The following is a 52095-nucleotide window of genomic DNA, read 5'->3' as shown; positions in this document are numbered from 1 at the left end:
TCGGCGAAGCCTTCTACGTCGCCTCCAAGCGCTTCCGCGATCCCGAGGAGATCATCCCGATCAAGGGCTCGCTGTGGATGACCAAGGAGGACTGGAAGCGCTCCTGGGCGCCCTGGCTGCGCGGCACCGCCTTCGGCTTCCCGATCGGCGCCCTGCCGGCCGGCGGCGCCGAGGTTCCGACCTTCCTGAGCTACTCGACCGAGCGCAAGCTCTGCAAATACCCGGACGAGTTCGGCAAGGGCGCGATCGAGGGCGTCGCAGGGCCCGAGGCCGCCAACAACGCCTCCGCAGCCGGCACGCTGGTGCCGCTGCTGACCCTCGGCCTGCCGACTTCGGCGACGGCCGCGATCATGCTCGCCGGCTTCCAGCAATACGGGCTCAACCCCGGCCCGCTGCTCTTCGCCGAAAAGCCGGATCTGGTCTGGGGCCTGATCGCCTCGCTGTTCATCGCCAACGTCATGCTGGTGATCCTGAACCTGCCGCTGATCGGGCTCTGGGTCCGGCTTCTGGCGATCCCGCAGCCCTGGCTCTATGCCGGCATCCTCGTCTTCGCGACGATGGGCACGCTTGCCGTCAACGGCTCGCCGGCCGAGCTCGCCATGCTCTTCGCCTTCGGCTTCCTCGGCTATCTGATGCGCCGCTACGACTATCCGGTGGCGCCGATGGTGGTCGGCCTGATCCTCGGGCCGATGGCGGAGCAGCAATTGCGCCGCGCGCTGCAGATCAGCCTGGGCGATCCGATGATCCTGCTGGAGAACCCGATCTCGGCGACGCTGCTCGGCATCGCCTTCATCGCGCTGGTGGCGCCCTTCGTGATGAAGGGGCTGAACCAGTTCAAGGCTGCCGAGGACTGACCAGACCGAGCCGGATGAGGCTCTCGCCCGTGGCGACGAGAGCCTCCTTCGCCGGGCGCGGCTGCCAGCCGAGCATGGCCTGCGCCTTGGCGCTCGTCGCGGTCTTGCTGCGGCCGAGCTCCGGCGTCGCCGCCTGACGGGCCGCGGCGCTGAAGCGGGCGGCGAAGCGCACCAGCCAATCCGGCAGGACGCGCGTCGAGACCCGCTCCGCATCCGCGCCGAGACCGTCCTTCAACGCCTGGGCGATCGCCTGCATCGTCATGAAATCGCCGGCCGTCGCCAGGAAACGCTCGCCGGCCGCCGCCGCATCCGTCATGGCGCGCAGGTGCAGGTCGGCGACATCGCGCACATCGACGACGCCGAACATCAGCCGCGGCACCGCCCAGAGCCGCCCATCCAGCATGGTCTTGACCAGCAGGATCGAGGCCGAGAGATCCGGCCCCAGCAAGGGGCCGAAGATGCCGACGGGGTTCACGACCGAAAGCTCCAGCCCCTGCCCTTCGCCATCGACGAAATCCCAAGCGGCGCGCTCGGCCAGCGTCTTGGATTTCGGATAGGCGGCAAGCCCAGGCGCTGCCGCGTTCGTCCAGTCGCGCTCGTCATAGGGGCGCTTCACGATGCGGCCATAGCCGATCGCGGCGAAGGAAGAGGTCAGCACGACGCGCCTCACCCCGGCCCTATGCGCGGCGCGCAGGACGCGCAGCGTGCCCTCCCGCGCCGGGCGGATCAGTTCGGCCTCGTCCTTCGGCTCGGCCGCGGCGAGCGGGGACGCGACGTGAAGGACATAGGTACAGCCGGTCGCCGCCTCGTCCCAGCCCTCGTCCCCCATCAGATCGGCGACGACGACCTGCAGCCGGTCACCGGCCTCGATTCCGGCTCCGCGCAGGGCGTCCCTGAGAGCGCCCTCGCGGGCCCGATCGCGCAGCGTCGTGCGGACGTCGTAGCCCGCCGCGAGCAACGTGAGGATGCAATGCCCCGCGAGGAAGCCGGAGCCTCCGGTCACGAGAACGAGATCACGGGTCATGTCGCCGGCTCCGCCGTTTCATTTCAGCCGCCCGGCCATAGCGTCGGTTTGGGCATGACGCCAGAGCAAGGCAGGCCGACGGGCGGGGCAGGCCAATCGGTGAACAATTGCGGCGGAACTGTGTTGACCCAGGGCCGGCATCGCCAGCGATGCCGCGGCAGAGGGAGACTATCGATGAGCGATACCACGCTTGGCGCGCAGGTCGGCACCGGTCAGCCAGCCGCCGCAGAACCGAGCCTGCACCGTGTCATGGGGCCATGGCTGCTGCTGCTCTTCATCGTCGGGGACATCCTGGGCACGGGCATCTATGCCCTCACCGGCCAGGTCGCGAACCAGGTTGGCGGCGTCGTCTGGCTGCCCTTCCTCGTCGCCTTCGCCGTCGCGATGGTGACGGCCTTCAGCTATCTCGAACTCGTCACGAAATACCCGCAGGCCGCCGGCGCCGCGCTCTACACGCACAAGGCGTTCGGCGTGCATTTCATCACCTTCATCGTCGCCTTCGCGGTGATGTGCTCGGGCATCACCTCGGCCTCGACCGCCTCGCGCGCCTTCGCCGCCAACATGTCCAGCGCCTTCGGGCTCGGCCTCTCCGGCGGCTGGGGCATCACGCTGATCGGGCTCGGCTTCATGGCGCTCGTCGCGATCGTGAACCTGCGCGGCGTCGGCGAGAGCGTGAAGGCCAATGTCGTTCTGACCTGCGTCGAGCTTACCGGCCTCCTGATCATCATCACCATCGGCATGATGGCGATCGCGGCCGGACAGGGCGACGTCTCCCGCGTCATGCAGTTCAAGACGACGGCCGATGGCGGGATGTTCTGGCCGGTGATCGCCGCGACGACGCTGGCCTTCTTCGCGATGGTCGGCTTCGAGGACTCGGTCAACATGGCCGAGGAGACCAAGGACCCGAGCCGCATCTTCCCGAAGATCCTGCTCATCGGCCTCGCCATCACCGGCGTGATCTACGTGCTGGTCTCGATCTCGGCGATCACGCTCGTCCCGCCGGAACAGCTCGGCGAGGGCGAGACGCCGCTGCTCAAGGTGGTGCAGGCAGGCGCGCCGAACTTCCCGATCTGGATCTTTGGCTTCATCACCATGTTCGCAGTCGCCAACAGCGCGCTGATCAACATGCTGATGGCGAGCCGGCTGGTCTACGGCATGAGCCGCGAGCATGTGCTGCCGCCGGTGCTCGGCAAGGTCCACGCCACAAGGCGCACGCCCTATGTGGCGATCGGCTTCACCACCCTGCTCGCCTTCGCGCTGATCACCTTCGTCGGCGAGGTGCCGGCGCTGGGCGGCACGACCGCGCTGCTGCTGCTCTGCGTGTTCACCGTCGTCAACATCGCCGTGCTGGTGCTGCGCAAGGATACGGTCGACCATGACCATTTCCGTACGCCGACCTTCCTGCCGGTCATCGGCGCCCTCTCCTGCGCCTTCCTGGCCGGTCCCTGGACGGGGCGCGCCTCGGTCCAGTACACGATCGCCGGCGTGCTGATCGGCGTTGGCGTGCTGCTCTGGGTCGTCACGGTCATCGTCAACCGCAAGACCGGCACCGCCGTGAGCGATCCGCTGATGGAGGATATCGGCGGCCGCGGCCCGGTCAACTGAGCGCCCTGCCGCAACGAAAAAGGCCGGCGATCGCTCACCGGCCTTTGCTTATCCTGAAGCGCGGTTATCCACGCGGCATCACAGCGAGTGGCCGCGCTTGCGCATCTCCTGCGAGAAGCGGTCGAACAGATACTGGCTGGTCTGCAAGGTCCAAGGCTGCAGGACGCTGAAAAGATCGTCCATCGCCTCGCGTCGCATCGCATTGTAGCGCTGACCAACCGGAGACTTGAAAAAGCCGGCGACCTCCTTGAGATCCGCCTCGTTCATCTTCCGGGCGAAGACCTCGGCGGCCGTCTTGGTCATCTCGTCGATGCGCTTGTCGGCTTCCGGCTTCAGCGCGGCGATGACGGCATCGGAGTCCTTCTTCATCTCCGGCCGGGTCGCGAGGAGCTCCTGCACGTTCTTCTCGAACTCGGTGAAGATGCCCGTGAAGGTCAGCGTGATGCCGGTCAGCTCCGCGACCTCGCGCGCCACCTGGAGGTGGCTCGGCGTCAACGCAGGCGCGGGCGCCGGCGCCTGGGCGAAGGCGGGAGCTGCGCAGGCAAGCGCCAGACCTAGGGCAGCCTGGGCGAGAAAACGACGGATCATGCGTGGAAACCCCTTTATCAGCGAACCGCCATCGGAGCGCGCGATTGCACCACCGACAGCGATGGACCGGTCATTGTGGCGCGTTCCTTAGCGTGGATTGCGCCGGAATGGAATCATTCGATCCTGCCGAGGAGCTTGAGGCCGTCGGCCCCGGCCAGGATGGCGCCGGTGGCCAGCCCGATGAACAGGCCGTGCTCGACGACGCCGGGCACGATGTTCAGGGCCTGCGCCAGCAATTCCGGGCGCGCGATCGTGCCGAGATGCGAGTCGAGGATGTAATGCCCGCCATCGGTGACGAGCGTCGTGCCGTCCGCCCGCTGGCGCAGCGTGAGCTCCCCTTCGGCGCCGGAAGCGGCGATCGCGGCGGCCACCGCCCGGCGCGTCGCCTCGAGACCGAAGGGCACGACCTCGATCGGCAGCGGGAAGCGCCCGAGAGTCTGCACCAGCTTGCCGTCATCGGCGATCACGATCATGCGGGTGGAGGCCGCCGCCACGATCTTCTCGCGCAGCAGGGCCGCGCCACCGCCCTTGATCAGGCGCAGCTGCGGATCGACCTCATCGGCACCATCGACGGTGAGATCGAGCTCCGGGGTCTCGTCGAGCGTCGACATCGGGATGCCCAGCGAAACGGCCTGGGCTTGCGTAGCCTCGGAGGTCGAAACGCAGAGCACCTCGAATCCCTCCGCGACCTTGGCGCCGAGCAGGTCGACGAAATGCTTCGCGGTGGAGCCAGTGCCGAGTCCGAGCCGCATGCCCGGCCGCACGAGCTCAAGCGCGCGAGCGGCAGCCTGCTTCTTCAGGTCGTCGGCATTCATGAGGGTCCGTCCGGCTCAGGATGTGGAAAACGCCCGCCGTCCAGGCCGGACGACGGCGCTCTCCTGCCCCGCAAGGCCGTGCGAGTCCAGCGCGCCGAAGCGTTCGGACGTCATTTCGTCTGGGGCGTGCACACTGTCTTGTCGTCGAAGACGTAGCAGATGCTCATCTCGCCGGTGCGGATATTGACCCGGAAGATGCCGCCCTCCTTCTCGTGGCGCGACGGCATCAGGCCGTAATCGCTGGGCGCCTGCGGCCCCGCTCCCTCGCCCGAGGGGAAGCAGACGGTCAGGCCGACGCCGCCCTCCTTCAACTGGAACTGGCAGGCGCCGACCTCGCCCGTCGCCTTGTCGATCCGGTAGACGCGGTTGAGATCGTTCTGCGGCGCAGGCGCGAATTCGAAGGGCCCGGCCCAGGCCGGCGCCGCGCCCGCCATCGCGAGCCCCGCTCCGAGCATCAGCCCTGCGATTCCAGCCCGTCTTCCCGTGAATGTCGACATGATGATCTTCCCTGCCGCCGGCCGCGCGACGAATCGCGCGCACGATACCATCTCGCGCGGCAATTTTGGGGAGGCGCGCGCGGGGGACTTGCCAGCCCGACCGCAACGACCTCTAACCGAATCGCGCCCGCCCGAATCACTCCAAAGGTTCCGACCATGAGTCTGCCCCCGATCGTCGTCTTCGATCTCGACGGAACGCTCGCCGAGACCGCGCCGGACATCATGCGGGTCCTCAACCTGATCCTCGTGCGCGAGGGGTTGGCGACGCTGCCCCTGGAACGGGCGCGCGAGCTTGTCGGCGCGGGCGTGCGCGTCCTGATCGAGCGCGGCTTCAAGGTCTCGGGCCGGCCGCTCGATCCGGACACGCTGGAGCGTCTCTTCCTGGAGTTCATGGATATCTATGCGCAGGACACCGCAGGCAGCAGCCATCTCTTCGACGGCGTGCTCGGCGCGCTCGATGCACTGGCGGGCGAAGGCTATGCGCTCGCGGTCTGCACCAACAAGCCGGTCCTGCACACGAACCTGATGCTGGCTCATTTCGGCATCGCCGATCGCTTCGCGGCGGTCGCCGGGCGCGACAGCTTCCCCTATTTCAAGCCGGACCCGCGTCACCTCACCCTGACGATCGCGGCGGCGAAGGCCGATCCGGCGCGGGCGGTGATGATCGGCGATTCCCGCACGGATATCGCGACGGCGCGCGCCGCCGGCATCCCGACGATCTGCGTACCCTTCGGCTATACCGACGTACCGATCGAGACGCTGGAGCCGGATCTGGTGATCCAGCATTTCGACGAGCTGCACGGCGCCGTCGGCCGCGTGTTCAAATCTCCTCCCCGGACGTCCTTGACGGCATGAGGCGCGCCGACTAGGAGAGGCCGGGTCCGGGCGATTAGCTCAGCGGTAGAGCACTCCCTTCACACGGGAGGGGTCACAGGTTCGATCCCTGTATCGCCCACCATTTTTCCGGACTTTCCCAAATCTCCTGGCGCACCAGCGTGCGAACATGCGCGCTCATGTGGGGGAAATCTGGGGGACGTTTGTTCCCGCCGCGGTCTGCCCTTCGCCCCTCTCCCCGAGGAGCGCGCGCCATGGGTGAGCGGGGACGGGAAGGGCGGCAAGCTCAGGTCGACCGCCGTGTGATCGATCTTCGTTCGCAGGCCGCCGCCAAGTTCGCGGAAGCCGCTCGCGTTCGCGGCACGGTCAATGACAGTCCCGCGTTCTGGCCGGCGATACCCAGCGGAAGCGCGAAGAGGTCATTGCCGCATGTGACGTGAAGCCGGGCGATCTGGTCGACACCACACTTTACGGTGTCCGGCGCGTGCTCAGGGTCAACCGGAAGACCGTGGCGGTTGAAGGCGGCCTCAGCCCACTGACCGTCTGCAAGAGCTTCATCACTCCCGCGCCGGAAGCCTCCGCATGATCGCCTGGCCCGGCCCCCTCCTTTACCCTCCAGTCGGCATGATTGCCGTCACGCACGGCGGCAGCCGCATCGAGGTATGGCCCAACGAAAGCGAGTCGGGAGACTGCTTCACGGGTCCTTGCTGGCCGATGGCCGCACCTATGCGCAGCGCGCCGTCTTCGACCTGAGCTGCATGTGGGACCGCTTTGCCATTGACCACGTCGAAGAGCCGAACGAAAGCGATCTGCCGCTGCTCGGCTTCGCCCCCACCCCCACCGGGGAGGCCTCCGATGTCTGAGGGGCTCAACACAGAGCTGGTGTCGCGGCTTCGGAAGCTGAAAGTCGGGGACGATCACCCTTCGAATCAATCTCTCGGCGAAGACGCAGCCGACGCCCTAGAGTCGACCTCCCGCGCCCTGAGCGAGAAGGAGGGGGAGTACGAAGACCTGAAGATCAAGCTCGCTCTGGCCGGGCCGCTCTACAGCGCACGACAGCTTCAGCCGAAACTCGACGAAGCCCTAGCCGCCCTCAAAGCCTCCGAAGAAAGGGAAGCCAAGCTTATTCGGAAGTTGGCATCCGCGCGATTCCGGCCAGAGTCTAGCAGCGTGCGTGCCCTTAAATGGTCCGTGAAGCGCTTTCAATGGAAGGATGGTCGCACTGCTGAGACGGTCTTCTCCGTCGTCCAGATCGCCAAGATACTCGGCTCGGAACAGATGGTTGGGCTGGAATACATGATCCTAGTCCCTGACCGCCATGGCCTCTGCGAGGTCGTGCTTGGCTCGAAGATCATCGCCTCGCGCGGCAGCGAGGATGAAGCCAGGTCAGCAGCGCAGCAAGACTACGAGCAGCGCATTCACTGCTGCTTGGCTCTGGAGAACGGCCCTGCCGCGCTCGCGGATGCCACAAAAAAAGATTCAGGGACGGAACAGAGGGAGGCGAGCGTATGAGCACCCCTCTCTACCCCCCGCCGCGCAGGGGACGGTGGCTCGGGCGTGGATGCGTCGGTGGGCTTTCGACAATATCGATGTGATGACGTTGAAGAAGGCCGACCGGCCACAGGGCTGGGCTACTTCGCCGTAACCGTAGATAAGTTGCTGCCCGATGACGTTCCGCTGTCTGCCCCACCCCCTGAAGCCTTGCCGGCGAGCGGGGTGGAGGCACTGCTTCGGCGCATCCATTTCATTCTCAGCGTTCGCAAGGTTGACGCGACCGCTCTCGGCTCGGACGTATGGGAGGACAGCGCCGGCTGGCCTGAATCGCGCCCGTTCACCGACGTACTTTGTGATGAGATCATCGCCGCCCTCACCTCTGCCCCAGCCCCGGAGGATCGGACGTGAGCACCTTCGAGAAGGCTGTCGAAGACGGCATGTGCTCCGGCCTAGAAAAGGTCTGGACCGACCAGTGCGACGGTCGTGGCGATCCTGAAGAGCGCGGCCCCATGCGAAGCCGCCCGCCATGATCCATTCGAACAGGCGGTTCGAACTGTACGGGCCGGCCGACGGCCGCGCCGGCGCGATCATGCGCCCGCCTTCCATCCGCAAGCGCCCGCACCGCGTGCGTTATGGGCATCGACCTGACGCTGCGTTTCCGGCGTATCCTCAGACGGCGCGCCCCGGATCGGGCTGAAGATCCGGCAGCCGTCAATCACGGTCGAACTGCATGACGCGAGAGCGATCCCCGCGCAGCACGCGCCCAGTTTCTTCCCGAGCGCCATCGGCTGCCTCCTGTTGCTTCCGTTCGATCTCGATGAGCGCGCCCGCAGCACCCTCGCGGCGTTGCTGGCATCCATAGAGGCCCACGGCGATGAGAACGAGAAGGACCCACCCACGCCTGCCAGGGGATGCCCTTAACGAGCCTGGCCAGCCCCGCGCCGAGTTCAGCGAGCGCGATCAAGCCGTCACGCCCTGAGGAAGATCGAGCGCGTCAGCGCGTTCACGGGCCCGACGCGCCGCATACCAGCGGCAGCCAACGCCACCAGCGGTCATCACCACGCCGGTGATCACCAGAGTCGTGACGACATAACCGATCATGGTGGAGGCGCCGGCCAGCGGCTCAAGCTGCTGGCGCGCGGTCTCCAGCACGCCGGCCAGGGAACCGGAAGAGATACCGGCGCCGGTCGCGGCGTCGGCTCCGCCCTTCGCGGGCAAAGCCTTGGCCTGAGTCAGGCTCGCCTTGGCTTCGCCACCGATGAAGAACGTCGGCTTCGGGCCAACCGATCCTGTGGCCCATGCCTGCCCGATCTCCTGGACCTGCGCGACACGCCTGGACCATCCACCCTTGAACGTCTTCCAGATCTTGAGCGCCCTCATGAAGGCGAGGCGCCGTTCGAGGATCTGGGCGATGAGGAGGTCGTGATCGTAGTGGTTCTCGACTGCGGCGAGCGTCGCCTCTCCGATAACGCCGTCGATGAGGTTCATGCCGAGTGCCCGCTGAAGCCATTTCACCAACTGCGACGGGCCCGAATTGATCGCGCCGTCGAAGACGACGTAGTCGCCCCCCCTTTTGGCAGCTTGTCGCCTTTAATGACGTTCCAATACTGCTTGCGGTAGATCTCCTGGATCTCTGCCTCGCTGATCAGTCGAACAGATTGCTGCGGCAGGCCCCGACGCTCTCGATATGCGTCGTATACCCGTTGAGTGACCCCCTTCATGGTGGCGCCGCCCGGGTCGTCCTTGTGGTTCGAGAACCCGCCCTCGTGGGTCAGGGCGCGCGTCAGCGCCGGCGCAAAATTCTGCGCAGTCATAGTTCACTCCTGGGATTGCTTGCCGGACCGGCAGCCGCTTTACTCGCCGCGTCGGCCGCTAAGCGCCGTGGCTGGGAAGGAATTCAAGATGCTGAAGCTTGCTGTCGTCGCTGGCGCCGCAGCCATCGCTCTTGCGGGCTGCAACGAGAGTCGCCCTGGCGCCGCGCAGACCTCCGCGTTGCCGCACATGTCCGTCGCCTTCAATTGGTGCTCAGGCGCTTCGCCGTCGTTTAAGATCGGGCAGATCCCCACAGGGACGAAGTCGCTCCGCTTGAAATTGGTGGATCGCGACGTTCCAACCTGGAACCATGGCGGCGGAGACGTCCAAGTTGGCGGGCCAACGGCCAATGTTCCGTGCGGAGCGATCAGCGGCGCCTACAATGGCCCCAACCCGCCCGCCGGGCAGGTTCATACCTACGAATGGACTTTGACCGCCCTGGACGGCTCTGGCGCCGCCTTGGCGATCGGGACCGCCTCAAAGAAATATCCGCAGTAGCCTGACGCAGTCTTAGTCTGACGAGACCGTGAGAACGGCCCGTGCGAAGTCGCGGGCCTCCTCCGGCGTGAACTCCGCCACGATATGATCGAGCACCTTAACCTCGACATATTCGGGACCGCAGACCGCGGTCAACGACACGCGCCAGTCATACTGAGGGGTGCCGCCAGACATATCGAAGCGCATGCTTCCCGCTGATGACGAAACGAGGTGCTCTCGGTCGCTCGTTCTAAACGGGAACGTGGTCGGCACCTGACCACTAGTTCGATAACCCGCGACCAGCATACTTAAAGGAACGCGATAAGACCCCCCAAAGTGCACCGACGACAATCTCGGCGCGCAGCCAATCCATCGCCCGAAGCGGTCGAGAAAGGGCGTTAGAGGCGACGGTAGCGAAGGCAGCGAAGCCCGGAGCTGCTATGGCCATCACGCCGGGCAGAACGAAGAGCAGCCACACGTTGGCGAGGCTCAGCATGGACTTGGCTGCCCCATAGATGAGTGGTGGGTTCAGGCTTTGGCTTTTTTCCGCCTGCGCTTTAAACAGCGCCGATGTGGCACAGCTTCAAGCAGATCATCAAAAGCACGAGCGGCCTGAACGACGTGGTTCTCCACGTAATCCTTGGAGCTGCGATCTTCATCGCTCTCCTGTTCGTCCTTAGGCGACCAGTCCTTGCCTTCGTCCTGACGGCGACCATTCAGGTCGCGAATGAGATCGTCGATCTCTTTGAGGATGCCACAGGGTCCGGCCTTGCTGGGTCGATCGCAGATGCCTTCTGGACGCTAATCGTGCCTGCCGGCCTGCTGTTGGCGTCAAGGCTGCGGGCGCTCCCCCGAGCATAATGCTTGGGTGATTTCGGCACGATGCCGGTCATTCGATCGGATGACGCAACGAAAGCCCGGCCGTGCAGTTCATTGCATTGAGGTCTGGCTCCGCCTCAACCGCCCGCTTGGAGGGGCTGGCCCGGCTCATCCGAAAGGGTGGCCGGGTTTCTCTTCATCACGCAAGCGCTCCGTAACCGTATGTCGGGTTCATTCCGCCGCTGGCCATGAGCATTGTTCAGGCCAGCCGCTCGTAAGCGCCGGCAGCCGAGGCAGTTGCGCTTCGGGCATTGCCGGCGAGGTCGAAGGGCAGCGGTGACGAAACCACCATGCCGATGCACGGCGAACCGGCTTGCAGCCGATAGTCGCCACCACCCGCGCCAGCCACAGGGCCGGCGGTGACCGCCTTCGGATCGACGAACAGCGGATCATTCCGAACCGTCGTGCTCGTGCCGATATTGGACTTCAGGCCGGCATACTCCTGGCCCTCGTTGGCGGAATTCGCCGCGAACTGGCTGAACACGCCACGGCAGCCGGTACCGAAGGTGATCTGCCAGGCGCCTATGCGATTGACGCTATCCGCGTTGAGGTTGGCTGATTGGCTGCGACGGTGGGCGCGTTGTTCTCAATCTCCACCGCCGGCTCGAAGATCGCCATTCCATAAGAGAGGACCTCGGCAGTGACCGCGCCCGCGCTGATGTCGACGATGGTCGATTCCCCGAGGATCAGAAAGGGCTGGACGATCTCGGAGCCAGGAACGAACGGGATGACGCCAGCCCCCCCGGCCCGGCCCCGCATCCGCCATAGCGTGTCATGGCCAGTCGGCCGTGATCGTCAACGCATCGATCGCGAACACGAGTTGGTCACCATCACCGATGGGCACGACGCCGTCATGTCAGCGTGCCAGAGCATGTTGCCCGAGGTCAGCGCGTCGAACAGAGCCCAATGCGTGATCGTGCCTCAGGCGCCGCCGACGGCGGTAAAGGTCTTCGCCGTTGAGTTCCTGGCGGTCATGACGCCGTCTACTGCTGCGGCGGCGGCGAAAGCGGTCGACTGGCGGGCATAACCGTTGCCGCTGACCTCGGTGCCGGGGCCAGCCTCGCCGGGATCGGCCGTGAAGAGCGCGAGATAGACGGTGCCCGGCATCGTATAGGCGGCGACGCCCAGCGAATGGTCGAGGAGCTTCTTTTCGAGATAGTCGGAGGCGGAGCCGGCCATGGGTAGATCCTTTCAGGCACGAAAAAGCCGCCCGAAGGCGGCGCGGAACTTGGATGGTCAGGATTCGTTCAGGTGTGGCGATTGATGATCGCGGCAGGAGGAAGGCCCCATGCGATATTCAGTTTTCGCCGCGGCACTGCTGTTCGGAACGGTGGCACCAGGCGCCTGGGCAATGCCGTTGCCTGAGATCCCGGCGTCGACCGATATCCATCGCGTTCAAATGGTTTGCACGCCGCAGAGCTGCATCGACCAGAGAACCGGTGTCTACACGCAGTCGAGCTGCAACTACCGAGGCTGCTGGCAATCAAGCGGTCCAGTCGGGCGACTGCCTGGATATGGCGGTGGCCCGGGCTACGGTCGCGGCCCTGGATATGGGCCGCCTCCAGGCTACGGCCCCCGACCCTATCGGCGCGGCTACGACCGCTGGTGAGTCGCTAGTTCCCCGGTCGCAGCAGAAGACTACGCTCTGACAGCATCGGGCGGCAGATAAAACGGTTGTCTGTTTACCCCCCGAGACGTACGCCGGCTGCCTTAAACGCCCCCGCCATCAGGCAAATCCCCCTCAACAAAGCCGGCTTTCCAAGCATCCCCCAAATGGGGGTGGAAAAAAATTGGAAATATTCTAGTTCGTAGGGTTATGCCCAATGTTGAGGCAGATGCGGGGGGCGCAAAAATTTCGAAGAGACATTTCGCGCTGGCCGTCGCTGCGCTGATCAGCATTGGCCTATGTGGGCTTGCACTCGAAAAATTCATGCTGCGGCCGCAGCGCCAAGCCGCAAAGATCGCTCGCCATCTCGATAAGGCAGAGGCCAACCGAAAACATGAGATGGCCAGAGAAGCCGAAGCGCTCTCGACGATTGATAACTATGCCTCGGAAGTCAGCGAAATCGACCCAGCGTCCAAGATCACCATCACGGACACCGCGTCTGCCAACGCCAGGCGTGCAGGCTTGATCCAGCAGATATTCGGCTCGACCACGATCGCCTCACCCAGCCCTGCCATCCGGCAGAATGACGTAGATCGTGCGAACACGGGCTGGGCGACCGCTGCGAACTTGGACACGATCGAAGAATGGCACGTCACGACGTCGCGCGGCTTCATTTCACGGCTCTATCGTTTCATGCCGACGAAATACCGCCAGTCCAGGCGCGGCAAGGGCGCGATGATCGTGGCGGCCGGGCATGGTCACGTTGGCAGCGAGCCACCGTATCAAGCGAGCATCCGCCATCTTGTCGCAAGGGGCTATGAGGTCTGGACGGTCGATATGCCGCTCTCCGGCCGCAACGCTGGTCCGGTGGTTGTCAGTGACCCGATCGTCGGCACCGTCCAAATCCGGAACCACGACGAACTTCAGGTTCTGAGCACCCCCGAATTCAATCCGCTGCGCATCTTCCTCGATCCCATCGCGGCCATCGTCGATGAGCTGGCCTCCCGCGGCATCACGAACGTCGGCATGCTCGGCCTTTCGGGCGGCGGATGGACGGTGACGCTCTACTCGGCCTTGGATACGCGCATCGTTGCTGCCTATTCGGTGGCGGGAACCATGCCGCATTATGCGCGGCCGTGGTCTCCTCCGAACAATGCCATTGGCGACTGGGAGCAGCGCGAGATTCCTAGCCTGGGGGTCGACTACCTGGACCTCTATGTTCTGGCCTCGCAAGGCGCGCGCTTTGTCAACATTCACAATGTACGGGACGATTGCTGCTTTGGTGGCTATGTCGCCGACCACTACTCGGAAGCCGTCGCCAATGTCGTCGAACACATCGGCGGACGCTATGATGCGGTGTTCGACGAGACGGCCGACGAGCACACGATCACCCTCTGGGCACACCGATGGGTGTGGTCGGATGTTTCGGCGATCTTTTAGCCAGGCGAACTTGGCGCGAAGGCGGCGTCGATCTCGGCCGTGGTCGTGATCGAACCCGCCTCGATCGCCGCCAACACGCCGGCCTCGATCACGAAGAGGTTGCGGACATGTTCGCGGGCTGCAATCGCCAGCGCGGGGAAATCGGCGTTCGAAACCGGCCGAAACTGACCATCCGCGAATTTCCAGCCGTCACCGTCGACGCGGACAGCCTGCGCGATCGCCTGGAGCTCGGATAGGATCTTCCCCTGGCTGCGATCATCGGTATGGAGCGGCCAGCCATTCCAGACAGTTCCGGCCTGTTCCCGCTGCCAGCGGAGATCAGCGGCATAGGCGACGAGCTTTAGAGTGGCCTCGGCCGCGATATCTGCCGTCGCCGCGGCCAAGCACCGCGACATTCGGTAGCTCATGGAACTGAGCGACTGGAAGCAGATCAGCATGGTCCAGCGCTACACCCATGTGAATGTCTCGAACCACGCTCCTTCCATCGCCGCACTGCCCGCGCTGGGGGATATCTGGGGGAGCACTTCTGACGACATCAAAATTCTTGAGAAGCAGCAGGAGGTTATCTGAATGTGCCCGCAACCTTCACACGGGAGGGGTCACAGGTTCGATCCCTGTATCGCCCACCATTTTTCCGGACTTTCCCAAATCCCGTGATGTGGCCGCGCGAAGCCGTGCTGCGCCCGGCCTCACTCGGCCTTGTCCGACGCTGCTCGCTCCAGGCTCGCCACGACCTCGTCGACACTCTCCTTCACGCCGAGCAGGAAATCCTTCCCGAAGGCGATGATCGTGTCAGCCGGCGCGCCCTTGAACTGGTAGACCACCGCCACCTGCTGAGGATTGACGTAAACGGGCTTCCCGTCGGCTGGCGAGGTGAATTTGCAGAGCTTCGGCATGATCGGCTTCGGTCCTGTGTTGCGGGAGTTCTGTCGAGAGGAACGCGGCATTGCGGCCAGCGCGTCCCCATGATGCTCCATTACTAAGCGACTTGCCCCAACGCAAAAGGTCCACGAGCGTATGTGCCTGTCGCAGAAGGCGACGTAGGCACTTCTGGACGCGGCCGGCCACTCCTTCAGCGCGAAACAATCGCCGCCCCATCGGGCGATGGCGCATCGCCCTTGCCGATGCGCGCGAGTTCCTCGCCGAAGCGGGCCGCGATCGGCAGGCGGAAATGCAGCGGATCCCAGTAATTGCCATCCTGCGTCGTGATCGGCGAGGCATGGGCATAGTCGACGACCGTCGCGCCATGGCGGCGGGCCAGTGCGGTGATATCGGCCTTGCACCGGGCATAACGCTGCGAGCCGGCCGAGCCCTCGCGCGGATAGGCGGCGAGATGGGCAGGCGGCAGCACCAGCATCACCTGCGTCGTCTTCGGGAAGGCGGCAATGCTCTCCTCCAGCCATGACAGGGCCGGGAAACGCCAGCCCGCGCTTTCGGCCGCCGCGATGGCGGCCGGCGGCGACAGAGGTGTCAGGTCGGCAACCACGCCGCCATGGCCCGCATAGATGTGGCCGCGCGCCCGGGCGAGGTCGTAGCTCGCTTCCGGCGGCGTGAAGACCTCGTAGCCGTCGCCGCGGATGCGCTCGCGCGACCAGCCGAGCCGATAGGCCATGAGCCGGCCGGCGATCTCCAGATTGGTCAGGTTGAGGAGCTTCGGCCAGTCGCCCCAGGCGACCTCGCGGGAGAGCCAGGCCGGCACCGGCCGCGGCGTCAGGCGCTTGGCCGCGTCGGTCGCATCGGCCTCGCACCAGGTCGTGTCGATGCCCCAGATCAAACGCTTCGGCGCCCGGACATGCTCGCGGAAGAGCTGCGCCATCTGCACCTGCTCCCAGGGCGTCGCCGCATTCATCGCGAGGTTGACGAAGCGGGCGTCGAGGCCGCGCGACAGAACGTCCGGATCCAGCAGGCGCATCGTCGAGGTGCCGACAACCGCCGCGTCGAAGCGCCCGGAGCGGACGAGCTGCGGATACATGAAGCGCTGGTTGATATCCATGATTGGCCGCGGCGCCTGCCCGGCATGAACACGCATGCCGAAGGGATCGAGCACCGCGACGAAGGCGAAGAGCAGGCCGGCGACGACCGCCGCCGCCGCCAGGAACCATCGCGACCACTGAATCCAGGCCTTCGCCATTCCGGCCTTCCGCTCCGACGAACCGAGGCGCAGCCGCTCCAAGAGCCGGCGGCTGCGCGGCGTCCTCTTCGCACAGGCCGGCGCCTCGTCACAACGCGAAAGGCGCGCTGCATGGCCGCAGGCATTCGAACATGGCAGAGAGGACGGATGATGCCGGGCCGCCTTCGCCGTTCGATTCACCTGCCGCAAGGGCTTGCAGCGCTGCTGCTCGCCTTCGCCCTGTCATGCCCTGCGCAGGCCGCGGAGGAGCCGATGCCGGCATCGTCAGGAATCCAGGACGCGCTGTGCCGCCTGATCGACGACGCGGCGAAAGCGCAAGGCCTGCCCGCCGCTTTCCTGACCCGACTGATCTTCCAGGAATCGAGTTTCCGGCCCGGCGTCACCAGCCCGGCCGGCGCGCAGGGCGTCGCCCAGTTCATGCCGGGCACGGCGCGCGAGCGCGGGCTCATCGACCCGTTCGACCCCGAGCAGGCGGTGCCCAAGGCAGCTCATTTCCTGGCTGAATTGCGCGACCGCTTCGGCAACTGGGGGCTCGCAGCCGCCGCCTATAATGGCGGGCCCAACCGCGTCGCGGGCTGGCTCGCGGCGCGCAAGGCCGGGCAGGCACGCTTCCTGCCGAGCGAGACCGAGAATTACGTGTTCGCCATTACCGGCCGGACGGCCGAGGACTGGGCCGACGAGGCGACCGACCGCGCCAATGGCGACGGGCGCTCGCCACCGATCCCATCGGCAACGCGCGATAAGGATGCGCAAGCGAGCTGTGCGCCGACGCTGGTCGCGATCCGGCAGTCGCGCCCTGCCCTGCCGGCGATCGCGGAAGCGCCCTTCGCGCCCTGGGGTGTCCAGCTTGCCGGCAATTTCTCGAAGGCGCGAGCGCTCGCCACCTTCCAGCGGGCCGGCGCCCGCCATCGCACGATCATCGGGGCGCTGCCGCCGATGGTGATCGGGACGCGGCTGCGCAGCCGCGGCACGCGCGCCTTCTACCGGGTGCGGCTGCCGGCCGCGACGCGCGCCGAGGCCATCGCCTTATGCCGGCGCATCCAGGCCGATCGTGGCGCCTGCGTCGTGCTGAGGAGCTGACGACCAGCGCCCGATGTTGCATGCGCGCAACGCAGCACGGCAAAGCTCGATCGCTCCCGGCGATGTGATTGCAGCTGGATTGCACGACCCTGGGGAAGCTGACAGGACGTTGAGGAGACGTTGACTTTTCTGCGTCATTTTCGCGACCAGCCGTCCCGATCCGCCCGAGGTCCCTCCGATGATCCGCTCCACCCGCCTGGCCTTGCTCGCCGGCCTTGGCCTGCTCGCTCTGGGCTCCGCCGCCCGAGCCGAAATCGATCCTCTGACCCGCCAGCCGCTGGTCCAGTACGTGGACCCCGCAAAGGCGCAGGCCACAGCCATTCCGCGTGAAATCGTCGACTACCCGACCAAGCACAAGCCGGGTACGATCGTGATCGATTCGACCGAACGGCGCCTCTATTTCGTGATGTCGGACGGTAAGGCCGTTCGCTACGGCGTCGGCGTCGGCCGCCCCGGCTTCGACTGGGCGGGCACCCAGACCATTTCGCGCAAGCAGGAATGGCCGACCTGGACGCCGCCGGCGCAGATGCTGAAGCGCCGCCCCGACCTGCCGCGCTTCATGCCGGGCGGCCCTGACAATCCGATGGGCGCGCGCGCGCTCTATCTCGGCTCGACCCTCTACCGCATCCACGGCTCGAACGAGCCGGAGACGATCGGCCAGGCGGTCTCCTCGGGCTGCATCCGCATGCTCAACGACGACGTCATCGATCTCTACGAGCGCGCCAAGGTCGGCACCCGCGTCGTGGTCGCTCGCTGAGCGGAACGCAGGGTTGGAACGAGGCCGGCGGCGACGCCGGCCTTTTTCGTTGGACCAACCCGCCCGGTGGCAAAAGCCACCCCTGCCCGGAACGTCGATCCCATGACGCTTGCCCGCTTCCTCACCAGCCGGCTGCATCACCTGCTGGAACCCTGGCAATCGGCTGCGCGCAAGTCGCGGCTGCGGGATTTCGACCTTCTGCCTGGCGCCGTCCTGCCGGTCGCCCATATCCATCCCGAGGCGCCTGACCGCTGCGACCATCCGCTCTGCGGGCTCATCGTCGAGGATGCCATCCGGTTTCACGGCCGCAACGCCCCGCGACCGGGCTTCCGGCGCTGGGGCGTGCCGACGGCCATGGTCCTCGACATGGAGCGATACCCCACGGCGGACGCCTATCTGCGCGCCGTCTCCAAGCGTTCCCACGGCAATGTCCCGCGGGCGGCAAAGAAGGCGGCGCGGCTCGGCATCACCTGCGCGCCGATCCGCCCCGAGAGCTACATGGCGAGCATCGCGGCCATCGGAGCCTCCAAGCGCTTTCGCTCGGGCGGGCCGGTGCTCAGTGCCTGGTTCCAGGCGAGGCCGGCCGCCGCCGATACAGGAGAAGCGCCATCGCCGCCGCCCTGCTCCAGCCATTGGACGATGGCCTGGGGCGCCTTCGTGCAGGAGGAGAGCGGTCCACGGCTGATTGCCCATCTTTCGCTGCGGCGCGTCGGAGAACTTTGCCGCACGCACGACATCATGTGCCACGGCGACTATCTCCGGTCCGGCGCGATGAAGCTCCTGTTCCTCGAGGCCGCCCGCTGGCTGCTGGACCGGCAGGCGCCGGAAACTAAGGGGCTGCGCTGGTTCATGTATGGCGCCATGGAGCACGGCTCGCCGGGCCTGCACGAATGGAAGCGGCTGATGTGCTTCGAGCCGGCCAACCTCGTGATCGCGCGGCTGGGCGTCGCTTCATAAGCGTCTTGGACGCTGCCGCGGTGTCTGGATTAAGCTGCCGGGCTGGCCCCGCGACGAGCGCCGTGCCGTGACCTGAAGGGAAAGGCTCAGCGCTTCCGCTCGCGCGACAGTCCCTTCTCGGCAAGGGCCGCGACATAAACCCGCATCTTCTCCTCCCCCTGCTCGCCAAGCTCGCGCAGATAGTCCCAGGCATAGATGCCGGTGTCGTGCATGTCGTCGAAGCCGAGCCTGACCGCGTAGTGGCCGACCGGCTCGACCCGGAGGATCTCGACCGCGGCCTTGCCGGGCACGATGGTCTTCTGGCTGGGATGGTGGCCCTGAACCTCGGCGGACGGGCTTTCCACGCGCAGAAGCTCGGCCGAGAGCGCGAAGCTTACGCCATCCTCGAAGGCGACATGCAGGGTCCGGCGGTCCTTGGACAGGCGCAATTCGGTCGGCCAGGATGACATGGGCGGTATTCGTCCTTCGCAGGCTGTCTTCGAGAGGTGCTTGACCTTCACGGGCGCAGTGCCAATGTCATGCTATAGCAATGTGAAGGCGCGCCCGCATCCGGCGCGGACCGGCCGCTCCACAATGCGGGAACGTGAGGCAGACGTGCTGCTCGACGACATGAAGCCGCTGACGCGGGCGCCCCTGGTCGACCCGTTCGGCCGCAAGATTTCCTATCTGCGCATCTCGGTGACGGATCGCTGCGATTTCCGCTGCGTCTATTGCATGTCCGAGGACATGAAGTTCCTGCCGCGCAAGGAATTGCTCACGCTCGAGGAGCTCGATCGGATCTCCAGCGCCTTCATCGCGCGCGGCACCCGCAAATTGCGCCTGACCGGCGGCGAGCCTTTGGTCCGTCGCGACATCATGAGCCTGTTCCGCTCGCTCTCGCGCCACCTCACCTCCGGCGCGCTCGACGAATTGACGCTGACCACCAACGGCTCGCTGCTGCATCGCTATGCCGCCGAACTCGCCGGCTATGGCGTGCGCCGTATCAATGTCTCGATCGACACGCTCGACCCCGACAAGTTCCGCGAGATCACCCGCCGGGGCGACCTCAAGGTCGTGCTCGACGGCGTTGAGGCAGCGCGCAAGGCCGGCATGCGGGTCAAGATCAATGCGGTGGCGCTGAAGGGCGTCAACGACGACGAGATCGAGCATCTGATGCTGTGGTCGCACGGGCTCGGCATGGACCTGACCCTGATCGAGGTCATGCCGATGGGCGAGATCGAGGCCGGCCGCGTCGACCAGTATCTGCCGCTCTCGGTGGTGCGCGGGCGCCTGATGGACAAGTACACGCTGGTCGACGACCCCTACCGCACCGGCGGGCCGGCGCGCTATGTCCGCGTCAAGGAGACCGGCGGGCTCGTCGGCTTCATTACGCCGCTGACCCATAATTTCTGCGAAAGCTGCAACCGCGTACGCCTGACCTGCACCGGCACGCTCTACATGTGCCTCGGCCAGGAGGATGCCGCCGACCTGCGCGCGCCGGTCCGGGCCTCTCAGGACGATGCCCTGCTCTTCCACGCCATGGACGAGGCGATCGCGCGTAAGCCGAAGGGGCACGATTTCATCATCGACCGCCGCCATAACGGCCCCGCCGTCGGGCGGCACATGAGCGTCACCGGCGGCTGAGCCGGCCGGTAGGCGGGCGGCGCTCGCTTGACCCTTCGGCGGAATGCGGTCACCGTCCCGGCGACGGGTGGAGTTGCATGCGGTCACAGTTCAGGGCGATGGCAGGCCGGATCAAGGCCGCCGCGAGCGCGATCAATGGCGCCATCAGGCAGACCCATGCGGCGCGGCTTGCCATCATGGCCGCGAATCTTCGGCGCGCCCTTCCCCTCATCGCCATGCTGCTTCTTGCGACGCTGCTGTTCTGCCTGTTCCTGGCCTGGTCCTCGGGGCGCAGCGTTTTCACCGTGCTCTCGCCGGCCTCGCCGACCGGGATCATCGCCGGTATCGCGGCCACCGTGGCGGGGCTGGCCGTGCTCGAACTCTGCGCGGCCTTGGCCATCATCATCATGACCGCAGCCCTGCAGCTCGCCTACGACACCGGGCGGCACTGCGTTCTGGCCTTGCTGGCCATCGCGAGCGCGCTTGGACTGGCATCGATGGCCTCGCATCTGGCTGCCGAGGGAATGCCGGCTCTTGCGGGCGCGATCTTGCCGACCCTTGGTCTCTGCGGGCTCGTGGCGCTGACGATCTGGTTCAAGCGCGCCTATCTGCGCCCGGCCTATCCGGGTTTCCGCGACTTCTGGGCCGATATCGTCGACGCCCGCCATGTCCTGATGCGAGCCGCCCATGGCGAATGACGAGGGCGCAGCCTTGCGGGCCGTGCGCATGACGCCTGCTCCGACCGCTCACCACCTGGCGGAGTCGGTCAAGGCCGGGCATCACGGCGCGAGCGACGCCGTAGAGAACCAGCCGCCGGCCCATGCGACGATGCTCTCGCAGACCGAGCAGACGCTGATCGCGCGGGCACGCGAGCATTTCGCCACGCTGCGGCAGGAGGCTGCCGCCAGTCTCAACGCCATCCAGGCCGAGATCGTCAGCCGGCGCGAGTTGTTCACGCAGCAGCGCTTCGAGGGCCGGGTACGCGGCGTCGAGGCGACGATGCGCGCGATGCTGAGCAAGCATGGCGGCGAATTGGAGCAGCGCGTCTACGACGCGCTCAGGGCCAAGCGCGAATACGCCTTCTTCAACTACGAGAACAAACGCCGGGCCGATCCGAAGATCGACAAGTGGCAGTTCATCCTGTTCTTCCTGATCGTGCCGCTGGTGATCGAGAGCCTGCTCAACGGCAACTTCTTCGCCGAGGCGAGCGATTTCGGCCTTGTCGGCGGCGCGGCGACCGCCGTCATCATCTCGGCGCTCAACGTCGCGCTCGGCTTCTTCATGGGGGTCGGCCCGGCGCGCTATTGCCAGCATGTGAAGAGCTCGCACCTGTTCTGGGCGCTGCCGGCCTATGCCGGGATGATCGGGCTGATCGTGCTGTTCAACCTCGCGGTCGGGCATTACCGCGAGATGCTGATCGCCAATCCCGACGCGCGCTCCTTCCAGGTCATGCCGCGCATGATGGAAAATCCTTTCGCGATCTACGACATCAAGTCGGTGGCGCTCGTCATCATCGGCTGCCTCGTCGCCTTCGTCTCGGCGAGCAAGGGCTATACCGCCTTCGGCACCTATCCGGGCCATGCCACCGCCTATAAGCGCTGGCGCCAGCGCTGGAGCGCGGTCGAGGAGGAGCGGCGCCGGCTCGATGCCGAATTGCTGCCGGAGCTGGAGGCGATCCGCACCCAGTTCGACGGTTTCCGCGAGGATTGCCGCGACGAGCTCGGCAAGCTGCAGGGCGTGAAGGCTGCCGCAGAGAAGGCGCGCGACCTCTACCTCTCGCGGCTGGGGCAGCTGCGCGCGGCCAAGGACGCGGCGATGATGCAGTATCGCGAGGCCAATCTCAGGGTGCGCACCGACCTCGCCCCTGCCTATTTCACGCAGTCGCTCAACCTGGCCGAGATCGACCAGCCGGCGGAGCTGCCGGAATATGTCGCGACACGGCGCCAGATCGACGATTTCGAGCAGCAGCTTACCAGCATGCCGGCGCTGATCGAGGCCAAGCTCCGGGATCGGCTGGTGCTGCTGCGCGGCATCGATCTCGCCGGCGAGATCGAGCAGGTGAAGCTCCGGGCGGTGCAGGCCGGGCGCGAGGCCTTCGAGCAGGACGAGGCGGCCCAGAAGCAGGCGGCGGAGGATTTCGCCGCAATGAAGCGCTAATGAGCTGATCATGAAGACCGAGAACTGGGCGATCGTCGCTTCCGTGCTCGCCGGACTTGGCCTCGTCGGCTTCTTCGCGGCGCCTTCCCTGCTGCGCGGCCCCCCGCGCGACCAGGAGACGCTGTGCCCGAAGACCGGGCCCGTCGGGCATACGCTGATCCTCGTCGACAAGAGCGACCCGTGGAGCGAGGTGCAGGCGAAGCGATTGAAGGCGCTGGTGAAGCAGGTTGGCGACGAGTTGCCGACCGACCGCATGCTGTCGATCTATGTCTTCAACGACGTGTTCGAGCCCGGTTTTCCCTCGCTCGTCTCGCTCTGCAATCCCGGCAAGACGGCGAGCGAGCTGATCGGCAATCCGCGGCGCGAATACGTCAAATGGGTCGAGAAATTCGGCCGCCCGCTCGACGAGGCTCTGACCGTGCTGACCCAGCCCGGCAAGGGCAACCAGTCGCCGATCGTCGAAGCCATCGGCGATGTCGCCTCACGCCGCGAGAACCGCGTTCCGACCGGGGACCGCAAGATCCTGCTCGTCTCGGACATGCTGCAGAACTCGAACCAGTTCACGATGTTCGGCAATGCGGCCGGCGCGCGCGATCCCGAGCGCCTGCGGCGGCTGCTCGGCAAGGTCTGGCAGGATTCAGGCGCGGCGGGCTGGGAGCTGAGCGTGCATCAGGTCCAGGGCGTGTATGACGCGGCGCGGCTGGAACAGGCGGCGGCGCTGTGGAAGCAGGCGTTTCAGAAGCTCGCCATCAATGTGAATTGGGATCGGCTGTAGGGTAGCGCTGTCATCCCGTGCGCGCTGCAGCGTGTAACGCTGCTGCGCAGACACGGGACCGCGCGACGAGAAGGCGCCTCCTCCTGAGGACGATCCCGCATCTGCGCAGCGGCACTGCGTGCCGCAGCGCGTCCGGGATGACAGGCCGCTCGGGGCTTCAAGCGCGCCGAGGCTCCGTCAAAGCCGATAAGCCATCCGCACCCCGCCCCAATGGCGACCGCGGACGCGCAGCGGTGCGTTGACCTCGCTCAGCAATTCGCTGCGGCCATCCTCGTGCTCGTGCCGGCTGAGCTGGATCAGGAAGGGCCGGATCGAGCGCCCGGCGCTCAAGCCCGCACGGCTATCGACGATCCGCCGGTTGCGGGCGTGAGCCGCGTTCCAGGCGGGATCGCCGGGGCGTGGCGGCTGGGACCAAGCGGCATGGTGAACCGGCACATAGCCGTTGCGGTCGCTTGGCAGAGCGAAAACCAGCCGGCGGTCGGCGGCGAGTGCGCCGGCGAGCAAAGGCGGCAGGACAGCGTCGAGAGCCGGCAGGCTCGGGCTCAGATATTGCCGGGGCTCGATTTCGGCGACCGGCACATAGCGGAGATCGAACAGATCGTCCTCGGAGAGCAGCCCTCGGTCGATGGCATCTTCCATCGCGGCCGCGGTCTCGCGCGCGAAATCCTGGGCGCGCTCGATCAGCGGGCGCCAGGAACGCTCGATCTCCTCGATCATACCCGCCAGTTCGCCGCATCCCGCAGCAGCGTCTCCAGCAAAGGCAAGGTGCAGGCCGTGCTCGCTGGCACCGGTCATGCGGCAAGGCAGCGGCGGCAGGCCTTCGATCGTGACCGTGCCGGCGCCACCGATCGGCAACCGGGCCTGATGCTGGCCGGCCAGCAAGGCCCCGCCCCGGCCGAGATCGACCAGCCGGCCGGACACATCGGCACTGCCGACAACGAGATGAGCGCTGCGCGCCGTCGGAAAGCGGTCGAAACGGCGCCGGTCCGCGAAGGCCGAATGGCGCAGCACGGGCTTGAAGCGCCGGAGCATGTTGCCGACCAGGCGGCTGCCCTTCTGTGTGGCCCGACGCGCGCGCTCGTTCTCCGCGACCGTTTCATGCGCGATGCGGTCGATCTCGTCGGCGCGGCGCGCAACGCCCTCGACGAAGAGGGCCGTTTCCCGGGCATTCCGGGAGAGCTCGGCAGTCGAGCTCGCCTGTTCCTGCGAAGCGCGCCCGATCGTCGCCATGATCGGATTGACGTCCCGCACAATCTGCAAGGTGTCCTTGACGATGCCGGTCGAGCCCTGGGCAGCACGGGTCAGGCGATCGACGCGCTCGCGGATATGACCGACGGCGTCGCTGACTTCCACCGCCAGGGACTTCACCTCATGCGCGACGACGCCGAAGCCGCGCCCGGCCTCGCCAGCACGGGCGGCCTCGATCGCCGCGTTGAGCGCCAGGAGATTGGTCTGGCGGGCGATCTCGGCGATCGAATCGACGATGCCCCTGATCTCGCCGGTCGCGATGGCGAGGCCGTCCAGCATCAGCGCCGCCTCGCCGGCGCGCGACACGGCGGCGTCGAGCTTGTCGCGGACGCTGACCATGGCGCCGTCGACCTGCTCGGCCGCCTGCGAGACCTGATGGGTCGCGGCGGCGAGCGCGGACGCGTTCTCGCTGGCGGCGCCGACGGCCCTGCGCATGCTGCCGGCATTCTCGAGGATGGTGCGCGAACCACTCTCGGATTCGGCCGAGCGCTGCTCGACCTCGCCCAACTCCTTCGTCAGCCGCTGCATCGCGAGCAGGATGTCGCGCTCGATATCGTTGACGGCGTCGTGCGCAGACGCGTCATAGGGCAGGACTTCCGCCCGGGAGGCGGCTTCTGCCACCGGCGGCGCCGCGGGGATCTCTTCCACCGCATCTCGGGCGCCTAGCCAGCGTCGAATCCTGCCCTGCATCCCTTACCCAGTCTCACCATAGGTCAAGCTCGTGTCCGGTTATGGTCCCGTGCCGTTAACAAAAGCTTCTACGCTGCCGCACGACGCCCTTGCCGGAGACGCATTGGACCCCCGCCGCCAGCCCCTGTATGGCTGGGACTCACGCGCCACCGGGACGGGCAGCCATGAGCCAGCACAGCTATGACGTCATCGTCGCCGGCGTCGGCGCCATGGGGTCGGCCGCCTGCTGGCATCTTGCCCAGCGCGGGCTCAGGGTGCTCGGGCTCGAGCGCTTCGATCTCGGCCATGCGATGGGCTCGTCCCACGGCCTCACCCGGATCATCCGCCTCGCCTATTTCGAGGGCTCGCATTACGTGCCGATCGTCAAGCGGGCGCATGAGCTCTGGGCACAGACCGGCGAGCAGGCCGGCATGAAGCTGCTCCATGTCACGGGCTCGCTCGACCTCGCCCCGAAAGGCAGCGGACCGGTCGAATCCTCGCTGCAATCCTGCCTCGACCACGGGCTGACGCATGAAGTCCTCGAAGGCGCGGAGGTGACACGGCGCTTCCCGGCCTTCCAGCTGCCGGAAGGGCATATCGGCCTGTGGCAGCCCGACGGAGGCTTCGTCGCTTCCGAGAAGGCGATCTATGCCCATGTCGGGCTGGCGCAATCGCGCGGTGCCGAGATCCGCACCAACGAGCCGATGCTGGACTGGACACCGACGGCGCAGGGCGGCGTGATCGTGCGCACCGAACGCGGCACCTATTCCGCCGGGCGTCTCGTCATCACCTCCGGCGGCTGGATCGCGGATGCGGTGCCGGCGCTGGCGCAGCAGGTCAACACGGTGAAGCAGGCGATCGGCTGGTTCACGACGCGCCGGCCGGAGCTGTTCCGCGAAGGCGCCTTCCCGGTCTTCATCCTCAGCGTCGAGGAAGGCAATTTCTACGGCTTCCCGCTCTACGAGCATCCCGGCTTCAAGCTCGGCGGGCCGCATTTCGGGCGGGAGCCGATGGACCCGCGCGAGCCCGACCGCACACCGAGCGCAACCCAGGTCGCGCGCATCCGCGAATGCCTGGCGCGCTACATTCCCGATGCCGCCGGCGAACCGCTGACGGTGAAGGGCTGCGTCTACACGGTCTCGCCGGACGAGGGCTTCATCATCGACACCGTGCCGGGCGTGCCGCAGGCCGTCTTCGCCTCGGCCTGCTCGGGCCATGGCTTCAAGTTCGCGAGCGCGATCGGCGAGGTCCTCGCCGATCTCTCGACCGTCGGACAGTCGCCGTTCGACCTGAAGCCGTTCTCCCTGTCGCGCCTGCCGGCTTGAAGCCTCCCGAACTGGATTCCATCTCTTGGCCAGTGCAGCCGAAAACCGCCGCGGCATCATCTTCATGCTCGCGGCGATGTCGCTCTTCGTCATCAACGACGTGTTCATGAAGCTCGCGCGCGAAGCCTACCCGGCCGGGCAGGCGATCGCGCTGCGGGCCTGTTTCGCGGTGGTGATCGGTTTCGCGCTGGTCTTCGCAGCACGGGAGGGTGACCGGCTGCGCCTGGCGTTCCGCCCCCGCGTGCTGCAACGCGGCATCATCGAGGCCTTCGGCGCGCTGACCTTCGGCTGGTCGCTCGGCCTCATGCCGCTCGCCAATCTCACCGCGATCAACATGGCTTCCCCACTGCTCATCGTCGCTCTGGCGGTGCTGCTCGGCATGGAACGCGTCGGCTGGCGCCGGGTGGTGGCGCTGGCCGTCGGCTTCGTCGGCGTGCTGTTCGTGGTCCGCCCCGGCGCCGAATCCTTCAATGCTGCGGCCATCGTCGCCGTCATCAGCGCCATTCTTGTCGCCGGCCGGGACCTGACGACCCGCACCATCGGCGACGACGTGCCCTCGACCGTGGTGTCGCTGACAACGACCGTCCTCGTCGGCGGCGTCGCCCTCGCCTATGGCGTCACCGAACAGTGGCTGCCGATCTGGCGCATCGAGACCCTCTATGTCGCGCTCGCCGCCATCCTGGTCACGGCCGGCACCTTCTTCATCATCGGCGCCTTCCGGCGCACCGATGTCGGCGTGATCTCGCAATATCGCTACGCCATCGTCGTCTTCGCCACCGTGCTGGGCTATGCCGTCTGGGGCGACGTGCCGGATCTCTACGCCTTCATCGGCGTCGCGCTCATCGTCGGCAGCGGGCTCTACACCATGCATCGGCAGCGCGTGCGACCCGATTCCAACCTGAAGCTCACCCGAAAGCGCGCGGCGTGACGGCGGCTGCGATCAAGCCCACGCTCGCCATCCTCGTCGCGATCTCGGCGCTGCAGCCGATCGCGCTCAACCTGCTCGCCCCGGCGACGCCCGCGCTCGCCCGGCATTTCGCCTCGAACTATGCCACGATCCAGCTCACGCTGACGCTGTTCCTCGTGGCGGTCGCCGTGACGCAGCTCGTGATCGGGCCGCTCTCGGACCGTTTCGGCCGCCGCCCCTGCGTCAATGCCGGCACCGCCTTGTTCGTGCTGGGCTCCGTGCTCGGTGCGCTCGCCCCCACCACGCATATCCTGCTGCTCGCGCGGGTGCTGGAGGGCGCCGGCGGCGGCGCCGTTTTCGCGCTGTCACGCGCCATCATCCGCGACACCGCCGACCGCGATCATGCCGCGAGCCAGATCGCCACCGTCACGATGGTGATGGTGGTGGCGCCGATGCTCGCACCCTGGCTCGGCGGCCAGATCGAAACCGCCTTCGGTTGGCGCGCGATCTTCTGGTTCATGACGCTGTTCGGCGCTGCCGTGCTCGCCTTCACGCTCGCGCGCCTGCCGGAGACGGCGCCCAATCTCGGCCAGCAGAGCTCGCTGCTCGGCGTCTTCGGCGTCTTTCCGGAACTCGTGCGCAACCGTGACTTCATGCTCAACGTCGTGGTGGGATCGTCGGCCTCATCCGCCTTTCTTCGTCTTCATCGCGGCGACGCCCTATATCGTCGTCGAGACGATGGGGCGCGGCTCGGATGTCTACGGCGCCTATTTCATCCTGAATGCGCTGGGCTACATGATCGGCAACTTCGCGATGTCGCGGCTGGCGGTGCGCGTCGGCACGCAGACGATGGTGCACCGTGGCCTGGTGATCTCCTTCTTCGGGACCGCAGCCGCGCTCGCCCTGGCGTTCTCGCCCTGGTGGTCGCCACTCGCATTGTTCCTGCCGTTGGCGGTGAACGCGATCGGCAACGGCATGACGATCCCAGGCGCGACGGCCGAGGCGCTCTCGGCCCGCCCGGAACTGGCAGGCTCTGCGGCAGGGCTATTGGGCGCGACCCAGCTCGGCTTCAGTGCGGCGCTCACCGTGCTGATCAGCTGGCTCGTAACGCTCTGGCCGCAATCGATGAACCTGTTCGTCTGGCTTCTGACAACGATGGGTTTGGTCGCCGTCTGCTTCGTGAAAAAGCGGCCGTAGGCAACATAAGCAACTCGCCTGTCATTCCGGGGCTTCGCGGAGCGAAGAACCCGGAATGACAGGGGTGCCTCTGCCCGAAGCGAAGGCGGTTTCGTCCGCCGCGCCCTCAGCCTTCGAGGCGGGCGATCAGGCTCGACGTATCCCAGCGCTTGCCGCCCATCTTCTGGACCTCGGCATAGAACTGGTCGACCAGCGCCGTGACCGGGAGCTGCGCGCCGTTGCGGCGGGCTTCGTCGAGAACGATGCCGAGATCCTTGCGCATCCAGTCGACGGCGAAGCCGAAATCGAACTTGTTCTGGTTCATCGTCTTGCCGCGGTTCTCCATCTGCCAGGAGCCCGCGGCGCCCTTGGAGATGACCTCCAGCATGGTCTCGACATCGAGCCCGGCGCGCTTGGCGAAATGCACGCCCTCCGACAGGCCCTGGACGAGGCCGGCGATGCAGATCTGGTTGACCATCTTGGTGAGCTGGCCGGAGCCGGCCGGGCCCATCAGCTTGCACATGCGGGCGAAGCTCGCGATCACCGGCTCGACGCGGGCATAGGTCTCGGGCTCACCGCCGCACATCACGGTCAGCACGCCGTTCTCGGCGCCGGCCTGCCCGCCGGAGACGGGCGCATCGACGAAGCCGAAGCCGCCCTGCTTGGCGGCTTCGTAGAGCTCGCGCGCGACATTGGCGGAAGCCGTGGTGTGGTCGACGAAGACCGCGCCCTTCTCCATGCCGGCGAAGGCGCCGTTCTCACCCGTCGTCACCGAGCGCAGGTCGTCATCGTTGCCGACGCAGCAGAAGACGATCTCCTGGCCCTTGGCAGCATCGGCCGGGGTCGGCGCCGAGACGCCGCCATGGCGCGAGACCCATTCCTGCGCTTTCGTCGGATTGCGGTTGTAGACGGTGACCTCATGCCCCTTGGCCTTGAGATGGCCGGCCATGGGGAACCCCATCACGCCGAGACCGATGAATGCGACTTTGGCCATGCCGAGCTCCCGCTTTTCTCCGAAGATGTTCACGCTTTAGCGCGCAGGCGCCGGGCGGGAAAGGCGATTGCACGCCATCCGCCCATGCGGCTTTTCCCTTGCGGCTGGAGCAGCAGCGGCTTAGCTCCGGCCCATGACCATATCCAACGACGACGAACTGCAGGCGCTGAAGGAGATCGGCGGCATCGTGGCACGCGCGCTCGCAGCCATGGGCAAGGCGATCGAGCCCGGCATGACCACGGCCGAGCTCGACACGATCGGCCGAGACTATCTCGAACGCCATGGTGCGCGCCCTGCCCCGGAACTCGCCTATGAATTCCCCGGCGCGACCTGCATCAGCGTCAACGAGGAGATCGCCCACGGCATTCCCGGCGCGCGGCGCATCCTTGCGGGCGATCTGATCAATATCGACGTCTCCGCCGAGAAGAACGGCTTCTTCGGCGATACCGGCGCGTCCTTCGCCGTGCCGCCGGTCAGGCCGAAGCTGGAGCGGCTCTGCCGCGACGGCCGGCGTGCGCTCTGGGCCGGCATCGGGCAGGTCGGCGCCGGCAAGCCGCTCGCCGGCATCGGCCAGGCGGTCGGGCGCTTCGCCGAGAAGAACGGCTATACGCTGGTGCGCAATCTCGCGAGCCATGGCGTCGGCCGCTCGCTCCACGAGGAACCGACGGAGATCGCGACATGGCCCGATCGCAGCGAGCGCCGGACGATGACGAACGGGCTCGTCTTCACCGTCGAGCCGTTCCTCTCGCTGGGCGCGGACTGGGCGGAGAATGCAGGGGAGGATCGCTGGACGCTCTACAGCGACCCTTGTGCGCCCACCGTTCAGTACGAGCATACCGTCGTCGCGACGCCGCGCGGCGCGGTGGTGCTGACCCTGCCCGGCTGAGGCTGGGTCAGCGCAACGCCATGTGCCGGCTCAGCCTGATTTCGAGCCGATCCCAGATGCGCCGGATGATCTCGACCAGCACAAGGTAGATCAGGGCCGCATAGAGATAGATCGAGAGATCGAAGGAGCGGGCGAAGGCGAGCCGGGTCGCGCCCATCAGGTCGAACAGCGTCACCAGCGAGACGATGGCACTCGACTTGATCATCACGATCAATTCGTTGCCGAGCGGGCGCAACGCCAGGATCATCGCCTGCGGCAGCACGACGAGGCGCAGCGTCGCCCAGCGATGCAGGCCGAGCGACAGCGCGCCCTCGAACTGGCCGCGCGGGACCGACTGGATGGCGCCGCGCAGGATCTCGGCCTGATAGGCGGCGGTGTTGATCGTGAAGGTGAAGGCCGCGCAATAGAACGGCTCGCGGAAGAACCACCACAGGCCAGTATCCTGCCAGAACTCGCGGAACTGGCCGAGCCCGTAATAGACCAGGAAGAGCTGGCAGAGCAGCGGCGTCCCGCGCAGGAAGGTGGTGTAGCCGCTGACCGCCATCCGTGCCCAGCGTGGGCCGTAGAGCCTGGTGACGGCGAGGCCGAGGGCCAGCACGAAGCCGATGGCAACCGAGATCGCCACCAGCTCGAAGGTGACCCAGAGGCCGCTCGCCATGCGGCAGCCGTAATTCTGCAGGACCTCGCTGCCGACGAGATAACCGGGATATTCGCACCAGTTCATCGCGTCGCTCCGCCGAAGGCGGCCTGGCCGCGATTGGTGCGCTGTTCGAGCTTGTCGATGCCCCAGGCGGAGATCAGCGAGAAGAAGAAATAGAGCAGCATCGCCGTACCGAAGAACAGGAACGGCTCCTTGGTCACGACATTGGCCCGCGTCGCGATGAACATGATGTCCTGCAGCGTGATCACCGAGATCAGCGAAGTCTCCTTCAGCAGCACCATCCAGTTATTGCCGAGGCCGGGCAGCGCGACGCGGATCAGTTGCGGGAAGACGACGAGGCGGAAAGCCTGCGCCTTCGACAGGCCGAGAGCCGAAGCCGCCTCGCGCTGGCCCTTCTGGATCGAATTCAGCGCACCGACCCAGACCTCGCTGGAGAAGGCGGCGAGCACGAGGCCGAGCGCGACCATGCCGGCGACGAAAGGCGGGATCGAGAAGCCGGTCCAGACCTTCTGCAGGAGCACCTGGATGCCGAAATAGATGATGTAGAGTGTGAGCAGCTCCGGCACACCGCGGAAGACGGTGGTGTAGATCGTCGCCAGCGCCCGCAGGATCACAGAGTCGGAGCGCTTCCACAGCGCGATGACGAGGCCGAGCGCCAGGCCGAACGGCAGGGTCGCAAGGGCGACCGAGATTGTGTTGGCAGCGCCTTGCAGCAGGGCCAAGCCCCAACCGCCGGCCCCGAAGCCAAGCAGAGCGAATTTGTCGAACATGGGAGGGCCGGCACGCGAGGACATGAAACCCGCCGGCCTTCAGGCGGCCGGCGGGTAAGCGTCAGCTAAAGTCAGCTCACTCGTACTTGAACCACTTGTCCTCGAGCTTCTTGTGCGAGCCGTCGGCCATGGTCTCGGCGATGGCCTTGCTGATCATGTCCCTCAGCGCCACGTCCGACTTGCGGACCGCGCCGGCGACGCCGGGGCCGTGGATGGCATTATCGCGGGTCACCTCGGCGATCTTCTTGCAGCAATCCTTACCCTTCCCCTTGAGGAAATCGGCAAGCGCGAGCGCGTCGGCGACGATGTAGTCGAGGCGGCCGTTGAGCAGGTCGAGATTGGCCTCTTCCTGGGTCGGGTAGAGACGCGCCGTCGAGTCCTTGTAGAACTTCTCGACATAATTGGCGTGGATCGTCGAGCCCTGCGCGCCGATCGACTTGCCCTTGAGCGCGGCCGGCGAGATGTCGTCGGACTTCGTGCTCTTCGGGCCGATCACCCAGATCGGGGTCTTGCTGTAGACCGAGGTGAAGTCGACCTGCTTCTTGCGCTCATCGGTCGCGTTCATGCCGGCGAAGATGACGTCATACTTGTTGGCCTGCAGCGCCGGGATGATGCCGTCCCAGTCCTGCACGACCCAGGTGCATTTCACCTTCATCTTCTCGCAGAGCAGGTTGCCGTAATCGATCTCGAAGCCCTCGAGCTCCTTCTTGGCGTTCAGGTTGTTGTAGGGCGGATAGGCGCCTTCGGTGCCGATCCGGATTTCCTTCCACTCCTTGGCCTGGGCGAGCGCCCCTGTCGCACCGACAACCGTCAACGCCGCCGCCGCGATGAAACGAACGAAACTCTTCATGGGACCTCCGCAGATTCAGCCGGCCGGTCTTGCTGTTGTCCCGGTCCGGTTCTGTCGCGACAGATTGGGCGCAGTTTCACCCCGCTCGCAAGAGGGAGCGATGCAGCTTTTCGCGGCTTGCACGCCCAAACGACCGGCGATGACCGGGGCACGACCAAAGAAGCAGAGGTGATGGGCGGGCCGGAAGGGCCCCGCCATCAGGTTCAGCGGCGCGCGTCGAGAACCGCGACGATCCAGATCGCGAGGCCGCCCAGCGCCAGCGCCGCACCGACCCAGCCGGTCGAGGTCCAGCCGTAGCCGGCAGCGATCGCCATGCCGCCGAGCCAGGGGCCGAGCGCATTGGCCGTGTTGAAGGCACTGTGGTTGAGCGCCGCTGCCAAAGTCTGGGCGTCGTCGGCGACGTCCATGAGGCGGGTCTGCAGCATGGCGCCGAGCCCGCCGCCGCTGCCGATCATGAAGATGACCAGCGAGACTGCCCAGATGTTCCCGGCCGCGAAGGGAAAGACCGCCAGCCAGAAGGCGCTCCAGAGCAGCATGCCTGCGGTCGCGGGAACGAGCGCACGATCGGCGGCCCAGCCGGCAACGAGCGTGCCGACCGTCAACCCCAGGCCGAAGATCGCCAGCACGACCGGGACCAGCGCCGGCGAGACCCCGGTCACCGCCATCAGCGTCGAGGCGACATAGGTGTAGACGGCGAAGAGGCCGCCGAAGCCGATCGCGCCGGTCGCCAGCGTCAGCCAGACCTGCCTGCGCTTCAGTGCTCCGAGTTCCCGCAACGGGCTCGCGCCCGGCTGCACCGTGTCGCGCGGCGCGAACAGAGCGATCAGGGCGACCGTCAGCAGCGCGAGGCCGGCGACGATCGCGAAGCCCGTGCGCCAGCCCAGCACCTGCCCCATCCAGCTCGCGGCGGGCACGCCGAGGATGGTCGCGACCGTCAGGCCGAGCATGACGCGCGCCACCGACTGCGCCCGGCGATTCGGCGCCGAAAGCGAGGCCGCGACCAGCGCCGCAACACCGAAATAGGCGCCATGCGGCAGGCCGCTCAGGAAGCGGAAGGCCAGCATCCAGTGATAGGTCGGTGCCAGCGCGCTTAGGGCGTTGCCGAGCGCGAAGAGGCCCATCAGGCCAATCAGCAGCGTGCGGCGCGGAATCCGGGCCGCCAGCACGGCGATCAGCGGCGCGCCGACAACGACGCCCAACGCATAGATGCTGATGACATGGCCCGCCGTCGGCTCGTCGATGCCGAGACCGACCGAGAAATACGGCAGCAGGCTCATCGTCGCGAATTCGGTGGTGCCAATGGCGAAGCCGCCCATGGCGAGCGCGAACAGCACGAGCCCTGCGGAGACAGGCGCATGGGAGGACGCGGACACGTCCAGGCTGCGATCATTCGCGGCGAGCGTCATAACGGGCCTTCACGGAAGGGCAGCGACAATGCTGCGACGCAACATGAAATAGCCATGCATCGTCGAACGATCAACGACGTGCATGGCGAGATTTCATGCAATCAGCGCATACCATTTTGGCTGCCGATGGTTCGGGCCGAATGCGCTATAAGGCGGCTCCCCGGACAAGCGAGAGCGACGTGATACCCTGGACCACCCTCGATACCGCAGCCTTGCCGGATGGCAGCGGCGACCTCCGGCTGAAGCAGCGCGGCACCGAATTCTCGATCATGCTCGGCAGCAACGAGCTGATGAACAGCCGCCTCAGCGGCTCGGAAGAGGCTCTGGCGACATTGGTCTGCGACAGGCTGGGAGGGCGCAGGCAGCCTCACATCCTGATCGGCGGGCTGGGCATGGGCTTCACGCTGCGGGGCGCGCTGGCCCATCTGCCCGATGATGCCGAGGTCGAGGTGGCCGAGCTGATCCCCGCGGTCGTCGCATGGGCACGCGGGCCGATGGCTCCGGTCTTCGCCGGCTGCCTCGACGATCCGCGCGTCAGGGTGAACGTCACCGACGTCGCCGCGGCGATCGCCAACGGCCAGGAACGCCACGACGCCATCCTGCTCGATGTCGACAATGGCCCGGAAGGACTGACCGTCGCCGGCAACGACCAGCTCTACGGAGCGGCAGGGCTGCACGCCGCCAAGGCCGCTCTCAGGCCCGGCGGCATCCTGGCAGTCTGGTCCTCGGGCCCGGACCATGGTTTCACGCGGCGCTTGCGCCAGGCTGGCTTCGCCACCGAGGAGGTGACCGCCCGTGCCCGCCGTACCGGCGGCGGCGCGCGCCATGTGATCTGGCTGGCGAGGCGCCCCTGAAAGAGGACGATTCCCCGCTCAGTTGACGAGGCAGAAGGTCTCGCAGGGAGCGGCCGTCACGGCCGTGGCGAAATCCGAGATCGCCTTCTGCGCTTCCGGCTTCAAAGTCGGGCGGACCGCCTGGAGGGCCGATACCAGCGCGCTACGATCCGGCGGAGCGAGAGCGCTGGCGATGCCGGCGGCATTCGCGGCGAAGGCCTGTGCGATCAACAGGCGATTCGCATCGCGCAGCTCGGGGCTGCGCAGCGCCAGCGCCGAGCCGACGACGATCTCCAGAAGGCCAAGTCGCATCTCCCGCAGGCCGCGCGCGCGCTCCTCGGTCTTGTCCTGGTCGTTCAGCTTGACGGCGAAATCGTTGATCGCCGACAGGGCACCGCCCGCGGCCTGGAGCAGGAAGACGCGCGTCCGGGTCAGTTCATCTTGAAACTCGACGGCATTCGCCGCCTGGTCCGGGGCCTTCCGGCCCGGCTGCGGCGAGAACAACGCATAGGCCTGCAGGATGCTGGTCTGCTTCTTCACGAAATCGAGCAGCGTCTCCATATCGCCGGCACCGTAGGGCGGCGTGCCGAGGATGGCCGAAACGTTCCAGACATCGGCCAGAACCTTGCCGTCGACCGGGTCCGACAGGCGCGGCAGGCTGGGCTTGCCGTCATACAGCTTGAACAGCGATTCGACGGAGGCGTAGGCCGCGTCCAGATAGGCCTTGCCATTGGCCGGCACCTCGGCGCGGGCAGCGGGGGCCAGCAGGCAGAGCGCGCCCAGCGCGGCAACCCGCGCGATCGATCGAATCCGAATCATGGTCTTCCTTTTCCCGCGGCGCGCGCTTCGGCCAGCAGGCAGAGCTCGGTGAAAAGCACCTGCGCCGCGCACTGCGCCGTATTGCTGGTCGCGTCATATTGCGGGGCGACTTCTACGACATCTGCGGCGACGATGTCGCGTCCCTTCAGCGCCCGCAGGATTGCCAGCGCCTCGCGCGGACTCAAGCCCCCGACTTCCGGCGTCCCCGTACCCGGCGCGAAGCCCGGATCGAGCGAATCGACATCGAAGGAGACATAGGTCGGCCCGTCGCCGATCACGGCGAGCGCCTTGGCGATCACGGCGTCCAAGCCGAGATCGTCGACCTCGTTGGCATGGATCACGGTCATGCCGGAACTCGTAGGAGAACTCCCAGAGATATTCGGCGCCGCCGCGGATGCCGATCTGGATCACGCGCTCGGGGTCGAGCACGCCGTCGAGCACGGCCTGACGGAACGGGCCGCCATGGTGGAACTTCGAACCCTCATAGGGGCCGGAGGTGTCGCAATGGGCGTCGATATGGACCATGCCGACCGGACGCTTCGCACCAACCGCCTTCAGGATCGAATAGGTGATCGAATGATCGCCGCCGACGGCGAGCGGCGAGACGCCGGCCTCGACGATCGCCCGGAAGGTCGCCTCGATATCCTCGTGGCAGCTCTCCAGCGAATAGCGCGAGCGGAAGGGCACGTCGCCGATATCGGCGGCCTTGAGCATGGTGAAGGGCGCGGTGCCCAGCGCATGGTCCATCGGCCCCATGCGCTCGATGGCGCGGACGGCGCGCGGGCCGAGACGGGCGCCGGCGCGGTTGGTGACGCCGAGATCCATCGGCACGCCGATGATCGCGACATCGAGTCCGCCGAGGCCGGGCGCGGTCAGGGCATCGGGGCGATAGGGCGCACCGAGGAAGGTCGCGACATCGGCGAAGGGCCATTTGCGCTTGTCGCCGGTGAACTGGGCCGCTGCCACCCTGGCGAAATGCGGATCGTGAATATCGCCGCCCCCGGCACCGGCATAACGCTGCCGCAGCTTCGCGAGCTTGTCGTGATCCATGCCGGCCTCCGCCTCACGCCCTTCCGCCGGGGATGCGTTCGAGCATCGTCACCGGCCCGTTCTGGTAATCGACCTGTCCGAAGCTCTTGTAGCCGAGCTTGTGCGCCACGCGGAAGGAGGGAAGATTTTCCGGCGCAATGATGCAGACGCTGCGCTTTTCGCCATGGGTCTCGCCGAACCAGCGATGGGCCGCAGCCGCGGCCTCGCCCGCATAGCCCTTGCCATGCGCCGCGCTCGCCATGATCCAGCCGGCCTCGGGCGCATTGTCGAAATCGGGAGACAGTCCGCGGCAACCGTCGAACAGGCCGACCTCGCCGACTAGGGCACCGCTGCTTTTCTCGACGACCGCGAACATGCCGTAGCCACGCAGGGCCCACTGGCCGACGAGGCGCGTCAGCCGGTGCCAGGCCTCCTCGCGGCTGAGGGCCCGGCCGCCGAGGAAACGGATGACGTCAAGGTCGCTGCGCATCGCATGGATCGCGTCGAGATCATCGATCTCGGGACGGCGCAGGTGCAGGTTTTCGGTCTCGATCATGCCCGCTTTAACCACCGCGGAAGATCCACGCCAAGACAAGGGCGCAAACTAGCCGAAAGTCGCAAGAATCGGCGATGAAATCCCTCGCGCTTCGAAAATCCATTCGCTACAACCCGATTCCGAACGCCGGGCGGCAGAAGCTGTTTCGAAACGCCCGCACCCGCCAGACATCCGAGGAGAGCCCCTAGATGAAGCGTCGTCAGTTTATCCAGACCGCCGCGGCCGGCGCCGCTGCGACCGCCGTCGCCATGCCGGCCGTCGCCCAGTCGAACCCGGAAATCAAATGGCGCCTGGCGTCGAGCTTCCCGAAATCCCTCGACACCATCTATGGCGGCGCCGAGGTCATGGCGAAGATGGTCTCCGACCTGACCGACGGGAAGTTCCAGATCCAGGTCTTCGCGGCCGGTGAAATCGTCCCGGCGCTGCAGGCGGCCGACGCGGTGACCAACAACACCGTCGAGATGTGCCATACCGTCTCGTACTACTATGTCGGCAAGGACCCGACCTTCGCTATCGCCGCCTCGGTGCCGTTCGGCCTCAACGCCCGCCAGCAGAACGCCTGGCTGTTCCAGAACGGCGGCAACGACCTGTTCAACGAGTTCTATAAGAAGTTCAACATTTACGGCCTGCCCTGCGGCAATACCGGCGCGCAGATGGGCGGCTGGTTCCGCAAGGAGATCAAGTCGGTCGCCGATATCCAGGGCCTGAAGATGCGCATCGGCGGCATCGCCGGCTCGGTCCTGCAGAAGCTCGGCCTCGTGCCGCAGCAGCTCGGCGGCGGCGACATCTACCCGGCGCTGGAGAAGGGCACGATCGACGGCGCCGAGTGGGTCGGCCCCTATGACGACGAGAAGCTCGGCTTCTCGAAGGTCGCCCCGTACTACTACTATCCGGGCTTCTGGGAGGGCGGGCCGACCGTCCACGCCTTCGTCAACCTGGAGAAGTGGAACGCCCTGCCGAAGGCCTACCAGGCCGCGCTGACCGCCGCCTGCACCTATGCCAACACGCAGATGGCGGCGAAGTACGACGTGGTGAACCCTCCGGCGCTGAAGCGTCTCGTCGCGGCCGGCACGCAGCTGCGTCCGTTCCCGCAGGACGTGATGGAAGCCTGCCTGAAGGCCTCCAACGAGCTCTATGCCGAGATCTCGGCCAAGAACCCGGACTTCAAGAAGGCGATCGAGGCCATGGCCGCCTTCCGCTCCGACCAGTATCTCTGGTGGCAGGTCGCCGAGCTCAGCTTCGACGTCTTCCAGGTCCGCACCCGCGCCCGCTGATCGCGCAGATGCGATAATCCATCGACGATGCAAGGCCCGGCGAAAGCCGGGCCTTGTTGCATTCCAGGGTCCGCTCTCTCCCCGCTCCTCCGATCATCGATCTCGGAGAAACAGGCTTCGACGCGGACTCATGACGAAATTGCATGATTGCCATGCAAATACCTCTTGCGCCGGCCAACGGACCTGCTTTCCTCTCAGGCGTTCGCGACGACCGGAAAACCGGCGCGCATTGCCTTTGAGGGAGGGCGGATTCGATGAAGCGTCGTCACTTTTTGAAGGTTGCCGGAGCCGGGGCCGCAGCGGGGGCGATAGCGAGCCCGGCAATCGCGCAAGCGATGCCCGAAGTGAAATGGCGCGTCACCTCGTCCTTCCCGAAATCGCTCGACACGATCTACGGCGCGTCCGAAGTGCTGGCGAAGGCTGTCTCCGAGGCGACCGACGGCAAGTTCCAGATCCAGGTCTTCGCAGCCGGCGAGATCGTGCCGGCGCTGCAGGCGGCGGATGCGGTCACCAATGGCACGGTCGAGATGTGCCACACCGCCTCCTACTACTATGTCGGCAAGGACCCGACCTTCGCCTTCGGCACCGCCGTGCCGTTCGGCCTTAATTCGCGCATGCAGAACGCCTGGTTCTACCATGGCGGCGGCAACGAGCTGCTCAACGAATTCTATCAGAAGTCGAACATCTATGCTTTGCCGGGCGGCAATACCGGCTGCCAGATGGGCGGCTGGTTCCGCAAGGAGCTGAAGACGGTCGCCGACCTGCAGGGCGTCAAGATGCGCATCGGCGGCTTCGCCGGGCAGGTGATGAGCAAGCTCGGCGTCGTGCCGCAGCAGATCGGCGGCGGCGACATCTATCCGGCGCTCGAAAAGGGCACGATCGACGCTGCCGAATGGGTCGGCCCGGCCGATGACGAGAAACTCGGCTTCAACAAGGTCGCGCCCTATTACTACTATCCCGGCTGGTGGGAGGGCGGAGCCTCGCTGCATTTCTTCATCAACACGAAGAAATGGGAGGAGCTGCCGAAGGTCTACAAGTCGCTGCTCACCACGGCCGCAGCCCATGCCAATATCGACATGCAGGCGAAATACGACGCGCGCAACCCGGCCGCGCTGAAGCGCCTCGTCGCCGCGGGCGCCCAGCTCAGGCCCTTCTCGCAGGAGATCCTGGAAGCCTGCCTGAAGGCCTCGAAGGAGGTCTATGCCGAGACATCCGCCAAGAATCCCGACTTCAAGAAGATCTACGATGCGATGGCGGCCTTCCGCGGCGACGAATACCTTTGGTTCCAGATCGCGGAATACACCTACGACAATTTCCTGATCCGCTCGCGCGTTTCGAACCAGCTCTGATTCAACGGAGCCGTAGCGCGAGGGATACTCACCCCGGCGCAAGCCGGGGTTTTTCTATGACGCAGCCCTGGCGGCGGCCTTGCCATAACAGCGCCTTGCTGGCTCAGTAGCGGGAGGCGTCGTCACGGATTTCAGCCAATGCTCCGCACCGCTCTTGCCTTGCTCATGACCGGCCTCGCGACGGCGGCCTCGGCGCAGTCGATCGGCGAGCCGCTGCCGCGGAAGCCCGCGCCGCATGAAGCCCCTGCCAAGCCAGGCCCGAAAGCCAGTTCCGCCGCCCGCCCCTGTCCCGAATATGGCGCTGGCTTCGTCCGGGTGGAGGGCTCCCAGTTCTGCGTCAAGGCCGGCGGGGCGGTTCGCGCCGAGTTCAGCAAGAGTTCGCACTCCGGAACCGGCAGCCGGACCGACGGCATGCTCTATCTCGAAAGCCGCGGCCAGACCGGGCTCGGCGAGGTTCGATCTGTGGTCAGCGTTCGCGGACAGGTAAATCGCGGCGTCGATTCCAGCCCGTTCCGTTACTGAGCCCGTCGGCTCAGCGCAGCAATCGCGCCACTTCCTGCCGCAGGACCGGCACGAGCTCCTCGTCGAACCACGGGTTGCGCTTGAGCCAAGCATTGTTGCGCCAGGACGGGTGTGGCAGCGGCAGGACGCGCGGAAAGACCGGCCGGGCGAGGATTTCGCGCCAGTTGGCGACGGTCGCGGAGAGATTGGCGGCCTCTTTCTGACCGAGATGCCAGCCCTGGGCGTAGCGCCCGATCGCCAGCACCAGTTCGATGCGCGGAAGCGCCGCGAAGACGCGGGCTCGCCAGATCGGCGCGCATTCCCGGCGCGGCGGCTTGTCGCCGCCCTTGGCATCGAGCCCCGGAAAGCAATGCCCCATCGGCACGACCGCGACCTTCGCCACATCGTAGAAGGCCGTCTCGTCGAGGCCGAGCCAGCTGCGCAAGCGCACGCCGGAGGGATCGGTAAAGGGCCTGCCGCTGGCATGGACCCGCGTGCCCGGTGCCTGGCCGGCGATGCAGATGCGCGCCGTCGCGGAAGCCTGGATGACCGGGCGGGGCTGATGCGGCAGCGGCGGCAGGTAGAGCGGCGCGTCGCGGCAGATGCGGCAGGCGTGCAGCTCCGCCAGAACCTCGTCGAGCGTCTCGCCAGCGCTCATCGACGCGCCAGTTGGGACCGCCCCGGGACCTGGGAGATCAGGCCGTCGCAAACCCAGTCCGACTTCTTCGCAGTGTAATTGTAGGGGTCGCCCTTCTCGATACGGGCAAGGCCGTTGATGCGCCCGCTCGGGCGGTTGCGGATGACGATGAGGTCGCCGCTGGTCTCGATGGTGAAGCAATAGGTGCGGCGCTTCTCCTGAGGGCCGTAATAGTAGCAGACGGCGTCCGGCGTCGTGATCCAGCAGGCATCGGTGTTCGTCACATGGCGGTTGTGCCCGCTCGCCCGGCCATCGGCGTGATGATATTCGCTGAACGGCAGATTGCTGCCGGAATAGCGGCCCGAGACGGTGTTGCCCTCGAAGAGCTGCTTGATCTGATCGCCGGTCAATCGCTCCACGGCCATGGCCTGGCTGGCGGCCAACAGGCCGAAAGCAGCAGCCGCGATGCGCGCCGAGCCGACCATCAACGCTGCGCCAGCTTGCGGCTCATCGGGGGCCCGGGCGCCCGCGAGATCAGCCCATCGCAATACCAGGGCGTGCCATTGTCCGTGTGACCGCGGGGATTGCCGAGCTCGACCTTGGCCAGCGCGTTGACCATGCCGTTGCCGCTATTGCGCAGGACATAGAGGTCGCCGCTCATCTCGACCGAGAAGCAATGCACCGTCCGGTCGCTCGGTGGGCCGTAGTAATAGCAGATGCGATCCGGCTTGGTGATCCAGCAGGCGTCGGTATTGGCCTGCCAGCCGTTATGGCCGAGAGCCTGGCCGTTGGGATCGTGGTACTCGGTGAAGAAGCCGCCATTGGTATAGCGGCCCGAGACCGTGTTGCCGCGGAAAGCGCGCTCGATCGCCTCGCCGCTCAGCCGTTCGGCAGCCGGCGCGAGCGACGGAAGGGCCAGGACGGCAAACAGGGCCAGGGCGAACCGGCGCATCAGACCTTCCAGCTCGGACGGCCGGACAATTCGCCATGCCAGCGGCGGATATGGACGAAATCCTCCGGCAACGGGATGCGCGACGGCTTCATGAAGTCGATGGCGATGCCGGCGGTGATATCGGCGACGGTGAGGACCTCGCCGCAGATGAAGGGATTGGCCGCGAGCTGCAATTCCAGCAGCCAGAGATGGTCGTCCATCTGGTCGCGGTTGGCCTCCGCCCATTCCGGCACCTGATCCTCCAGTTCCGCCATTGAGGGATGGCTGTGGCGGAAGACCGCGGCGACGCTGGCGAAGAGCCCAAGCTCGACACGACGGTTCCACATCTCGATCGTCGCCTGCTCCTTGGCATCGCGACCGAACATCGCCGGCTGCGGGTGAAGGGCCTCGATATAGCGGCAGATGGCGATGGTCTCGGCGAGCGCCGTGCCGTCGTCGAGCTCGAGGACGGGCAGGCGCTGGGCGGGATTGATCCGGGTGAAAGCCTCGGTCTTGTGTTCCTTTTTGGCGATGTCCACCGGCACGAGCTCCGGCAGCGGCACTCCCTTCTCCGCGAAGAAGATGCGGACCCGCCGTGGATTCGGCGCCCGACCGCCGTCATAGAGCTTCATCAGATCCTCTCCGTCTTCCGCCGTACCCGATCACGGCCCACGCCGGAAGGTCAACCGGATTGCCGGCGCTTCATGACGCGAGCATGGCGGAAAGCCTCAGCGCGGATGGCTGCGGCGCCACGCTTCCGGGCGCTCGAACTGCGTCGCCCAGATGCCCCGGCCGGCGGCCCGCGCCTCGTCCTCCTCGGCGCGATAGGCGCCGTAGGAGACCGCGTGACCCTCGCGCACCAGCGTCGCGTTGATATCGGTGTCGCCCTGCCGGCAGCGGGCGAGGCCGCGGCCGTAGCGGTCGGCCTTGCCGATCTCGCAATGCGTCACGCCGCGCGCCAGCATCGCCTGCAGGGCGCGCCGCGCCTCGCGCCCGCAGGCGACCGGCCTGCCGTCGCGCGCGGTGCAGCTCTGGCGGTATTCGGGCGCGTCGATTCCCTCCAGCCGCAGCTCCTCGCCGAGCAGCCGTACCGAATCGCCGTCGATGGCCTGGGCCGCGCCGACGAGTTCCCGCGCTGGGCCGAGCCGATACTGGAGGATCGCACCGGCCAGTCCGAGAAAACCGAGCAGGCCGAGCGCCACGACGAAGTCGACCGGCCGGCCGACACGGCGCCAGCCGAAGGGTCCATAGCGGGAGCGACCGAATCCGAAGGGAGCCATCAGGAAGAGCTTAACGATTTGGTGTCCATGATGGCGAGCCGGACCCTGCATGCCGCGGGGACCGAACGAGGATACACGCTCCCGATCATGACGGAAGTGACGGCCGAACAGGTGCAGCGCGGGCGCGGACCCGACCCCTCGGCCGTGGCACGCCGGAAGCTGGTCACGCGCGAGGTCAGGTCGGCGCGCGAACGGCTGACTTCCTCGACAGGGCTGGAACGCGCCTTCGACAACGAATTGCTGCGCGTCTTCGCGCAATACCGCATCGCCGGATCCGCGGGCACGCTGGTTCTCGTGCTCAGCATCGCCGCCGGAGCCTGCCTTTGGCTGCCGACCCCGATCGTCGCGGTCTGGAGCGGGGCGGTGCTGCTCACGGCGATGATCATCGTGCTGACGGCGCGGCGCTTCCTCGCAAAGCGCCCCGACGAGGTCCGGCTGAAGCTCTGGCGCCGGCTCTTCGCCCTCGCCGAGGGCATGCACGGCCTGGCCTGGTCACTGCTGCTGCTCATGCTCGTCCCGGTCGACGCGCCCGGCGCCAAGGTCTTCGTCACAACCGCCCTGCTGATCGTCAGCGCCCTGACCGTCATGCTCTCGGCAACGATTCCGATCGCGGTCTATGCCGGGCTGACGCCAATCATCCTCGGGATCATGGTGTTCTTCTGGGACCGGCGCGACATGGACAGCGTCACCATGGCGCTGATGGCGGCTTCGGCCCAGCTCTTCTTCATCTTCCTGGCCAACCGTCTCTATGCGAGTTCGGTCGCCTCGATCGTGTTCAGGGCCGAGAAGGACGCGCTGATCGCCGAGCTGGAGACCGCCAACGCCAATTCGGACGAGGCCCGGCGCAAGGCGGAAGAGGCCAATCTCGCCAAATCGCGCTTCCTCGCGACGATGAGTCATGAATTGCGCACACCGCTCAACGCCATCCTCGGCTTCTCCGAAGTGATGAAGAACGAGATCTTCGGCGGGCATGCCAACGCCGCCTACAAGGAATACTCGGCCGATATCCACGGCTCGGGCCAACACCTGCTCAACCTGATCAACGAAATCCTCGACCTCTCGCGCATCGAGGCCGGCAAATATGAGCTGAACGAGGAGGCACTCTCGCTTCCCAGCATCGTCGAGGACTGCCAGCACATGCTGGCGCTGCGCGCCAAGGCCAAGGGCCAGAGCATCCGCGCGCTGGCCGAGCCCAGCCTGCCGCGCGTCTGGGCCGATGAGCGCGCGATCCGGCAGGCCGTGCTCAACGTGCTCTCGAACGCGATCAAGTTCACGCCCCAGGGCGGCGAGATCACGATCAAGGTCGGCTGGACCGCGACCGGCGGGCAGTACGTCTCGGTCAGCGATACCGGCCCCGGCATCCCCGAGAACGAGATCCCGATCGTGATGCAGAGCTTCGGGCGCGGTTCGCTCGCGATCAAGACGGCCGAGCAGGGCTCGGGGCTCGGCCTGCCGATCGTCAAGGGGCTGATCGACCTGCATGGCGGCGGCTTCCATCTGAAGTCCAAACCGCGCGCCGGCACCGAGGTCACGATCACGCTACCGGCCGAGCGCGTGATGGACACGCTCGCCGCCCTGCCCGAGCCCAAGGCGAAGCCGCGCGCCGCCTGATCCTCCCGCCCGAATCTCGCCCCATCGCTCGGCGACATCCTGTCACCGCCTCGTCCAGACTTCTCCTCCAGCCTCTCGGACCCTCGGATCATGAACCGGAAAACGCGCGTCGCCGTGCTCTACGGCGGAAAGTCGGGCGAGCACGAGGTGTCGCTGAAATCGGCGGCCTCGGTCCTGCGCCATATCGACCGCGAGCGCTTCGAGCCCGTGCCGGTCAGCATCGACAAGCAGGGCCGCTGGCAATGCCACGACCTGCGCCTCATCGAAGGCACGAACAGCGACAGCCTGCCGATCCCCGCGGATTCGCCGATGATCCGATTGGAGCCGCAGGGCGAGCGCACCGCCATCCTGCCGGCTGACAACACTGCGCCGGTAATCGCGCCGGTCGATGTGGTCTTCCCGGTCATCCATGGCCCGCTCTGCGAGGACGGTGCGGTGCAGGGGCTGCTGGAACTTGCGGGTGCCGCCTATGTCGGCTCGGGCGTGCTGGCTTCGGCGGTCGGCATGCACAAGGACATCGCCAAGCGGCTGGCAGCGCTCGCCGGCCTGCCGGTCGCGCCCTATCTCGCCCTGTCGCGCCGCGACTGGCGCCGTGATCCGCAAGGCTCGGCCAAGGCTGCCGAGGAGCGGCTCACGCTCCCCATCTTCGTCAAGCCCTGCAACATGGGCTCGAGCGTCGGCGTCCATAAGGTGAAAAGCTGGGAGGCTCTCGGCGCCGCGCTCGACGACGCCTTCCAGTACGACACCAAGGTGCTGGTCGAGCAGGGCATCGACGCCCGCGAGATCGAGGTCGCCGTGCTCGACGGCGATCCGCCGGTGGCGAGCGTCGCCAGCGAGCTCAATGCCGGCCCGCAGCACGAATTCTACTCATACGAGGCCAAGTATATCGACCAGGACGGCGCCAGCGTCGACCTGCCGGCCAAGCTCGACGCCGAGCAGATGGCGCGCGTGCGGCAGCTCGCGGTCGACGCCTTCCTCGCGCTGGAATGCAGCGGGCTGGCGCGGGTCGACTTCTTCCTCGACCGCCGGAGCGGCGCCTTCTACTTCAACGAGATCAACACGCTGCCCGGCTTCACCGCGATCAGCATGTATCCGAAGATGATGGAGGCCTCCGGCCTGCCCTATCCGGCGCTGATCACGCGCCTGATCGAGCTGGCGCAGGAGCGCCATGCCGAGCGAGCGGGCTTGAAGACGGATTACGCGGGGTAGAGCGCCCCTGGCGTCATTCTCGGGCTTGACCCGAGAATCTCATGACGAGAAGGCACTGGTTTCCGAGATGCTCGGGTCAAGCCCGAGCATGACGGCGGAGAACGTCAATCCTTCCGCGCGACCTGCGCCTGCTCGAAGGTCGCCATGCCCGCATGGACCGAGGCCGCCGCCTTGACCAGGCCGGCGGCGAGTGCTGCGCCCGAGCCCTCGCCGAGGCGCATGTCGAGCGCCAGCAACGGCACCTTGCCCAGGCGCGCGAGCACATCGGCATGGGCGCCCTCGGCCGAGAGATGGCCGGCGATGCAGTGGTCGATGGTCGACGGCTCGATCGCGTGCAGGATCGCGGCGGCGGCCGTCACGACATAGCCGTCGAGGATCACCGGGATGCGCTGCGAGCGGGCGGCGATGATCGCCCCGCAGATCGCCGCGACCTCGCGCCCGCCGAGGCGGCGGAGCACTTCGAGCGGATCCTTGAGATGGGCGCGGTGCAGCGCCAAGCCTGCCTCCACCGCCGCGACCTTGCGCTTCAAGCCCTCGTCGTCGATGCCGGTGCCGCGGCCGCACCAATGCGCGGCGTCGCCGCCATAGAGCGCGGCGTAGATCGCCGCCGCCGAGGTGGTGTTGCCGATGCCCATCTCGCCCAGGCAAAGCAGGTCCGTGCCGCCGACGAGCGCCTCCATGCCGAAGGCCATGGTGGCGACGCAGGCGCGCTCGTCGAGCGCGTCGGTTTGCGTGAAATCGCCCGTGGGCAGGTCGAGCGCGAGATCGAAGACCTTGAAGCCGAGATCATAGGCCGCGCAGATCTGGTTGATCGCCGCGCCGCCGGCGGCGAAATTCTCCAGCATCTGGCGGGTCACCGCCTGCGGATAGGCCGAGACGCCTTGCGCCACCACGCCATGATTGCCGGCGAAGACGCAGACCAGCGGGCGCCGCACCTCCGGCGGGGCCTTGCCCTGCCAGGCGGCGAGCCATTCGGCGATCTCCTCCAGGCGGCCGAGGCTGCCGGCCGGCTTGGTGAGATTGGCGTCGCGGGCGCGGACCGCGTTTGCGGCTTCCATATCGGGACCGGGCATCGCGGCGATGAGGTCGCGGATATCGTCGAAGGGCAATCCGGAGGCGGCCATGGTCAAATCCATCACGCGAGAACGCCGCATCAGCGCATCGGCATGGCGGCAGGATTGACGCTGCTGCTATAGGGTCGGGAGCGTGAAGACAATCGAGCGAGACGACGCGGCAGGCATGGCAGAGGCCGAAACCACGAGCGAGGCGCCCCCGCCGGACTGGCCGGGCTGGGGAATCGCGACCGCGATCTGCCTGCGCTTCTGGTCGCGTTTGCCGGTGCCGCAGCTGCCGGGCGAGAGCGACAGGCATGGCGTCCCGGATTTCCGGGAGGTGCCCCGCGCCCTGCCCTTCGCGGCGCTGGTCATTGCCGCGCCGGCGGCGCTCGTCGCGCTGGGCGCAGGGCTGGCGGGCCTCAGCGGCTTCGTCGTCGCGGCGCTGGCGCTGACCGCGCTGGCGCTGACCACCGGCGCCTTCCACGAGGATGGGCTGGCGGATACCGCAGACGGATTGTTCGGCGGGCATACGGTCGAACGCCGGCTGGAGATCATGAAGGACAGCCGTATCGGCTCCTATGGCGCGCTGGCGCTGGGGCTTTCGCTGCTGCTGCGGGCGAGCCTGATCGCCATGATCCTCGACCGCTCGGGCACCTGGGCGGCGGCCGCCGCCTTGCTTGTCGCGGCGCCGTGGTCTCGCACTGAGGGCCTTTTCATGCTGGCGACCCAGCCGGCGGCACGCAGCAGCGGCGCGGCGGCGGCCGTCGGCCAGCCGACGGTGCTGACGGCGCGGATCGCGCTGGGCCTCAGCCTCTTCCTCGCGACCGGGATCGGACTGGCCGCGCAATTGCCGATCGCCGGTCTGCTGATCGGCTTCGCGCTGGCGCATGGCGCGGCGGCGGTATTGTCGCGGATGGCACGGCGCCTGATCGGCGGACAGACAGGCGATATCCTCGGCGCAGCCCAGCAACTTGCGGAGATCGCGATCTATCTCGGGCTGGCTCTCGCTCTGGGGTGGGCCGGGCGATGAGTGGTGCCTCGACGCCCTGCATCAAGGTCTGCGTGATCGATCCCGTGAGCAAGCTCTGCGAGGGCTGCGGACGAACCCTCGCCGAAATCGCGCAATGGGGCCGGCTGAGCGAGGCCGAGCGGCGGGCGATCATGGTGGTGTTGCCGGAGCGATTGGCCGATCAGAAAGGTTGAACGGCTGCGGGCATAAGGGCGCGATTCTGCCCGTCATTCCGGACAAGCCGCGGAGCGGCGCCGATCCGGAATCCATCCAAGGGCTCCGCGCTTGACGATGGATCCCGGGTCAAGCCCGGGACGACGGCGTGTTTCAGGAGCTTTTCGCACCCGCCAGATCGGCCAGCGCATCACCCGTCAGGCGATAGAACACCTTCTTGGGATAAGCCGCAGCGCCGAGGCCATCATAGAAGCGCAGCAGCGCCGCGTCGTCGGCATCGGCGGTCCAGTCGATGCGGCGGTGGCCACGCTCCAGGGCAAGCTCCGCCAGCGCCGCCATAAGCTTCCGGCCGAGCCCCGCTCCGCGCGCCGCATCGGCGACGTAGATCTCCTTGAGGAAGAAGCCGCTTTTCAGGCCCGGTCCCGGATAGAGATTGCAGGCCGAGGCGAAGCCAAGCACGGTCTCGCCCTTCATCGCAACGAGGATGTCGATGCCAGCCGGCAGCGCGGCCAGCCCCGCGAGGATATCGGCCAGCGACGGGCACGGCACGCTGTAATGGCCTTGCATCTCGACCATCAGCGCGGCCAGCGCCTTGTGGTCTGCGGGCTGCAGCAGCCGGATCGCGATCTCGCTCATGGCCGTTCGCCTCAGTGGATCAGCGACCAGACGAAGCGGCCGGCGACGACGAGCAGGAACAGGCCGAAGGCGATCTCGAGACGGCGCTTGGAAAGCCGATGCGCCAGACTGGCACCGATCGGCGCCGTCCAGATCGAGGTCGGGATGAACAGGATCATGCCGATCAGCGAGACATAGCCGAGCGAGAGCGGCGGCAGCGTGCCCAGGGCCATCTGCGGCCAACCGGCATAGATGAATCCGATCGCGCCGGGGATCGAGATCAGCACGCCGAGCCCCGAGGAGGTCGCGACCGCCTGGTGGATCGGCCGGCCGTAGAAGGTCATGAACAGACTGGAGAGCTGGCCGCCGCCGATGCCCATCAAGGCAGAGAGCACGCCGATCAGGCCACCATAGGCGACCATCAATGGCTTGCCGGGCATATCTTCGCCGAATTTCCAGCGGTCTGCGGCGAAGAGCAGGCGCAAGGCCGAGATCGTGGCGACCGCGACGAAGACGATCTTGAACAGATCGGCCGGCGCGAAGCGGGCGATCCAGCTGCCGACGAGCACGCCGACGATCACCGGCACGGCCCAGACCTTGAGGATCGAGAGATCGACCAGCCCCTTGGCCCGGTGCGCATTGAAGGAGCGGATCGAGGTCGGGATGATGATCGCGAGCGAGGTGCCGACGCTGAGCGGCATGCGCACCTCCTCCGCCACGCCGATGACGCGGAAGATCTCGTAGAGCACCGGCACGATGACCGCGCCGCCGCCGACGCCGAAGACGCCGGCCAGAAGCCCGGTCACCGCGCCGGCCAGCACGAGCGAGACGGCGAGGAAGGCGAGATCGCCGATGGGAATGCCAGCAAACATGATGAGGGATCCGGTGAAGCCGCCCGATCTCTCGGCTATTTGGCCAGCGGGGGCGAAGATGTCCCCGCTGGCGGCTCCCCGAATCCTGAGCCTCGCCGCGACCTCAGCCACGCCCGGTGTCGAAGATCGGCGCGAAGCCGCCATAGACGACGCGCTTGCCGTCGAAGGGCATCTTGAGCTCGGCCATGCGGGGGTCCGCCATGATCTTGCCCCAGGCGGCGGCGCGCACGTCCTTGGACGGCCACTCGACCCAGCTGAACACCACCGTCTCGCCGGCTTGCGCCTTCACCGCACCCTTGAAGTCGGTGAGCTTGCCGTCCGGCACGTCGTCGCCCCAGGCGTCGACGACGCGGCGGGCGCCGTATTCCTTGAACAGCGCCGCATGCCTGGCGGAGAAGTCGCGGTAATCGGCCTTGCGCTCGTCGGGCACCGCGACGAGGACGCCGTCGAGATAGCCCATCGCGCCGCCCTCGCCCTCGTCGAGGATCGGGGCGAAGCCGCCATAGATCATGCGCTTGCCGTCGAAGGACATGGCCTCGCCCATCGCCTTCATGCGCGGATCGCTCATGAGCTTCTCGTTGGCGGCGTCGCGCGTCGCCCGGTCGGGATATTCGAACCAGGAGAAGACCACGACCTCCTCCGGCGTCGCCTTCACCGCCCCCTTGAAATCCGTCACCTTGCCGTCGGGGACGTCGTCGCCCCAGGCCTCGACATGGCGCAGGACGCCGAACTCCTGGAACAGCGGCGCCGCATCGGCAGCCTGCTTGCGGTAGGCATCCTTGTTCGCCGCGGGGACTGCGACGACGAAACCTTCGACATAGGCCATTGCGCTTCTCCTTGTTCGCGACCGCAAGCGGCGGCCGCATCTGAAATGTTGATATCAACTCGATAGAGCCGCGGTGAATTGGCAAAACGGGGATCAGCCGCAGCAGGAGCTCACCGCGAGTTCCGGCTGGAAGCTGGCCGCGCCCAGCGGCTTGGCGGGGTAGCGGTCGTGATGGCGGACCCAGTCCATCGTCCCGACCTCGTTGCGCCCCTTCGGGGTCATGTCGAGGAAGTTGTGCGTGCCGATCAGGAGGTCGCCGCCGCGGGCATAGGTCGAGTAGGTGTGGAAGATATCGCCCGCCTCGTTGCGATAGAAGACGCTGAAGCCCGGCATCTCGCCGCTCTGCCCGTCATGCATAGCGTAGTTGTATTCGTAGCGGCCGGCCGCCTTTTCCTCCGGGCTCGGCGAGACGTGGAAATCGTGGTTGAAGTCGCTGTTCGCCGACGACACCCAGGGGAAATCCCAGCCCATGCGGTGCCGGAAGTTCTGGAACTCGGCATAGGGCGCCCGCGAGACCACGACGAGACTAACGTCGTGGTGCTTGAGGTGCCGGTTGGCGCCGTCGAAATGATCGGCGAGGAAGGAGCAGCTCGGGCAGCCCTCGCGGGCGCCTGGGCCGAACATGAAGTGATAGATGATCAACTGGCTGTTGCCGGCGAAGAGATCGCCTAGCGTGAGCCCGCCATCCCAGCCCTCGAATGTGTAGTTCTTCTCGATCCTGACCCAGGGCAGCGCGCGCCGCTCGGCCGAGAGCGCATCACGCCGGCGGGTCAGCTCCTTCTCGTTGGCGAGGTGGAGCTTGCGCGCGGCAAGCCACTCCTCACGGGATACGATCCTGTGTTCCATCGTCTCCTCTCCTCCAATGTCCGCCGGCGCGGTGCCGGCGGCTTCTTCGGCGCGGCGCGGATCATGCCGCGGCGCGCGGTCGCTCAGGCGAAATAGGCCTCGAGCTTGACCATGGTCCCCGTCCAGCCATGGGTGTGGCCACGGACGGCGGCATCGTCGGCGAGCTTCTCGTGCAGAAGCGTCAGGATCGTGCCGTCTCCGTCCGGCTTCAGCGTCACGGTGACCCGCGAGACGCGTTCCGGCGTGGTGATCCAGGACCAGCTGAAGACGAGGCGCTCGTTCTCGACGACCTCCAGATAGCGGCCGAGAACCTCGTGGCGCTCGCCGGTATTCTCGATCATCACGACGTGATAGGCGCCATCGACGCGCGGATCGATCTGCGCCTCCTGCGCC

At 66.7% G+C, this 52095-nt stretch carries 62 protein-coding genes, 1 tRNA gene and 1 pseudogene (2 of these 64 running past the window's edge); 30 read left to right on the top strand and 34 right to left on the bottom strand.

The window, feature by feature from the left end:
- Positions 1 to 854, top strand: the 3' portion of a protein-coding gene (locus ACFJGT_RS06410) for a tripartite tricarboxylate transporter permease (protein WP_377847012.1). It extends 646 nt beyond the left edge of the window; 854 of the gene's 1500 nt are visible here — the last part of the coding sequence; its start codon lies beyond the left edge, outside the window; it ends in the stop codon at positions 852 to 854.
- On the opposite strand, the gene ACFJGT_RS06405 is transcribed toward ACFJGT_RS06410, so the two are convergent.
- Positions 835 to 1878 (bottom strand): SDR family oxidoreductase, encoded by a 1044-nt coding sequence (locus tag ACFJGT_RS06405; protein ID WP_377847010.1) that lies wholly within the window; start codon positions 1876 to 1878, stop codon positions 835 to 837. The two genes, ACFJGT_RS06410 and ACFJGT_RS06405, sit on opposite strands and share 20 nt — an antisense overlap.
- Positions 1879 to 2052: 174 nt before the next feature.
- Between ACFJGT_RS06405 and ACFJGT_RS06400 the strand changes: the two genes are divergently transcribed.
- Positions 2053 to 3483: an APC family permease gene (locus tag ACFJGT_RS06400; RefSeq protein WP_377847008.1), complete on the top strand. Its 1431-nt coding sequence runs from the start codon at positions 2053 to 2055 to the stop codon at positions 3481 to 3483.
- 78 nt (positions 3484 to 3561) lie between these two features.
- Here ACFJGT_RS06400 and ACFJGT_RS06395 read toward each other — a convergent pair whose 3' ends face one another.
- The 3 genes from ACFJGT_RS06395 to ACFJGT_RS06385 form a co-directional block, all read right to left on the bottom strand.
- Positions 3562 to 4071 carry a DUF2059 domain-containing protein gene (locus tag ACFJGT_RS06395; protein WP_377847006.1) on the bottom strand — a complete coding sequence of 170 codons (510 nt, stop codon included), beginning with the start codon at positions 4069 to 4071 and terminating at the stop codon, positions 3562 to 3564.
- A gap of 113 nt (positions 4072 to 4184) precedes the next feature.
- Positions 4185 to 4886 (bottom strand): ribose-5-phosphate isomerase RpiA, encoded by a 702-nt coding sequence (gene rpiA, locus ACFJGT_RS06390; protein WP_377847003.1) that lies wholly within the window; start codon positions 4884 to 4886, stop codon positions 4185 to 4187.
- 110 nt (positions 4887 to 4996) lie between these two features.
- A complete protein-coding gene (locus tag ACFJGT_RS06385) occupies positions 4997 to 5383 on the bottom strand; it encodes a hypothetical protein (protein ID WP_377847001.1) in 387 nt (128 codons plus the stop codon).
- A 156-nt stretch (positions 5384 to 5539) separates the two neighbouring features.
- Here ACFJGT_RS06385 and ACFJGT_RS06380 point away from each other — a divergent pair, with 156 nt between their 5' ends.
- From ACFJGT_RS06380 to ACFJGT_RS06360, 5 genes are all read left to right on the top strand, one after another.
- Positions 5540 to 6238, top strand: a complete 699-nt coding sequence (locus ACFJGT_RS06380) for an HAD family hydrolase (RefSeq protein ID WP_377846999.1) — start codon at positions 5540 to 5542, stop codon at positions 6236 to 6238.
- Between the two features lie 28 nt (positions 6239 to 6266).
- Positions 6267 to 6341: transfer RNA gene (locus tag ACFJGT_RS06375), tRNA-Val, on the top strand.
- A gap of 312 nt (positions 6342 to 6653) precedes the next feature.
- Positions 6654 to 6803, top strand: coding sequence for a hypothetical protein (locus ACFJGT_RS06370; protein ID WP_377846998.1), 150 nt, complete (start codon positions 6654 to 6656; stop codon positions 6801 to 6803).
- A gap of 118 nt (positions 6804 to 6921) precedes the next feature.
- Entirely contained in the window at positions 6922 to 7080 is a 159-nt protein-coding gene (locus ACFJGT_RS06365) for a hypothetical protein (RefSeq protein ID WP_377846996.1), read from the top strand.
- Positions 7073 to 7729: a hypothetical protein gene (locus tag ACFJGT_RS06360; RefSeq protein WP_377846994.1), complete on the top strand. Its 657-nt coding sequence runs from the start codon at positions 7073 to 7075 to the stop codon at positions 7727 to 7729. Before ACFJGT_RS06365 ends, ACFJGT_RS06360 begins: the two co-directional genes overlap by 8 nt.
- Positions 7730 to 8298: 569 nt before the next feature.
- On the opposite strand, the gene ACFJGT_RS06355 is transcribed toward ACFJGT_RS06360, so the two are convergent.
- The 3 genes from ACFJGT_RS06355 to ACFJGT_RS06345 all read right to left on the bottom strand — a co-directional run bounded on the left by ACFJGT_RS06355 (position 8299) and on the right by ACFJGT_RS06345 (position 9525).
- Positions 8299 to 8496, bottom strand: coding sequence for a hypothetical protein (locus ACFJGT_RS06355; RefSeq protein WP_377846992.1), 198 nt, complete (start codon positions 8494 to 8496; stop codon positions 8299 to 8301).
- Positions 8497 to 8671: 175 nt separating this feature from the next.
- Positions 8672 to 9199: a hypothetical protein gene (locus tag ACFJGT_RS06350; RefSeq protein ID WP_377846989.1), complete on the bottom strand. Its 528-nt coding sequence runs from the start codon at positions 9197 to 9199 to the stop codon at positions 8672 to 8674.
- 23 nt (positions 9200 to 9222) lie between these two features.
- Positions 9223 to 9525 (bottom strand): glycosyl hydrolase 108 family protein, encoded by a 303-nt coding sequence (locus tag ACFJGT_RS06345; RefSeq protein WP_377846987.1) that lies wholly within the window; start codon positions 9523 to 9525, stop codon positions 9223 to 9225.
- An 88-nt stretch (positions 9526 to 9613) separates the two neighbouring features.
- On the opposite strand from ACFJGT_RS06345, the gene ACFJGT_RS06340 reads away from it, so the two are divergent.
- Positions 9614 to 10021: a phospholipid-binding protein gene (locus ACFJGT_RS06340; protein WP_377846985.1), complete on the top strand. Its 408-nt coding sequence runs from the start codon at positions 9614 to 9616 to the stop codon at positions 10019 to 10021.
- Positions 10022 to 10033: 12 nt separating this feature from the next.
- On the opposite strand, the gene ACFJGT_RS06335 is transcribed toward ACFJGT_RS06340, so the two are convergent.
- Entirely contained in the window at positions 10034 to 10162 is a 129-nt protein-coding gene (locus tag ACFJGT_RS06335; RefSeq protein ID WP_377846983.1) for a hypothetical protein, read from the bottom strand.
- A gap of 408 nt (positions 10163 to 10570) precedes the next feature.
- Here ACFJGT_RS06335 and ACFJGT_RS06330 point away from each other — a divergent pair, with 408 nt between their 5' ends.
- On the top strand, positions 10571 to 10861 hold the full coding sequence (locus ACFJGT_RS06330) for a hypothetical protein (protein WP_377846981.1): 291 nt from the start codon (positions 10571 to 10573) through the stop codon (positions 10859 to 10861).
- A 217-nt stretch (positions 10862 to 11078) separates the two neighbouring features.
- Here the strand turns inward: ACFJGT_RS06330 and ACFJGT_RS06325 are convergent, their stop codons facing one another.
- Entirely contained in the window at positions 11079 to 11363 is a 285-nt protein-coding gene (locus ACFJGT_RS06325) for a hypothetical protein (RefSeq protein WP_377846980.1), read from the bottom strand.
- A gap of 437 nt (positions 11364 to 11800) precedes the next feature.
- Positions 11801 to 12058 (bottom strand): hypothetical protein, encoded by a 258-nt coding sequence (locus ACFJGT_RS06320; protein WP_377846978.1) that lies wholly within the window; start codon positions 12056 to 12058, stop codon positions 11801 to 11803.
- A 637-nt stretch (positions 12059 to 12695) separates the two neighbouring features.
- Here ACFJGT_RS06320 and ACFJGT_RS06315 point away from each other — a divergent pair.
- Complete coding sequence (locus ACFJGT_RS06315; protein WP_377846976.1) at positions 12696 to 13925, top strand: hypothetical protein; 1230 nt, start codon at positions 12696 to 12698, stop codon at positions 13923 to 13925.
- On the opposite strand, the gene ACFJGT_RS06310 is transcribed toward ACFJGT_RS06315, so the two are convergent.
- The gene (locus ACFJGT_RS06310) at positions 13922 to 14320 is read right to left on the bottom strand and encodes a DUF4376 domain-containing protein (protein WP_377846974.1); all 399 of its coding nucleotides are present in this window, start codon (positions 14318 to 14320) and stop codon (positions 13922 to 13924) included. The genes ACFJGT_RS06315 and ACFJGT_RS06310 overlap by 4 nt on opposite strands.
- Before the next feature lie 10 nt (positions 14321 to 14330).
- Here ACFJGT_RS06310 and ACFJGT_RS06305 point away from each other — a divergent pair, with 10 nt between their 5' ends.
- Positions 14331 to 14495, top strand: a complete 165-nt coding sequence (locus ACFJGT_RS06305) for a hypothetical protein (protein ID WP_377846972.1) — start codon at positions 14331 to 14333, stop codon at positions 14493 to 14495.
- Positions 14496 to 14614: 119 nt separating this feature from the next.
- Here ACFJGT_RS06305 and ACFJGT_RS06300 read toward each other — a convergent pair whose 3' ends face one another.
- Positions 14615 to 14821 carry a hypothetical protein gene (locus tag ACFJGT_RS06300; protein ID WP_377846970.1) on the bottom strand — a complete coding sequence of 69 codons (207 nt, stop codon included), beginning with the start codon at positions 14819 to 14821 and terminating at the stop codon, positions 14615 to 14617.
- Between the two features lie 176 nt (positions 14822 to 14997).
- A complete protein-coding gene (locus ACFJGT_RS06295) occupies positions 14998 to 16056 on the bottom strand; it encodes a hypothetical protein (RefSeq protein WP_377846967.1) in 1059 nt (352 codons plus the stop codon).
- A 150-nt stretch (positions 16057 to 16206) separates the two neighbouring features.
- On the opposite strand from ACFJGT_RS06295, the gene ACFJGT_RS06290 reads away from it, so the two are divergent.
- The 3 genes from ACFJGT_RS06290 to ACFJGT_RS06280 all read left to right on the top strand — a co-directional run bounded on the left by ACFJGT_RS06290 (position 16207) and on the right by ACFJGT_RS06280 (position 18850).
- Complete coding sequence (locus tag ACFJGT_RS06290) at positions 16207 to 17136, top strand: lytic transglycosylase domain-containing protein (RefSeq protein WP_377846965.1); 930 nt, start codon at positions 16207 to 16209, stop codon at positions 17134 to 17136.
- Positions 17137 to 17314: 178 nt separating this feature from the next.
- Positions 17315 to 17893 carry a L,D-transpeptidase gene (locus ACFJGT_RS06285; protein WP_377846963.1) on the top strand — a complete coding sequence of 193 codons (579 nt, stop codon included), beginning with the start codon at positions 17315 to 17317 and terminating at the stop codon, positions 17891 to 17893.
- A 102-nt stretch (positions 17894 to 17995) separates the two neighbouring features.
- Positions 17996 to 18850 carry a hypothetical protein gene (locus tag ACFJGT_RS06280; RefSeq protein ID WP_377846960.1) on the top strand — a complete coding sequence of 285 codons (855 nt, stop codon included), beginning with the start codon at positions 17996 to 17998 and terminating at the stop codon, positions 18848 to 18850.
- An 86-nt stretch (positions 18851 to 18936) separates the two neighbouring features.
- Here ACFJGT_RS06280 and ACFJGT_RS06275 read toward each other — a convergent pair whose 3' ends face one another.
- On the bottom strand, positions 18937 to 19299 hold the full coding sequence (locus tag ACFJGT_RS06275) for a gamma-butyrobetaine hydroxylase-like domain-containing protein (protein WP_377846958.1): 363 nt from the start codon (positions 19297 to 19299) through the stop codon (positions 18937 to 18939).
- Between the two features lie 160 nt (positions 19300 to 19459).
- On the opposite strand from ACFJGT_RS06275, the gene moaA reads away from it, so the two are divergent.
- The 4 genes from moaA to ACFJGT_RS06255 all read left to right on the top strand — a co-directional run bounded on the left by moaA (position 19460) and on the right by ACFJGT_RS06255 (position 23384).
- The gene (gene moaA, locus ACFJGT_RS06270) at positions 19460 to 20473 is read left to right on the top strand and encodes a GTP 3',8-cyclase MoaA (RefSeq protein WP_377848935.1); all 1014 of its coding nucleotides are present in this window, start codon (positions 19460 to 19462) and stop codon (positions 20471 to 20473) included.
- A gap of 77 nt (positions 20474 to 20550) precedes the next feature.
- The gene (locus ACFJGT_RS06265; RefSeq protein ID WP_377846956.1) at positions 20551 to 21150 is read left to right on the top strand and encodes a hypothetical protein; all 600 of its coding nucleotides are present in this window, start codon (positions 20551 to 20553) and stop codon (positions 21148 to 21150) included.
- A complete protein-coding gene (locus ACFJGT_RS06260; protein WP_377846954.1) occupies positions 21140 to 22609 on the top strand; it encodes a hypothetical protein in 1470 nt (489 codons plus the stop codon). Before ACFJGT_RS06265 ends, ACFJGT_RS06260 begins: the two co-directional genes overlap by 11 nt.
- Before the next feature lie 10 nt (positions 22610 to 22619).
- Positions 22620 to 23384: a hypothetical protein gene (locus ACFJGT_RS06255; RefSeq protein ID WP_377846952.1), complete on the top strand. Its 765-nt coding sequence runs from the start codon at positions 22620 to 22622 to the stop codon at positions 23382 to 23384.
- Positions 23385 to 23561: 177 nt separating this feature from the next.
- On the opposite strand, the gene ACFJGT_RS06250 is transcribed toward ACFJGT_RS06255, so the two are convergent.
- Positions 23562 to 25280, bottom strand: coding sequence for a methyl-accepting chemotaxis protein (locus ACFJGT_RS06250; protein ID WP_377846950.1), 1719 nt, complete (start codon positions 25278 to 25280; stop codon positions 23562 to 23564).
- A gap of 206 nt (positions 25281 to 25486) precedes the next feature.
- Between ACFJGT_RS06250 and solA the strand changes: the two genes are divergently transcribed.
- From solA to ACFJGT_RS06235, 3 genes are read left to right on the top strand one after another with little or no spacing between them, the layout of a single operon-like run.
- Positions 25487 to 26626 (top strand): N-methyl-L-tryptophan oxidase, encoded by a 1140-nt coding sequence (gene solA, locus ACFJGT_RS06245; RefSeq protein WP_377846948.1) that lies wholly within the window; start codon positions 25487 to 25489, stop codon positions 26624 to 26626.
- Positions 26627 to 26651: 25 nt separating this feature from the next.
- Entirely contained in the window at positions 26652 to 27554 is a 903-nt protein-coding gene (locus tag ACFJGT_RS06240) for a DMT family transporter (protein ID WP_377846946.1), read from the top strand.
- A complete protein-coding gene (locus ACFJGT_RS06235; protein WP_377846944.1) occupies positions 27551 to 28789 on the top strand; it encodes an MFS transporter in 1239 nt (412 codons plus the stop codon). Before ACFJGT_RS06240 ends, ACFJGT_RS06235 begins: the two co-directional genes overlap by 4 nt.
- 47 nt (positions 28790 to 28836) lie before the next feature.
- Here the strand turns inward: ACFJGT_RS06235 and ACFJGT_RS06230 are convergent, their stop codons facing one another.
- Entirely contained in the window at positions 28837 to 29703 is an 867-nt protein-coding gene (locus ACFJGT_RS06230; RefSeq protein ID WP_377846942.1) for an NAD(P)-dependent oxidoreductase, read from the bottom strand.
- 133 nt (positions 29704 to 29836) lie between these two features.
- Here ACFJGT_RS06230 and map point away from each other — a divergent pair, with 133 nt between their 5' ends.
- Positions 29837 to 30589 carry a type I methionyl aminopeptidase gene (gene map, locus ACFJGT_RS06225; protein WP_377846940.1) on the top strand — a complete coding sequence of 251 codons (753 nt, stop codon included), beginning with the start codon at positions 29837 to 29839 and terminating at the stop codon, positions 30587 to 30589.
- A 7-nt stretch (positions 30590 to 30596) separates the two neighbouring features.
- Here map and ACFJGT_RS06220 read toward each other — a convergent pair whose 3' ends face one another.
- The 4 genes from ACFJGT_RS06220 to ACFJGT_RS06205 form a co-directional block, all read right to left on the bottom strand.
- Positions 30597 to 31313: an ABC transporter permease gene (locus ACFJGT_RS06220; protein WP_377846938.1), complete on the bottom strand. Its 717-nt coding sequence runs from the start codon at positions 31311 to 31313 to the stop codon at positions 30597 to 30599.
- The gene (locus ACFJGT_RS06215; RefSeq protein ID WP_377846936.1) at positions 31310 to 32020 is read right to left on the bottom strand and encodes an ABC transporter permease; all 711 of its coding nucleotides are present in this window, start codon (positions 32018 to 32020) and stop codon (positions 31310 to 31312) included. Before ACFJGT_RS06215 ends, ACFJGT_RS06220 begins: the two co-directional genes overlap by 4 nt.
- 76 nt (positions 32021 to 32096) lie before the next feature.
- On the bottom strand, positions 32097 to 32870 hold the full coding sequence (locus ACFJGT_RS06210; RefSeq protein WP_377846934.1) for a transporter substrate-binding domain-containing protein: 774 nt from the start codon (positions 32868 to 32870) through the stop codon (positions 32097 to 32099).
- 203 nt (positions 32871 to 33073) lie between these two features.
- Positions 33074 to 34186: an MFS transporter gene (locus tag ACFJGT_RS06205; RefSeq protein ID WP_377848934.1), complete on the bottom strand. Its 1113-nt coding sequence runs from the start codon at positions 34184 to 34186 to the stop codon at positions 33074 to 33076.
- A 269-nt stretch (positions 34187 to 34455) separates the two neighbouring features.
- On the opposite strand from ACFJGT_RS06205, the gene ACFJGT_RS06200 reads away from it, so the two are divergent.
- Positions 34456 to 35130 (top strand): hypothetical protein, encoded by a 675-nt coding sequence (locus ACFJGT_RS06200; RefSeq protein ID WP_377846932.1) that lies wholly within the window; start codon positions 34456 to 34458, stop codon positions 35128 to 35130.
- 18 nt (positions 35131 to 35148) lie between these two features.
- Here the strand turns inward: ACFJGT_RS06200 and ACFJGT_RS06195 are convergent, their stop codons facing one another.
- The 3 genes and pseudogenes from ACFJGT_RS06195 to ACFJGT_RS06185 form a co-directional block, all read right to left on the bottom strand.
- Positions 35149 to 35928, bottom strand: coding sequence for a hypothetical protein (locus ACFJGT_RS06195; RefSeq protein ID WP_377846930.1), 780 nt, complete (start codon positions 35926 to 35928; stop codon positions 35149 to 35151).
- Positions 35925 to 36978, bottom strand: a pseudogene (gene speB, locus ACFJGT_RS06190) (agmatinase). Before speB ends, ACFJGT_RS06195 begins: the two are co-directional and overlap by 4 nt.
- 13 nt (positions 36979 to 36991) lie before the next feature.
- Positions 36992 to 37513, bottom strand: coding sequence for a GNAT family N-acetyltransferase (locus ACFJGT_RS06185; protein ID WP_377846928.1), 522 nt, complete (start codon positions 37511 to 37513; stop codon positions 36992 to 36994).
- Positions 37514 to 37701: 188 nt separating this feature from the next.
- Between ACFJGT_RS06185 and ACFJGT_RS06180 the strand changes: the two genes are divergently transcribed.
- From ACFJGT_RS06180 to ACFJGT_RS06170, 3 genes are all read left to right on the top strand, one after another.
- Complete coding sequence (locus ACFJGT_RS06180) at positions 37702 to 38787, top strand: TRAP transporter substrate-binding protein (RefSeq protein WP_377846926.1); 1086 nt, start codon at positions 37702 to 37704, stop codon at positions 38785 to 38787.
- A gap of 254 nt (positions 38788 to 39041) precedes the next feature.
- Positions 39042 to 40136 (top strand): TRAP transporter substrate-binding protein, encoded by a 1095-nt coding sequence (locus ACFJGT_RS06175; RefSeq protein WP_377846924.1) that lies wholly within the window; start codon positions 39042 to 39044, stop codon positions 40134 to 40136.
- A 138-nt stretch (positions 40137 to 40274) separates the two neighbouring features.
- Positions 40275 to 40658, top strand: a complete 384-nt coding sequence (locus ACFJGT_RS06170) for a hypothetical protein (protein ID WP_377846923.1) — start codon at positions 40275 to 40277, stop codon at positions 40656 to 40658.
- 10 nt (positions 40659 to 40668) lie between these two features.
- Here the strand turns inward: ACFJGT_RS06170 and ACFJGT_RS06165 are convergent, their stop codons facing one another.
- The 5 genes from ACFJGT_RS06165 to ACFJGT_RS06145 form a co-directional block, all read right to left on the bottom strand.
- Entirely contained in the window at positions 40669 to 41295 is a 627-nt protein-coding gene (locus ACFJGT_RS06165) for a uracil-DNA glycosylase family protein (RefSeq protein WP_377846921.1), read from the bottom strand.
- The gene (locus tag ACFJGT_RS06160; protein ID WP_377846919.1) at positions 41292 to 41759 is read right to left on the bottom strand and encodes a hypothetical protein; all 468 of its coding nucleotides are present in this window, start codon (positions 41757 to 41759) and stop codon (positions 41292 to 41294) included. The genes ACFJGT_RS06165 and ACFJGT_RS06160 overlap by 4 nt, the downstream gene beginning before the upstream one ends.
- Positions 41759 to 42226, bottom strand: a complete 468-nt coding sequence (locus tag ACFJGT_RS06155) for a hypothetical protein (protein ID WP_377846917.1) — start codon at positions 42224 to 42226, stop codon at positions 41759 to 41761. Before ACFJGT_RS06155 ends, ACFJGT_RS06160 begins: the two co-directional genes overlap by 1 nt.
- Positions 42226 to 42837, bottom strand: a complete 612-nt coding sequence (locus tag ACFJGT_RS06150; RefSeq protein WP_377846915.1) for a glutathione S-transferase family protein — start codon at positions 42835 to 42837, stop codon at positions 42226 to 42228. The genes ACFJGT_RS06155 and ACFJGT_RS06150 overlap by 1 nt, the downstream gene beginning before the upstream one ends.
- Before the next feature lie 96 nt (positions 42838 to 42933).
- Complete coding sequence (locus ACFJGT_RS06145) at positions 42934 to 43485, bottom strand: thermonuclease family protein (RefSeq protein ID WP_377846913.1); 552 nt, start codon at positions 43483 to 43485, stop codon at positions 42934 to 42936.
- Positions 43486 to 43572: 87 nt separating this feature from the next.
- Between ACFJGT_RS06145 and ACFJGT_RS06140 the strand changes: the two genes are divergently transcribed.
- Both ACFJGT_RS06140 and ACFJGT_RS06135 read left to right on the top strand, forming a co-directional pair.
- Positions 43573 to 45096: a sensor histidine kinase gene (locus ACFJGT_RS06140; protein WP_377846911.1), complete on the top strand. Its 1524-nt coding sequence runs from the start codon at positions 43573 to 43575 to the stop codon at positions 45094 to 45096.
- 90 nt (positions 45097 to 45186) lie between these two features.
- Positions 45187 to 46305: a D-alanine--D-alanine ligase family protein gene (locus tag ACFJGT_RS06135; protein WP_377846909.1), complete on the top strand. Its 1119-nt coding sequence runs from the start codon at positions 45187 to 45189 to the stop codon at positions 46303 to 46305.
- Positions 46306 to 46409: 104 nt separating this feature from the next.
- On the opposite strand, the gene cobT is transcribed toward ACFJGT_RS06135, so the two are convergent.
- Positions 46410 to 47459, bottom strand: a complete 1050-nt coding sequence (gene cobT / locus ACFJGT_RS06130) for a nicotinate-nucleotide--dimethylbenzimidazole phosphoribosyltransferase (RefSeq protein ID WP_377846907.1) — start codon at positions 47457 to 47459, stop codon at positions 46410 to 46412.
- A gap of 85 nt (positions 47460 to 47544) precedes the next feature.
- Between cobT and ACFJGT_RS06125 the strand changes: the two genes are divergently transcribed.
- Positions 47545 to 48390, top strand: coding sequence for an adenosylcobinamide-GDP ribazoletransferase (locus ACFJGT_RS06125; protein WP_377846905.1), 846 nt, complete (start codon positions 47545 to 47547; stop codon positions 48388 to 48390).
- Positions 48387 to 48563 (top strand): DUF1289 domain-containing protein, encoded by a 177-nt coding sequence (locus ACFJGT_RS06120; protein WP_377846903.1) that lies wholly within the window; start codon positions 48387 to 48389, stop codon positions 48561 to 48563. The genes ACFJGT_RS06125 and ACFJGT_RS06120 overlap by 4 nt, the downstream gene beginning before the upstream one ends.
- A gap of 133 nt (positions 48564 to 48696) precedes the next feature.
- Here the strand turns inward: ACFJGT_RS06120 and ACFJGT_RS06115 are convergent, their stop codons facing one another.
- From ACFJGT_RS06115 to ACFJGT_RS06095, 5 genes are all read right to left on the bottom strand, one after another.
- The gene (locus ACFJGT_RS06115) at positions 48697 to 49179 is read right to left on the bottom strand and encodes a GNAT family N-acetyltransferase (RefSeq protein ID WP_377846901.1); all 483 of its coding nucleotides are present in this window, start codon (positions 49177 to 49179) and stop codon (positions 48697 to 48699) included.
- An 11-nt stretch (positions 49180 to 49190) separates the two neighbouring features.
- Positions 49191 to 50030 carry a sulfite exporter TauE/SafE family protein gene (locus ACFJGT_RS06110; RefSeq protein ID WP_377846898.1) on the bottom strand — a complete coding sequence of 280 codons (840 nt, stop codon included), beginning with the start codon at positions 50028 to 50030 and terminating at the stop codon, positions 49191 to 49193.
- Between the two features lie 103 nt (positions 50031 to 50133).
- Entirely contained in the window at positions 50134 to 50856 is a 723-nt protein-coding gene (locus ACFJGT_RS06105; protein ID WP_377846896.1) for a DUF1428 domain-containing protein, read from the bottom strand.
- Positions 50857 to 50949: 93 nt separating this feature from the next.
- Positions 50950 to 51702 (bottom strand): DUF899 domain-containing protein, encoded by a 753-nt coding sequence (locus ACFJGT_RS06100; protein ID WP_377846894.1) that lies wholly within the window; start codon positions 51700 to 51702, stop codon positions 50950 to 50952.
- Positions 51703 to 51785: 83 nt separating this feature from the next.
- Positions 51786 to 52095 carry the 3' portion of an SRPBCC domain-containing protein gene (locus ACFJGT_RS06095; RefSeq protein ID WP_377846892.1) on the bottom strand. 125 nt of this gene lie beyond the right edge of the window, so 310 of the gene's 435 nt are visible here — the last part of the coding sequence; its start codon lies beyond the right edge, outside the window; its stop codon occupies positions 51786 to 51788.

It is taken from the genome of Allobosea sp. UC22_33, assembly GCF_042700715.1.
Taxonomy (GTDB): domain Bacteria; phylum Pseudomonadota; class Alphaproteobacteria; order Rhizobiales; family Beijerinckiaceae; genus Allobosea.
The sequence above is the reverse complement of the archived record's forward strand: the minus strand, read 5'-3'. Positions and strand labels throughout refer to the sequence as shown.

What these genes read in the sequence shown, in the direction of transcription:
- ACFJGT_RS06210 (WP_377846934.1), bottom strand. Translation starts at nt 32,870, where the DNA reads ATGAAGAGTTTCGTTCGTTTCATCGCGGCGGCGGCGTTGACGGTTGTC.
- moaA (WP_377848935.1), top strand. Translation starts at nt 19,460, where the DNA reads ATGAAGCCGCTGACGCGGGCGCCCCTGGTCGACCCGTTCGGCCGCAAG.
- ACFJGT_RS06140 (WP_377846911.1), top strand. Translation starts at nt 43,573, where the DNA reads ATGACGGAAGTGACGGCCGAACAGGTGCAGCGCGGGCGCGGACCCGAC.
- cobT (WP_377846907.1), bottom strand. Translation starts at nt 47,459, where the DNA reads ATGCGGCGTTCTCGCGTGATGGATTTGACCATGGCCGCCTCCGGATTG.
- ACFJGT_RS06115 (WP_377846901.1), bottom strand. Translation starts at nt 49,179, where the DNA reads ATGAGCGAGATCGCGATCCGGCTGCTGCAGCCCGCAGACCACAAGGCG.
- ACFJGT_RS06170 (WP_377846923.1), top strand. Translation starts at nt 40,275, where the DNA reads ATGCTCCGCACCGCTCTTGCCTTGCTCATGACCGGCCTCGCGACGGCG.
- ACFJGT_RS06340 (WP_377846985.1), top strand. Translation starts at nt 9,614, where the DNA reads ATGCTGAAGCTTGCTGTCGTCGCTGGCGCCGCAGCCATCGCTCTTGCG.
- ACFJGT_RS06175 (WP_377846924.1), top strand. Translation starts at nt 39,042, where the DNA reads ATGAAGCGTCGTCACTTTTTGAAGGTTGCCGGAGCCGGGGCCGCAGCG.
- ACFJGT_RS06120 (WP_377846903.1), top strand. Translation starts at nt 48,387, where the DNA reads ATGAGTGGTGCCTCGACGCCCTGCATCAAGGTCTGCGTGATCGATCCC.
- ACFJGT_RS06275 (WP_377846958.1), bottom strand. Translation starts at nt 19,299, where the DNA reads ATGTCATCCTGGCCGACCGAATTGCGCCTGTCCAAGGACCGCCGGACC.
- ACFJGT_RS06320 (WP_377846978.1), bottom strand. Translation starts at nt 12,058, where the DNA reads ATGGCCGGCTCCGCCTCCGACTATCTCGAAAAGAAGCTCCTCGACCAT.
- ACFJGT_RS06180 (WP_377846926.1), top strand. Translation starts at nt 37,702, where the DNA reads ATGAAGCGTCGTCAGTTTATCCAGACCGCCGCGGCCGGCGCCGCTGCG.
- ACFJGT_RS06205 (WP_377848934.1), bottom strand. Translation starts at nt 34,186, where the DNA reads ATGGGCGGCTTCGCCATTGGCACCACCGAATTCGCGACGATGAGCCTG.
- ACFJGT_RS06290 (WP_377846965.1), top strand. Translation starts at nt 16,207, where the DNA reads ATGCCGGGCCGCCTTCGCCGTTCGATTCACCTGCCGCAAGGGCTTGCA.
- ACFJGT_RS06385 (WP_377847001.1), bottom strand. Translation starts at nt 5,383, where the DNA reads ATGTCGACATTCACGGGAAGACGGGCTGGAATCGCAGGGCTGATGCTC.
- ACFJGT_RS06355 (WP_377846992.1), bottom strand. Translation starts at nt 8,496, where the DNA reads ATGGCGCTCGGGAAGAAACTGGGCGCGTGCTGCGCGGGGATCGCTCTC.
- ACFJGT_RS06285 (WP_377846963.1), top strand. Translation starts at nt 17,315, where the DNA reads ATGATCCGCTCCACCCGCCTGGCCTTGCTCGCCGGCCTTGGCCTGCTC.
- map (WP_377846940.1), top strand. Translation starts at nt 29,837, where the DNA reads ATGACCATATCCAACGACGACGAACTGCAGGCGCTGAAGGAGATCGGC.
- ACFJGT_RS06315 (WP_377846976.1), top strand. Translation starts at nt 12,696, where the DNA reads ATGCCCAATGTTGAGGCAGATGCGGGGGGCGCAAAAATTTCGAAGAGA.
- ACFJGT_RS06305 (WP_377846972.1), top strand. Translation starts at nt 14,331, where the DNA reads ATGGAACTGAGCGACTGGAAGCAGATCAGCATGGTCCAGCGCTACACC.
- ACFJGT_RS06310 (WP_377846974.1), bottom strand. Translation starts at nt 14,320, where the DNA reads ATGTCGCGGTGCTTGGCCGCGGCGACGGCAGATATCGCGGCCGAGGCC.
- ACFJGT_RS06160 (WP_377846919.1), bottom strand. Translation starts at nt 41,759, where the DNA reads ATGGTCGGCTCGGCGCGCATCGCGGCTGCTGCTTTCGGCCTGTTGGCC.
- ACFJGT_RS06135 (WP_377846909.1), top strand. Translation starts at nt 45,187, where the DNA reads ATGAACCGGAAAACGCGCGTCGCCGTGCTCTACGGCGGAAAGTCGGGC.
- ACFJGT_RS06260 (WP_377846954.1), top strand. Translation starts at nt 21,140, where the DNA reads ATGGCGAATGACGAGGGCGCAGCCTTGCGGGCCGTGCGCATGACGCCT.
- ACFJGT_RS06380 (WP_377846999.1), top strand. Translation starts at nt 5,540, where the DNA reads ATGAGTCTGCCCCCGATCGTCGTCTTCGATCTCGACGGAACGCTCGCC.
- ACFJGT_RS06295 (WP_377846967.1), bottom strand. Translation starts at nt 16,056, where the DNA reads ATGGCGAAGGCCTGGATTCAGTGGTCGCGATGGTTCCTGGCGGCGGCG.
- ACFJGT_RS06405 (WP_377847010.1), bottom strand. Translation starts at nt 1,878, where the DNA reads ATGACCCGTGATCTCGTTCTCGTGACCGGAGGCTCCGGCTTCCTCGCG.
- ACFJGT_RS06350 (WP_377846989.1), bottom strand. Translation starts at nt 9,199, where the DNA reads ATGAACCTCATCGACGGCGTTATCGGAGAGGCGACGCTCGCCGCAGTC.
- ACFJGT_RS06330 (WP_377846981.1), top strand. Translation starts at nt 10,571, where the DNA reads ATGTGGCACAGCTTCAAGCAGATCATCAAAAGCACGAGCGGCCTGAAC.
- ACFJGT_RS06165 (WP_377846921.1), bottom strand. Translation starts at nt 41,295, where the DNA reads ATGAGCGCTGGCGAGACGCTCGACGAGGTTCTGGCGGAGCTGCACGCC.
- ACFJGT_RS06185 (WP_377846928.1), bottom strand. Translation starts at nt 37,513, where the DNA reads ATGATCGAGACCGAAAACCTGCACCTGCGCCGTCCCGAGATCGATGAT.
- ACFJGT_RS06220 (WP_377846938.1), bottom strand. Translation starts at nt 31,313, where the DNA reads ATGAACTGGTGCGAATATCCCGGTTATCTCGTCGGCAGCGAGGTCCTG.
- ACFJGT_RS06215 (WP_377846936.1), bottom strand. Translation starts at nt 32,020, where the DNA reads ATGTTCGACAAATTCGCTCTGCTTGGCTTCGGGGCCGGCGGTTGGGGC.
- rpiA (WP_377847003.1), bottom strand. Translation starts at nt 4,886, where the DNA reads ATGAATGCCGACGACCTGAAGAAGCAGGCTGCCGCTCGCGCGCTTGAG.
- ACFJGT_RS06230 (WP_377846942.1), bottom strand. Translation starts at nt 29,703, where the DNA reads ATGGCCAAAGTCGCATTCATCGGTCTCGGCGTGATGGGGTTCCCCATG.
- ACFJGT_RS06145 (WP_377846913.1), bottom strand. Translation starts at nt 43,485, where the DNA reads ATGGCTCCCTTCGGATTCGGTCGCTCCCGCTATGGACCCTTCGGCTGG.
- ACFJGT_RS06195 (WP_377846930.1), bottom strand. Translation starts at nt 35,928, where the DNA reads ATGATTCGGATTCGATCGATCGCGCGGGTTGCCGCGCTGGGCGCGCTC.
- ACFJGT_RS06280 (WP_377846960.1), top strand. Translation starts at nt 17,996, where the DNA reads ATGACGCTTGCCCGCTTCCTCACCAGCCGGCTGCATCACCTGCTGGAA.
- ACFJGT_RS06125 (WP_377846905.1), top strand. Translation starts at nt 47,545, where the DNA reads ATGGCAGAGGCCGAAACCACGAGCGAGGCGCCCCCGCCGGACTGGCCG.
- ACFJGT_RS06300 (WP_377846970.1), bottom strand. Translation starts at nt 14,821, where the DNA reads ATGCCGAAGCTCTGCAAATTCACCTCGCCAGCCGACGGGAAGCCCGTT.
- ACFJGT_RS06345 (WP_377846987.1), bottom strand. Translation starts at nt 9,525, where the DNA reads ATGACTGCGCAGAATTTTGCGCCGGCGCTGACGCGCGCCCTGACCCAC.
- ACFJGT_RS06110 (WP_377846898.1), bottom strand. Translation starts at nt 50,030, where the DNA reads ATGTTTGCTGGCATTCCCATCGGCGATCTCGCCTTCCTCGCCGTCTCG.
- solA (WP_377846948.1), top strand. Translation starts at nt 25,487, where the DNA reads ATGAGCCAGCACAGCTATGACGTCATCGTCGCCGGCGTCGGCGCCATG.
- ACFJGT_RS06400 (WP_377847008.1), top strand. Translation starts at nt 2,053, where the DNA reads ATGAGCGATACCACGCTTGGCGCGCAGGTCGGCACCGGTCAGCCAGCC.
- ACFJGT_RS06360 (WP_377846994.1), top strand. Translation starts at nt 7,073, where the DNA reads ATGTCTGAGGGGCTCAACACAGAGCTGGTGTCGCGGCTTCGGAAGCTG.
- ACFJGT_RS06105 (WP_377846896.1), bottom strand. Translation starts at nt 50,856, where the DNA reads ATGGCCTATGTCGAAGGTTTCGTCGTCGCAGTCCCCGCGGCGAACAAG.
- ACFJGT_RS06100 (WP_377846894.1), bottom strand. Translation starts at nt 51,702, where the DNA reads ATGGAACACAGGATCGTATCCCGTGAGGAGTGGCTTGCCGCGCGCAAG.
- ACFJGT_RS06265 (WP_377846956.1), top strand. Translation starts at nt 20,551, where the DNA reads ATGCGGTCACAGTTCAGGGCGATGGCAGGCCGGATCAAGGCCGCCGCG.
- ACFJGT_RS06255 (WP_377846952.1), top strand. Translation starts at nt 22,620, where the DNA reads ATGAAGACCGAGAACTGGGCGATCGTCGCTTCCGTGCTCGCCGGACTT.
- ACFJGT_RS06150 (WP_377846915.1), bottom strand. Translation starts at nt 42,837, where the DNA reads ATGAAGCTCTATGACGGCGGTCGGGCGCCGAATCCACGGCGGGTCCGC.
- ACFJGT_RS06155 (WP_377846917.1), bottom strand. Translation starts at nt 42,226, where the DNA reads ATGCGCCGGTTCGCCCTGGCCCTGTTTGCCGTCCTGGCCCTTCCGTCG.
- ACFJGT_RS06395 (WP_377847006.1), bottom strand. Translation starts at nt 4,071, where the DNA reads ATGATCCGTCGTTTTCTCGCCCAGGCTGCCCTAGGTCTGGCGCTTGCC.